We start from the raw sequence: 57,671 nt of genomic DNA, 5'->3' as shown, positions 1-57,671 counted from the left end.
TATCAAGAACGGAGTATGTCGATTAAAATTTCATCTGGGCTACAACGATGTAAGAGACGACTTCTAAAGTTGTCGTCATTCAAATACTGCGGTTAGCGTTTTGCTAATAGGCGATCGAGGTGGTTTGCGAACTCACGACGGTCGGTTTGAGAAAGGGTGCTTGGTCCGCCAGTTTGAATACCACTTGAACGCATAGTATCCATAAAGTCACGAATGTTGAGGCGCGCTTTAATTGTCTCTTTGGTGTAAAGCTCGCCGCGAGAGCTTAAAGCAAGCGCACCTTTGGTGATCACTTCATCAGCCAGAGGGATGTCAGAGGTAATCACGAGATCGCCGGGTTCAGTGCGTTTTACGATTTCATCATCTGCAATATCAAACCCGCTTGGCACTTGAATTGAGTGAATGTTATTGCGTTTAGGAACGGGAACCAAATGGTTCGCGACAAAGGTACATTCCACCCCTGTGCGTTCAGCTGCGCGTACGATTGTTTCACGGATAACCTTGGGACAAGCGTCCGCATCAACCCATATCTTCATAGTGTTCTATTTCTCTGTTAGCTTATTTATCGGTCAACTTATTGCTCAGTTGCCTTATTGGCCAGTTAGCTTATTACTCAGTTAATTTGGCTTCAAGCGTGGCAACACGAGCGGTAAGTTCAAGGATTTGCTTTTCCAGTTGGCTAACACGATCAAGTGTCGGCTCTTCTTGTGTCGCGACTTCAACTTTAGGGACGCGATTGGCGCTTTTCCAGCTTTTGATAGTCATGATTAAAGCTGGCATCGGAACGGATGTGCTCATACGAGCTTTAACTAAAGCAACGGTCGGCTCTTTCCCTTGTGCTTGCAGTCCTTCAAGCACTGATTTCAACTCTTCAGACACATCTTTTGTCAGCATGTTGACCTCCATTTTTAGTCTTTGGTCATTTTACTCGCTCCAGTGAATGATAGCGAATCATAAAACCGCCCATAGCTTGTGAGAGATCTCTTACAAAGGCTGTGAGATAACACGAATACATCACTAGAGAGATTTAAGTGCATATGGTTAAGCTTTTGAATTTTAATTGTTTTATATAATTAACAACTTTATTGAATTGAAAGTGTGATGCAAATCTATTGTCCAAAATCCTAAATCGCGTAAATTAAACCTTGTCGGAAGGATTCTGACACGGAACAGGAAAGCACCAAGGATTTGGTTATCTTCAGGATGAAGATTTGGTTACTTAGGATTGAGTAGTCAAGCATGGAGCGTAAGGACATTGTAGGGATACAGCCAGTTAACAGGAAGTTAGCTGCAACGGAATGACAATGGATACCTTTAGGATTTAAAGGGTTGGATTAGCATCAGGACGATGTAAAGGACACCGCTCACGGAACAAGTGATGTGCGCTAACTAGGATTGTTAGCTTTCAGGATGAATGGACACCGCTAGGACGGCGAAGTAAAGGAAAGAGCTGAAGGATTACAGCCACTATTATGGATGATGCATGGAGCATTTATTAGTAGCCGGACTGCTGCGAGTAAGACCCTAGCCCTGACACTTCGGTGTCGGGGCTTTTCTTTATCTGAGGCTTTTATCTATCTAGGAGGCTCTTTTTAATCGAGAGCTTTTTCATCTAAGAGCGCAACATCTGCTTTTCTGCTAATGGTCAACACAAGGAGTGTTTTATGACGATAGCAACCTCAAGAACGCTGTTGGTACCTTATACCGAACAGCTACAACACGACTTTATCAAGTTGAATTGCTGCCCCATTAATCGTGCTGAAATGAATGGGCCGCACTCTATCGCCTCTGCAAAACACCTATTTCAAGAAATACTGAACGATAACGTCGGTTTTTGCCGTGCCATTATCCACAACCAAACCCGTGAATACCTTGGGCATTTGTTTGTTTCGTCTGAGGAAGGGAAGCATGAACTGGGATTTATTCTAGACAAGGAGTTTTGGAATCAAGGTCTTGCTAGCGAAGTGCTAAAACCTTTCTTCAGTTTGGTGTGTTTTGAAGAGCACCTAACGAATGTTGTTGCGACCGTTAATGTCGGTCATAACCCATCGATTAAGTTACTCGAAAAGTTAGGCTTTGCATTTAAAGAGACCAAACAAGATCAGTTTGGCCCTTATCATGAATATCGTTATACCGAGTTTTGCGACGTTACATTCTATGAGGCTGTAGCTCAAACCGCATAGAGCGGAAGCCGACCATAGTCAGTTTTCCTTGGTACAGATCATCACCCAATGCTGAAAACTCAAATTGGTACACAGTGTGCCAGCGCCAAATGGTGGTTAGCTCATGGCGCATCTTAAATTTATGACCACTGAAGGCAACGCTTAATAGCTGCAAGTCGAGCTCTTTACATTTTCTCGCAATGGCAGTTTTCGCAAGCTCTGATTGCCTGCGCTGCTGCCAAAAGAAAAAGCAAAAGAAGCACAGCATCAAAATAGCCAATAAGTTATCTATCATTTAATCCATACTTCCTTTTATCTCTCTATTCCAATCGTGTTTTGAGCATGCTCTTACGAGCTATTGAACTGGTCCGTTACTTGAGCCAGCATGTGCTTCAGTTAATCCGGTATTGATTTACCCTGCTATTGAGACTTCGCCGCTTGTTGTAATTCAATCAATGCGTTGGCGAGCTCAGGTGATGGGTTCGAATTCAACAAGGGTAAAAATACCATTCTTAGTGTCGGAATCATCACCAAATCTGCAAATAACTGATTGAACAGGTTTTGAGTGCCCGTTTGTGCGAGACGTAGCAAGAATTGCTCAGCTATCGCGGGGTCTTGTAGCGCATGCCAGCTGCGACCCGCTAAACCAATCAACACTTCTTGGTGGCTCAAGCGTGGACTAGCGAGAACTTGGTTAATGATGTTATTCGCGATCCCTTGTTCTGCACCTGAAAGGGCACGAACCAAGGCTGATAGTAAGAACAAATCAGGCTCTTTACTAGCGATCTCATTCTCTGCAAGCTCTTGTAAGCGTTGCGCGAGTTTGTCATTGATTTGTGTGTGCTCAAGAGCACCTAACGTCGCGTATAGCGGTTCTGATGGCAGTTTATTGATGGCTTTGCGAATTGACACACCGTTTTGTTGGCTGCCTAAACGCGCGCACATATCTGTAATGCCTTGTAAGCCAACCGTTTTCCAGTTATCCCAACCAAGCTCACCAGTGAAGTAATGCTGAGCGTGCTCGTAATATTGGCTCGTCGCGAGGTCTAAACCTGCTCTTACTTGGCTATGGAATACGGCCATTTTGTCTTCAGAAGGTTTGAAGGTATAAGGGTTGTTTGACAGCTTTTGTTGTTGCTCTTCGCTGATATCGCCGTTCAAACGCGTGCCCATTGCTTCGATAACAAACTTAAGAAAATTACCCACATCGCCTTGATGCAGTAGGCCTCTTTCGTCTAGCTTGAATTTTAGAAACCAAATCCATGGCTGTTTGTGTTCGTTCCAGTAGCTAATGGCTAAGTGAGCTTGTTTCTGAAGTGGAAACGGGTATGGCTGTTTCCCCTGCTCAACATCAGAGAATAGGGTGTTGTCGATTTTCTGGATACGACGACCTAGGTCGTAGATGTCGTATTGGCAACCGCTATTCTTTAGCAACTGAGTGAGCGTGTGAATGGTTTCCATAGTAATAAAGCTCCTAACTTTCTTTCCTAAATAGATGGTACTCTATGCCCCAATTTCAAGGTCACTAGATAAATAACTTGGTGAAAAATGACAGCAGCCACAAAGTTACCTCTTTTACTTCAACAATTAGAACAACAAATGCGCCAATGTTCTCTATGGGGGGCTCTTCCGCCTTCGGATCAAGCTCTGGCGAGCGTTGAACCTTTTGCGATTGACTCGCTACAGCCAGAAGAGTGGTTGCAGTGGATCTTCATCGTTAAGATCAATGCAATGATGGATGCACAAATGAGCCTACCTAAAGGCTTTGCTATTCATCCTTATTTTTGTGAAGTGTGGAAAAATGAGGCAGATAAAGCTGAACTGCTAGTGACGATTCTAAGCATTGATGAGGTATGCGCGTAATGTTAGAGATCATTTATCAAGATGAGTACTTTGTCGCGGTGAATAAGCCAGCCGGCATGCTAGTACACCGCTCATGGCTCGATAAACACGAGACTCAATTTGTTATGCAGACACTACGAGATCAAATTGGTCAGCATGTATTTCCATTGCATCGCTTAGACAGACCGACATCTGGTGTGTTGGTGTTTGCGTTGTCGAGCGAGGTTGCTTCACAGGTGATGCCGATGTTCGCTAACCATGAGATGCAAAAAACCTATCATGCGATTGTTCGTGGTTGGATAGAAGAGGGCGACACGCTCGATTATGCACTCAAGGTCGAGTTGGATAAGATCGCAGACAAGTTTGCAAAAGAAGACAAAGAACCACAAGAAGCCGTCACCGTTTACGAGCCGTTAGCGAAAGTCGAAGTGCCGTATTCAACAGGCCGTTTTCCTACCAGTCGTTATTGCTTAGTTGAGATGATGCCTAAGACAGGACGTAAACATCAGCTGCGTCGTCACATGGCTCATCTAAGACATCCAATCGTTGGCGATACTTCACATGGTGATGGTAAGCACAACCGACTGTTCCGCGATGATTTAGACTCACACCGTCTGTTGTTGCACGCTTCTGAGTTGCGTTTCATTCATCCTTTTACAAAGAAAGAATTAGTAATGAAAGCCAGCCTAGATGAAACGTGGCTAAGGTTGTTTGAAACCTTTGAGTGGGATACCAGCTTGGTGAATGCTGAAGCACGGTCGTCTAAGTAAAGACCAGGCGTCTAGTAAACATAGAGAATAGAATAAAAAATAAAGGGCTGATAGTGATATCAGCCCTTTTTAATGTCTGTGCAATCTGAGTGGAATAACTAATCGAGGTCGTTAGTTGTCCATTCTCAGGATCATTTCAGCTTTTCTAGATCGGCTTCGATCTCTGCGATCTTACTTGATACAACCTTCTCTAAGTGGCGTAAGTCGGTAAGGATCTTCTGCTTCACATCGACCTCAGCCGTTGGCGTAGGTTTGGTGATCTTGTTGAGTTCATCAATCACAAGAGTGAGGTTGCGGTTAATCTCTGTCACTTCTTTGTATTGATTATTGCCGCCGCTAACAAGCACACTTTTTACTTGTCGTGGATACTTAAACTTAACGCTTTTCGCGAACAGTTCACCTTTCTGCTTACGAAAGTAAATCTTCAGGATATCTTTATGAGCTTCTTGGCGAAGGGAGTAACGTTCAATCTGTTTAGGTTCGTGAATACCTAAGCCAGTGAGGTTTGGATACATAAGCGACCTCTAGGTTATGAATGTAATACTTTTATGTAATTGACTTGATCAATGTAGCAGCCTAACGACGAGCTAGATAGTTGATATCTGTGAATTGATTGTAAGTTGTGGGCAAGATCGCTCTCTATCTTTGCCCACACTTATTTGGTTATTAAAGCTGTTCCTAGAGCTAAACTTGTTTCCTAGTCATAACTTACTTCTAGCACTAAATTAGCTTTCTAAGGTGCGAGTTCTGAAACATGCTCAGTTAACCTTTCTCTTAGTGCTTGTTCCTGTTCTTCAGACAGTCTTCCTCCCGCGTCACTGGTCAGAATAAACAAATCTTCAGCTCTCTCACCTATGGTGGTGATTTTCGCACCGTGCAAGTTAATGTTTAATTCTGCAAAGGTTGCACCGACTTGAGCCAACAACCCCGGCGTATCAAGAGCTCTTAATTCCATCAAGGTGCGTTTTTTACTCTTGGTTGGTAGGAACTCAACTAAGGTTTTTACCTTGAAATGCTGCAAGTTACGTGGCGTACGACGAGTCTTAATCTTAGTTGGGCGGCCATCAGCCAGAACATGAGTTAGATGCTTAGCGACGGCTTTGTGTCTTGCTTCATCAATCGCTTCGCCGTGCTGATCCAGTACGATAAAGGTATCCAAAACGTGGCCATCTTTACTGACCATGACTTGTGCGTCGTGAACGTTAAAGTTGCGTCTGTCGAGCTCGGCAACCACGGTCGCAAAAAGTGCCGCTTGGTCTTTACAGTAAACGAATACCTCTGTGCCGCCACGTGTCGCTTTTTGGCTGATAAGCACTAAAGGTTGACTCGGATCTTCTAAGCGAAGTAGGTGTTCACAGTGCCATGCGATTTGAGTGTGTGTATGACGCAAGAAATAGTCAGCTTTGAAACGCTGCCACAACACCTCAATCTCACGAGCCGTGAAGCCTTCTTTACGCAGCAGTGCAGATGCCATTTGCTGGTTATGACGAATACGGTCTCTGACATCAACTGGGTTTTCTAAGCCGCGGCGCAGTGCGCGCTGCGTAGAATGAAACAGTTCTGCGAGTAGGGTACGTTTCCAGCTGTTCCATAGTTCTGGGTTGGTTGCACAGATATCGGCTACCGTTAGGCACACCAGCAGTTCTAACGACTCTTCGTCGCGTACTTTCTTGGCGAACTCTGTGATTACGTCCGGATCGTAGATATCACGGCGTTGAGCGGTCACTGACATTAACAGGTGGTTTTGTACTAGCCACGCGACTTGTTTGGCTTCTGGCTTTGATAGCCCGTGCTCAATACAGAAAGAGTAAGCTTCAACAGCGCCAATTTCTGAGTGGTCTCCGCCGCGGCCTTTACCGATGTCGTGGAAGATAGCCGCCAGAATCAACAGCTCTTTCTTTTGAACTCGTGGATACACTTCACAGCAGATAGGGTGCTTATCGTGGTTCTCGATTTGGCCAAAGCGGTTGATGTGTTTGAGTAGGCGAATACTGTGTTCATCCACGGTGTAAACGTGAAACAGATCAAACTGCATTTGACCAACAATTTGGCTCCATTGTGGCAAATAGGCCGATAGCACGCCCAATTTGTGCATCAAACTAAAGGCTTTGTGCAGTGCATTTGGGTGGCGAACCAAATCCATGAACTTGTCACGAGCTTCAGGAATGGTATGCAAGAAGCGATTCAATCGGCGACGTGCGGTTCGCAGTTGTCGCAATGTTGGTGGGCTTACCCCTTCGATAGAAGAGTCATTCGCGATATGGATAAACATATCGAGAATCGTTTCTGGTCTCGCTTGGAATAGAGCCGGCTTACGCGCTTCGATCAATGAACCTCGACGTTGGAAGTCGTTGTCGAGAATCTCGGCTTCTTGTGTTTGACCGCCATTGATGATCGCTTGATCGAACAGCTTAAGCAGCATCTTATTGAGCTCAGCTACGCGACGAAGTGTTCGATAGAACTCTTTCATCATCATCTCGACGCCACGGTTGCCTTCACCACTGTAACCCAGGTGTTCCGCTACCTGAGCTTGATGGGCAAACGTGAGGCGGTTGTCGTAACGGCGCAGTTCAATGTGCAGTGCAAAGCGAACACGCCACAAGAAATCTTGGCACTCGACCAACTCACGATATTCAGCATCGGTTAGAAAGCCGTATTTGCTCATCTCCAATAAAGAAGTTGCACCAAAATGTCGACGCGCAACCCAGCTCAGGGTGTGGATGTCTCTGAGCCCTCCCGGGGTCGATTTGATGTCCGGTTCTAAATTATAGGTGGTGTCGTGGTAACGAGCATGACGCTCTCTTTGTTCTTGAATTTTGGCTTTGTAAAAGGTCTCACTTGGCCAAAATGAATCGGAATGAATCTTTAGTTTCAGCTCTTGGAAGGTGTCTTCACTGCCACACAGTAAGCGCGATTCTTGCAGGTTAGTCGCAACCGTTAAATCGTCACTACCAATCTCAATACATTCAGCAATGGTACGCACTGCGTGGCCAACTTCGAGTCTCAAATCCCAAAGTAGCGTGATGAACTGACTGACTTTTTCACCAAGCGCTGGAGGTAGTGTCTTTTGCGATACGATTAAGATATCAATGTCGGATAACGGGTGCAGTTCGCCGCGACCATAGCCACCCACAGCGACCAACGCAATATGAGGCAGTTTGCTAAATCCAAAATGATCCCATAATCGGTTGAGAAGCAAATCCATATATTCAGAGCGTAGCAACACTAAGTCTGTCACTGGATGATGATTCAGAAATTCATCTTTCTGATACTGCGTGAAGATTTCGAGTTGGTTTTTTAATTCGCAGATTTCAATTTGTTCGTCATTGAACGTAATAGGGCATTGATAAGGCATAGTCTGCTATCCGTGCAAGCAAATGAGAATAGTAAACAATTTAACAGAAGCTGATGGAAAATCGAAATTGAGCGGATAAAAAAATATCCTCGACATGCGAGGATATTTTTAAAAGTCTGAGGTATTCAGCTTGTTGAACTAAGCGTTCTTCATGATACGTGGAATCGTATCGTCGCTGCGTAGTGTTAGTACCTCACAACCAGTATCCGTTACAACTAGAGTGTGTTCCCACTGAGCTGAGTTCTTGCTGTCTGCTGTGTACACTGTCCAGCTATCTTCGTCATCTAGACGACAACCAAACTTACCCGCATTAATCATTGGCTCGATAGTGAAACACATGCCTGCTTTCAGTACGGTACGGTCACTGTTTTTGTAGTGAACGACTTGTGGATCTTCGTGGAACTCAGAACCAATACCGTGGCCACAGTAATCTTTTACAATAGAGAATTTAGCGCGTGGGTTGTTCTTGTTGTTTGTTTTGATGTACTTCTCAATAGCAGTACCGACTTGGCCAAGTTGAACACCTGGTTTAACCTGACGCATGCCTTCGTAAAGTGCTTCTTGAGCAACCATACACAGACGTTTGTTTGCTGGAGAAACTTCACCCACAAGGAACATCTTAGATGTGTCACCGTGGTAGCCTTGTGGACGAACACTTAGATCAGCATTTTCGTCATCAGGAACAATCACAGTGATATCAACGTTTAGAATGTCGCCATCTTTTAGTACTGCAGGTTTGAATTGACCTGTGCTACCCGTCTCATCTTGTGATGCTGGAATACCGTGACACACGATGTGGTTGATAGAAGTACAGATTGACTTAGGGAAACCGTGGTAATCAAGTGGTGCTGAGTATGCGCCTCTTTCTAGAGCGTACTCATGACAGATTTGGTTTAGCTCTTCTGTCGTTGTACCCACTTGGATGTGAGGTTCAATCATCTCTAGAATTTCTGAAGCCAGCTTGCCGGCAACGCGCATTTTTTCAATTTCTTCAGCAGTTTTAATTTTTACAGCCATTGCATATCTCTTAAATTTGGTAGCACCTAAGTGTGCATATTGGGGCTATTCTAGCAGTGCAGTATTTTAGCGCAACATTCTGATACCCATATAATGCGGGTGGACATTACTAAGTCTGATTGAATAGTGTTCAAATTTATACAGTTTGTCTCTTGTGTTATTGATACTCTTTATAAGAGAAATACAGTGTCAAAGATCAGTATAGCAGTCGCCATTTTTAGATTTTTTTCTAGCCATAGATAGACCAAATATGGTATAAAGCGCGCCGGACATCAGGACTGTTTTCTCCATTTGGCGAAACAAGCTTTGTGTCCACTAACTTATTTCTTTAAATCACACACATTCCGACACATGTTCCGGGGTGCCTCAACAACACAGATAACGGCTGAAAAGTGGTTAGTTGTTAGGGGTCGGATTCATGGGGAGTGTGGAGGCCTAACCCCATAGAGGATTTTAAAATGGCAACTGTATCAATGCGCGATATGCTTAAAGCTGGTGTTCACTTCGGTCACCAAACTCGTTACTGGAACCCAAAAATGAAGCCATTCATCTTTGGTGCTCGTAGCAAAGTTCATATCATCAACTTAGAAAAAACTGTACCAATGTTCAACGAAGCTCTAGCTGAAATTGCTAAAGTTGGCGAGAAGAAAGGTAAAGTTCTTTTTGTTGGTACTAAGCGTGCTGCATCTGAAGCTGTTAAAGAAGCTGCTATCAACAGCAACCAGTTCTACGTTAACAACCGCTGGTTAGGCGGTATGCTAACGAACTACAAAACTGTTCGTCAGTCTATCAAGCGTCTGAAAGAACTTGAAGCGCAAGCTCAAGACGGTACTTTCGACAAGCTTACTAAGAAAGAAGCTCTAATGCGTACTCGTGAAATGGAGAAGCTAGAGAAATCTCTTGGTGGTATCAAGAACATGGGCGGCCTTCCTGACGCTCTATTCGTTATCGATGCTGATCACGAACACATCGCAGTTAAAGAAGCAAACAACCTAGGTATCCCAGTTTACGCTGTAGTTGATACTAACTCTAACCCAGACGGTGTTGACTTCGTTATCCCTGGTAACGATGATGCAATCCGTGCAGTACAGCTTTATCTAAACGCTGCTGCAGACGCGGTTAAAGAAGGTCGTAACAAAGATGTTGCTGCTGTAGCTGCTGAAAAAGACGGTTTTGTAGAAGCTGAATAATAGCGGCTCTGAGCCATATTTAGTTCACATTAAGCGGTCATAATCGATGGCTTAAGAACTGAATACAGTCAATATCAGGGGCCAATTAATGAGGCCCCTGTTTTTTATCTTTTTTAGAATTTACTGAGGAATAGAGAATGGCAACTGTAACTGCAGCTCTAGTTAAAGAACTTCGTGAACGCACAGCTGCGGGCATGATGGAATGTAAAAAAGCGCTTGTTGCTGCTGAAGGCGACATCGAGCTAGCAATTGAAAACATGCGTAAATCTGGCGCAGCGAAAGCAGCTAAAAAAGCTGGTAACGTTGCTGCTGAAGGCACAATCATCATTAAAGAAGACGCTGGCGTTGCTGCTCTTCTTGAAGTGAACTGCCAAACTGATTTCGTAGCTAAAGATGCAGGTTTCCTTGCATTCGCTAACGAAGTTGCTGAAGCTGCTCTAGCTGAACGTCTAGACATCGTTGCACTTCAAGCTAAATTTGAAGACGCACGTATCGCTCTAGTAACTAAGATCGGTGAGAACATCAGCATCCGTCGCGTTGAGCTTGTTGAAGGTGTTGCACTAGCTTCTTACCGTCACGGCGAGAAAATCGGTGTTGTTGTTGCTGGTGAAGGCGAAGCTGAAACGCTTAAGCACATAGCTATGCACGTTGCTGCTTCTAAGCCTGAGTACGTTAACCCATCTGACGTACCTGCAGACGTAGTAGAAAAAGAAAAAGCTGTTCAAGTTGAAATCGCTATGAACGAAGGCAAACCACAAGAGATCGCTGAGAAAATGGTTATCGGCCGTATGAAGAAATTCACGGGCGAAGTATCTCTTACTGGTCAAGCTTTCATCATGGAACCTAAGAAAACTGTTGCTGACATTCTTAAAGAGAAAGGCGCATCAGTTACTACCTTCGTTCGTTTAGAAGTTGGTGAAGGTATCGAGAAAGCGGCTGAAATGAGCTTCGCAGACGAAGTTGCAGCGGTACAACAAGGTTAATCCTTAGTGTATTGATTGAAAAAGACCGTGGCAAATGCTGCGGTCTTTTTATGAATAATGAATTATTTTTCGGCTGTTAGCTGTTATGAATGCAAACTGAGCTCTTCAGTTTTTATCCATGACTGTTAATCATCAACTCTTTGGAAGGTAAACTCCATGACTACGAACCCTAAACCGGCGTATCAACGTATTCTGTTAAAACTTAGCGGCGAAGCACTACAAGGCGAAGAAGGTTTTGGTATTGACGCGACGGTCCTTGATCGTATGGCTCAAGAAGTAAAAGAATTGGTTGAACTAGGTGTTCAAGTAGGCGTTGTTATCGGTGGCGGTAACCTTTTCCGTGGTGCAGGCCTTGCTGAAGCAGGTATGAACCGCGTTGTTGGTGACCACATGGGTATGCTAGCAACGGTAATGAACGGCCTTGCAATGCGTGACGCCCTGCACCGTGCTTACGTAAATGCACGTGTAATGTCAGCTATCCCTCTTAAAGGTGTGTGTGACGACTACAACTGGGCTGATGCAATCAGCCAACTACGTCAAGGTCGTGTTGTGATCTTCTCAGCTGGTACTGGTAACCCATTCTTCACTACAGATTCTGCTGCGTGTCTACGCGGTATCGAAATTGAAGCTGACGTAGTTCTAAAAGCGACAAAGGTAGATGGCGTATTTACTGCTGACCCAGTAGCAAACCCAGACGCAGAGCTGTATGATACGTTGTCTTACAACACTATTCTTGAAAAAGAACTTAAAGTGATGGATTTGGCTGCATTTACGCTAGCACGTGATCACAAAATGCCAATCCGTGTATTTAACATGAATAAACCAGGCGCATTACGTCGCGTGGTTATGGGTGAAACTGAAGGTACATTAATCAGCGACGCTGACTAATTTTTCGGGCTTACTGAAGTGTTATGCTTTGGTAAGCTTATCCTTATCACTCCAAATAAAAAGCTTTCTTGAAGAAAGAACATAATCAAGGTGAAATTGTGATTAACGAAATCAAAAAAGACGCTCAAGAGCGTATGGATAAAAGTGTAGACGCACTTAAAAATAGCCTGCAAAAGATTCGTACAGGCCGTGCTCACCCAAGCCTACTGTCTGGTCTTACTGTAGAGTACTACGGTGCACCAACGCCTTTGGCTCAAGTTGCTAACGTTATTGCAGAAGATGCACGTACACTAGCAATTACAGTGTTTGATAAAACACTGACTCCTTTAGTTGAAAAAGCAATCCTGACATCTGACTTAGGCCTAAATCCTATGTCTGCTGGCACGGTTATTCGTGTACCACTTCCAGCGTTAACGGAAGAGCGTCGTAAAGACCTTGTTAAAATCGTTCGTGGTGAAGCTGAAGGTGGCCGTGTTGCTATCCGTAACATCCGTCGTGACGCGAATGGCGATCTAAAAGCACTTCTGAAAGACAAAGAAATCTCTGAAGATGAAGATCGTAGAGCACAAGACGAAATTCAAAAGCTAACTGACATTGCGGTTAAGAACGTAGATGAAGTTCTAGCAACTAAAGAAAAAGAGTTGATGGAAGTTTAATTTTCCATATTCTTTTCTTTCCGGAAAAACGCTGTACTCACGGTTCAGCGTTTTTTTATGCTACTCTGTTCGACTATTAGAATTTGATTCACTCTTTTATGCATAATTCTCAAGCGTTCACAGACTCTCTTCCTAAACACATTGCTATCATTATGGATGGTAATGGCCGCTGGGCAAAAGCTCAGGGCAAGCCTCGCGTCTTTGGTCATAAAAACGGTGTTCAAGCCGTTCGTAAAACCATCTCTTCATCTGCCAGACTTGGCATTAAGGCCGTTACACTTTTTGCGTTTAGTAGCGAAAACTGGCGTCGTCCTGAAGAAGAAGTCGGTATCTTGATGGAACTGTTTATTTCAGTGCTGTCGAGTGAAGTAAAAAAACTTCATAAAAATAATCTACAATTGCGTGTTATTGGTGATAAAAGTCGTTTCAATGATCGACTCCAAAAGAAGATAGAAGAAGCAGAAGCTTTGACTAGTACCAATACGGGTATGGTTATTAATATTGCTGCTAATTATGGCGGTAAGTGGGATATCCAGCAGGCAATGACCTCAATTGCTCAACAGGTAAAGTCTGGCGATATTAATGTAGATGACATTGATGAAGCTATGATTACACAGCACCTGACTATGGCAGATATTCCTGAAGTTGACCTACTTATCCGCACCAGTGGCGAGTGCCGCATTAGTAACTTTATGCTTTGGCAATTGGCTTACGCCGAAATGTATTTCACTGAACAATTCTGGCCAGACTTTAATGAAGACAGCTTAGTAGAAGCTGTGACTTGGTTTGTAAACCGCGAGCGTCGTTTTGGATGCACTGGTGAGCAAATTAAAGCTCTGATGGACAGTTAATAAGGATTTTTTGGTTTGAAACAACGAATTATTACGGCGTTGATTTTAGCTCCCCTAGTTATTCTAGGTATTTTCGAGTTATCACTTCCCACGTTTATTCTTTCACTAGCAGTAATCTCGCTATTGGGCTTTTGGGAGTGGACTCAGTTTGTTGAAAGCAAATCGCGTTATTTAGCGCTGATTCCAACGGTTGTAGTCAGTGCTGCAAGTTTTGCTTTTATCCCTTTTGATGCATTTAGCCTTAATCATTTATCTAGCGCTCACTACACCATTCTAACGATTGGCTCTATTTGGTGGGTAATAGCGAGTGGTATGGCAGTGACTTATCCTAAGTCTATGCCCGCATGGAAAGATTCTTCTCTCCTTCGTCACGCATTTGGCGTGCTGACTCTGCTGCCATTTTTTTGGAGTGTGGTTATTCTGCGCGCTAACGGTATCGATGTTGATCCTTACCACGGTGCAAAATTGGTGATGTTTGTTTGTTTGCTCGTTTGGGCAGCTGACAGCGGTGCTTATTTTTCAGGAAAGAGTTTTGGTAAGCGTAAAATGGCACCAGCGGTAAGCCCTAATAAGACGATTGAAGGTCTTATTGGTGGCATTATTACAGCAGTGATCATAGCTTGGATTTTTGCTGACTTATTTGATATCCAATTCACAAGTCCTCTTCACATGATTGTAATTACCCTTGTGACTGTCGTTATTTCTGTTCTTGGTGACCTTGTTGAAAGCATGTTTAAGCGTGTTTCAGGGGTGAAAGACAGCAGTAATCTGATTCCTGGTCATGGTGGTATACTTGATAGAATAGATAGCTTAACGGCTGCATTCCCTGTCTTTGCTCTGCTTTATTTAGCATTCTAATAATAAAGGGCAGTGATTCTGCCCTTTATTTCATTTCTACGGTCATATGTGATGCGAAATCTAACTATCCTTGGCGCTACCGGCTCAATTGGTGCAAGTACACTAAAAGTCGTTGAACAAAACCCAGATCTCTATTCGGTCGTGGCACTGGCTGCCGGGTCGAATGTCGAAAAGATGTTGGCGTTAGTTGAAAAGTGGCAACCAAGCTATGTTGCTATGGCTTGCCCTGATGCAGCATCTCAGCTGACTGAAATGCTGTCCGCTAATTACCCTAACGTTACAGTACTTTCAGGCCCAGAAGGCATGTGTCAGGTCGCTTCTTTAGAGGAAGTGGACACGGTAATGGCTGCGATTGTGGGAGCAGCAGGCTTGCTTCCTACGATGGCTGCGGTTAAGGCTGGTAAGCGTATTTTACTTGCTAATAAAGAAGCCTTGGTGATGTCTGGACAGTTGTTTATAGATGCCGTGGAAAAGTACGGTGCTGAACTACTTCCTGTAGACAGTGAGCATAATGCTATCTTCCAATGCCTACCGCAAAACGTACAAACCCATCTAGGCCGTTGTAATCTGGAAGAGAACGGTATCAACCATATTCTCTTGACAGGTTCTGGCGGCCCTTTCCGCTATACGGATGTTGCTGAGTTAGAATCGGTAACACCGGCTCGCGCTATTGCACACCCTAACTGGTCTATGGGCCCTAAGATCTCTGTTGACTCTGCGACCATGATGAATAAAGGTCTTGAGTACATTGAAGCTAAGTGGCTATTTAATGCTTCTCAAGAACAGTTAAAAGTCATTATTCATCCTCAGTCTGTGATTCATTCAATGGTCCAGTACAAGGATGGCTCGGTACTTGCTCAAATGGGTGAACCCGATATGGCGACGCCAATCGCTTTGACGATGTCTTATCCTGAGCGTACAGAAGCCGGTGTTAAGCCTCTGGATTTCACCAAAGTGGGTGAGCTTACTTTTCTAGAACCCGATTTTAGCCGTTACCCATGTTTAAGGTTAGCAATTGAAGCGTGCTACCTAGGGCAGCATGCAACAACAGCAATTAATGCTGCCAATGAAATTGCAGTCGATGCCTTTTTGAATAATCGGGTTAAGTTTACCGATATTGCTGTCATTAACGAGTATGTTATGAGCAAAGTATGTGAACAATATAGCTCTGAGGGCTTAGATAGCTTGGAAAGCCTTCTTGAGCTAGATAATATGTCTCGTCAAATAGCCATTCAATTTATTAAAGAGCAGCTAACATGAGTGGAATTCTGTGGAACTTCGCATCTTTTATTGTAGCGCTTGGTATTCTGGTTGCTGTTCATGAGTTTGGACACTTCTGGGTTGCTCGTCGTTGTGGTGTGAAAGTAGAAAAATTCTCGATTGGTTTTGGTAAATCAATCTGGAGCAAGATCGGCCGTGATGGTACTGAATACAGCTTGTCAGTGATTCCGCTGGGCGGCTACGTTAAGATGCTCGATGGGCGTGTTGACGACCTTTCTGAAGAAGAACAGCAATACGCTTTTGACAAGAAGCCATTGTGGAAACGCACGGCGATAGTCGGTGCAGGCCCAGCATTTAACTTTATCTTTGCTGTGTTTGCGTATTGGCTGGTATTTTTGATTGGCGTGCCTGCGGTTAAACCGGTGATCGGTGAGGTCACCCCGCAATCTATTGTTGCACAAGCCGGAATTGAAACTGGAATGGAACTTAAATCTATTTCAGGAATCAAAACCGCAGATTGGGAATCAGTCAATATGGGTTTGATATCACATATTGGTGACCAATCCATGACAGTAACGGTCTCTTCTCAAGACGATATTGGCTTTGAGCAACAGATGACATTGGATATTTCAGACTGGTCGTTCAACCCAGAAACTGAGTCTGCAATGACAACGCTTGGTTTTAGACCGTACTCTCCAGAGATATCAACAGTGCTTGCTCAAGTTATTGATGATGGCGCTGCATACTCTGCGGGGCTAGAAGCTGGTGACAAAATTGTTGAAATTAATGGGCAGCTAATTGAACAGTGGCAGTCGGTTGTTGAGTTGATTCGCTCGAACCCGATGAAATCCATGAACCTTATTGTACTGCGTAATGGTTTTGAACAGTCGTTGTCTATGACGCCAAAAAGTCGAGAGCTTTCTGATGGTTCAATAATCGGCTATGCGGGTATTGCTCCAGAAGTCGCAGAATGGCCAGAAGATTATCGCTTTGAGTTACAATTTGGTGTAATTGAGTCTGTAGGAAAAGCATTTGATAAAACAGGTCAAATCATTAGTTTGACGCTGACAATGCTCAAGAAGCTCATCGTTGGCGATGTCGGCTTAAACAACTTGAGTGGCCCGATTTCAATTGCTAAAGGCGCAGGTACAACCGCCGATTACGGTTTGGTTTACTTCTTAGGCTTTTTGGCTCTGATTAGTGTCAATTTGGGTATTATTAATTTGGTTCCGCTGCCTATGCTTGATGGCGGACATTTGCTCTTTTTCGCTATTGAGGCCATTACTCGTAAACCTGTCCCTGAAAAAATTCAGGAAATGGGATACAGAGTGGGAGGTGCAATCCTCTTCTCTTTGATGGCTCTGGCAATATTTAATGATTTTACTCGTCTGTGAATGGTTTCTCACAGGCATTGGTAGTAGCAAGGAATAATTAGAATAAGTATGGCGATTAAGCAAATTCTGTTCGCAAGTCTATTGGCCACTAGTGTGGCTGCGAACGGAGCACAAAACTTTGTAGTTCAAGATATCAAGATCGAAGGTTTACAGCGTGTTGCACTTGGTGCAGCTCTACTGAAGATGCCAGTGCGTATTGGCGATGAAGTGGATGAAGGCGATGTATCTGAGATCATTCGTGCACTGTATGCTTCAGGTAACTTTGAGGATGTTAAGGTCCTTCGCGATGAAGGTGTTTTAGTTGTTCAAGTAAAAGAACGACCGACCATCGCAAGCATTTCATTTTCAGGGAACAAAGCGATCAAAGAAGAGCAACTTCAGCAGAACCTAGATGCATCTGGTGTTCGTGAAGGTGAAGCCCTTGACCGCACAACGCTGAGTAACATCGAGAAAGGCCTTGAAGATTTTTACTACAGTGTTGGTAAGTACAACGCGACAGTAAAAGCGGTTGTGACACCTTTGCCACGTAACCGTTCTGACCTTAAGTTTGTATTTACTGAAGGCGTATCCGCTAAGATTCAGCAAATCAACTTTATTGGTAATGAAGTCTTCTCTGATGCTGAGCTACTGAGCCGTTTCAACCTGAATGTTGATGTTGCATGGTGGAATTTCCTTGCGGATGAAAAATACCAGAAGCAAGTATTAGCGGGTGATATCGAAGCGTTGAAATCGTACTACCTTGACCGTGGTTACCTTAAATTTAAGGTGGATTCTACACAAGTAGCGATCTCTCCAGATAAGAAAGGCGTTTATATCACGCTTGGTATTGATGAAGGCGAAGCCTACACCGTTAAAGATGTCGCGTTTCGCGGTGAGTTGATTGGCCGTGAGGCTGATTTTGAAGCATTAGTACCATTTGAAGACGGCGATACGTACAACGGCTCTTCTGTTACATCACTAGAAGAGGGCGTAAAGCGTATTCTTGGTGAGTCTGGTTATGCGTACCCACAAGTACGTACTATTCCTGAATTTGACGATGAGACCAAAGAAGTATCATTGGTGATTAATGTAGAAGCGGGCAGCCGTATCTACGTTCGTGATATTCGATTTACGGGTAATAACTCGACCAAAGATGAAGTACTACGCCGTGAAATGCGTCAAATGGAAGGCAGCTGGCTTAACTCTAAGTCAATTGACACCGGTAAGAGCCGCCTTAACCGTTTAGGTTTCTTTGAAACGGTTGATGTACAAACAGTGCGTGTTCCTGGCAGTGAAGACCAAGTCGACTTGGTTTACAACGTCAAGGAAGCGAACTCAGGCAGCATCAACTTTGGTGTTGGTTACGGTACCGAATCAGGTGTCAGCTTCCAAGTTGGTTTGCAACAAGATAACTTTGCGGGTTCAGGTAACCGTGTTGGCGTAAGTGCCATGATGAACGATTACCAAAAGAACGTGAGCTTAGACTACCGTGACCCATACTGGAACCTTGATGGTGTGAGCTTAGGCGGTAAGATCTTCTACAACGAATTCGAAGCCTCTGAAGCGGGTATTGTCGACTATACCAACCAAAGTTACGGTACCAGCCTGACATGGGGCTTCCCTATGGATGAGCTGAACCGTATCGAATTTGGTGTTGGCTATACGCACAACAAGATCGGTAACGTTCCGACTTATATCCAAGTGGAACAGTTCGCGAGAAGTATTAACCAATATGGTGACGAAAACATCTTAACCGATGACTTCGATATCAATATCTCTTGGACTCGTAACAACCTTAACCGTGGTTTCTTCCCAACCGAGGGTAACCACCAACGTGCTTTCGCTAAAATGACTGTACCAGGCTCTGATGCCCAGTACTTCAAATTGCAGTACGATGTAAAACATTACATCCCGCTGACTAAAAAGCATGAGTTCACACTTTTGATGCGTGGCCGATTAGGCTATGGTAATGGTTACGGTCAAACGGATGGTAATGATAACTTGTTCCCATTCTACGAGAACTACTACGCAGGTGGCTTTACAACGTTGCGTGGCTTTGGCTCTAACTCAGCGGGTCCAAAAGCCGTTTACGGGAGCAGTACGGGTAACAACCCAACGTACAGCTCTGCAACCGATGATTCGGTTGGTGGTAATGCGGTTGCCTTGGCAAGTTTAGAGTTAATTGTACCTACGCCGTTTGCTTCTGATGAAGCACGTAGCCAGATTCGAACCAGTGTCTTCTTTGACATGGCAAGTGTATGGGATACCGAGTTCGTAGACCGTGGTGCACCTAACAGTGGCAGCCAGTATTACTACGATTACTCTGATCCAACAAATTACCGTTCATCTTATGGTGCAGCCCTTCAATGGATGTCGCCGATGGGCCCATTGGTTTTCTCTCTAGCGAAACCCGTTAAAATTTACGAAGGTGATGATGAAGAATTCTTCACATTTACCATTGGTAGAACTTTCTAATATTTAAAGGACAATATTTTGAAAAATATGATTAAAGCAGCAGGTTTAGGCCTTGTAGTTCTTAGCTCTTCTTTCTTTGCAACAGCTGCTGAAGCTGCGCAAAAAGTGGGTTATGTAAACACTGCACAAGTATTCCAGGCTCTACCTCAGCGCGAGGTTGTTCTTCAAAAAATGCAGGAAGAGTTCAAAGATAAAGCTGCTGAGCTGCAGAGCATTCAAGCAGAAGCAAAAACTAAGATTGAAAAGCTTAAGCGTGATGGTGAACTACTAGGTCCTGACGAAGTTGAGAAGCTTCGTATCGAAGTCGGTCAACTAGACAGTAAGTACAAAATCAAAGCTCAAGCACTAGAAAAAGCAAGCCAACGTCGTGAAGCACAAGAGAAGCAGAAGCTATTCAAAGTGATTCAAGATGCTGTAACTAAAGTTGCAGAGAAAGAAGGCTACGACATGATTGTTGATATTCAAGCTCTGCAATATGGCAAGCCAGAATACAACATCTCTGAGAAAGTAATTAAAGCACTGAAATAAGTTTTATGAAGAATCTGACTTTAGCCGAATTGGCAACGATTACCGGGGGAGAGCTACACGGAGACGGTACTATTACTGTTTCAGCGGTTGCTCCTATGGATAAAGCGCTAGAAGGAAACATTACGTTCCTTTCTAACGTGAAGTACAGCAAACACCTAGGTGACTGTAAAGCATCCGCTATTATGGTTAAAGAGAGTGAACGCGAACTGTGTAAAACCAATGTAATTGTGGTTAATGACCCTTATGTTGCTTTTGCTAAAGTTGCTCAAGCGCTGGACATTACTCCTGCACCGGCTGCGGCTATCGCTGATTCAGCTTCAATCTCCGGTGATGCAACCATTGGACAAAATGTGTCTATTGGTGCAAATGCTGTGATTGAATCTGGTGTTGTCCTTGGTGATGACGTGATCATTGGTGCCGGTTGTTTTATTGGTAAGAATGCTCAAATTGGTGCTGGCACTAAGCTGTGGGCTAATGTAAGCATTTATCATGAAGTGATCATTGGCACTGCGTGTTTGATTCAATCAAGCACAGTGATTGGTTCTGATGGCTTTGGTTATGCGAACGAAAAAGGCGAGTGGGTTAAGATCCCTCAAGTCGGCTCGGTTCGCGTTGGTAATCGCGTAGAAATTGGCGCGTGTACGACCATCGACCGTGGTGCGTTGGACGATACAGTGATTGAAGACAACGTTATCTTAGATAACCAACTTCAAATTGCTCACAATGTTCACATCGGATATGGTTCGGCAATTGCTGGTGGTACTATTGTGGCTGGCAGCACTACGATAGGTAAGTACTGTATTATTGGTGGCGGTTGTGTGATTAATGGTCACATTGAAATCGTTGACGGCGTTACAATCACCGGTATGGGGATGGTAATGCGCAGCATCACTGAGAAAGGTATGTATTCATCTGGTATTCCTTTACAGCCAAATAAAGACTGGCGTAAAACAGCGACGCGAGTTCATCGTATTGATGAAATGAACAAGCGTTTGAAAACCGTTGAAAAACTTATCGAGAAGAGCGCGGAATCATAATTCCAGCATTTCTAATAAAAGGCTCGCGTACAGCGAGTCTTTTTCGTTTATAATCCTTCTAATTAAATAAAGAATATACATAGGAATACGACTTTGACTACTGAACAGACAACGATGAACATTACTGAAATTCAGGAACTATTACCTCATCGCTACCCATTCTTAATGGTTGATCGTGTGACTAGCTTTGAAAAAGAAAAAACACTGACCGCGATTAAGAATGTTTCTGTTAACGAACCTCAGTTCACAGGCCACTTCCCACAGCTTCCTGTATTCCCAGGCGTGTTGATCTTAGAAGCAATGGCTCAAGCTACAGGTCTTCTTGCATTTAAATCTTTTGGTGCGCCTTCTGGTAACGAACTTTACTACTTCGCAAGTGTTGATAAAGCAAAATTCCGTAAGCCAGTGGTACCTGGTGACCAACTGGTTATCGAAGTTGAGTTCCTAAAAGAACGTCGTGGCATTGCATCATTTAACGGTGTGGCTAAAGTTGACGGCGCTGTAGTGTGTTCAGCTGAACTTAAATGTGCTCGTAGAGAGTTTTAATATGATTCATGAAACAGCGAAAATTCACCCGGCAGCAGTAATCGAAGGTGATGTAACTATCGGTGCTAACGTGACGGTTGGGCCTTTCACTTACATTGCTGGTACTGTGACTATTGGTGACGACACAGAGATTATGTCGCACGTTGTGATTAAAGGTCACACAACCATTGGTAAAGAAAACCGTATCTTCCCACACGCTGTGATTGGTGAAGAAAACCAAGACAAGAAGTATGGCGGCGAAGCAACAACAGTAGTGATCGGTGATCGCAACGTGATTCGTGAAGCCGTTCAAATCCACCGTGGTACGACTCAAGACAAAGCAACCACAGTGATTGGTGACGACAACTTACTTTGTGTAAACGCTCACGTAGCGCACGATGTTATTGTTGGTAACCACACTCACATTGGTAACAACGCTATCCTTGGCGGTCACGTGACGGTTGGCGATTACGCTGGCGTAATGGCGCTGTCTGCGATTCACCCGTTCTGTTCAATTGGCGCTTATGCGTACATTGGCGGTTGTTCTGCAGTTGTTCAAGATGTACTGCCGTACGTGCTTGCACAGGGTAACCACGCTGCGCCATTTGGTTTGAACCTTGTTGGCTTGAAGCGTAACGGATTTGAGAAACCTGAAATTCGTGCACTACAAAAAGCGTACAAAGAGTTATACCGTTCAGGTAAAACACTTGAAGAAGCGAAAGCGGCTTTAGTTGAAATGGCGAAAGAGTTTACTTCGGTTACTCCTATGCTAGAAATGCTAGAGAACTCTGAGCGCGGTATTATTCGTTAATACTTGATATGATTGTTTACCAATCATATCAAGTACGACAATAATGACTTAATCAGATTGGTATAACAAAAAGATCGCTACTCATTGGGCGGTCTTTTTTGTTTTAGGCAACAAGGGAATTGGAAAACTATGGTACAGCAAGAAGCAGCAACCAATAGCTCGGACTTTGTTTCGAATGAACCTCTACGCGTAGGTATCGTCGTCGGAGAACTCTCGGGTGACACGCTTGGCGAGGGTTTTATTAAAGCGATTAAATCACAATACCCAAATGCTGAATTCGTCGGTATTGGCGGCCCCAAAATGAAAGCGCTTGGTTGTGAGTCTCTTTTCGAAATGGAAGAGCTTGCTGTGATGGGCTTGGTTGAAGTACTTGGACGTTTGCCTCGCTTACTTAAAGTGAAAGCGGAACTGGTGAAGTATTTCACCCAGAACCCACCCGATGTGTTTGTTGGTATTGATGCGCCTGACTTCAACCTGAGACTTGAACTTGATCTTAAGAACGCTGGCATCAAAACGGTGCATTACGTGAGTCCTTCAGTATGGGCTTGGCGTCCAAAGCGTATCTTTAAAATCGATAAAGCAACCGACTTGGTATTGGCTTTCCTACCATTCGAAAAAGCGTTCTACGATAAATATAACGTTGCCTGTGAATTCGTTGGCCACACGTTGGCAGACTCAATTCCTTTGGAACCGAGTAAACGAGACGCTCGAGAGCTTTTAGGTCTTGATCAAGATAAGCAATGGTTAGCCGTATTGCCGGGTAGTCGTGGTGGTGAAATGAGTTTGATTGCTCAGCCATTTATCGAGACTTGTCAGCGTATTAAGCAGAAATATCCTGATATTAACTTTGTTGTTGCGTTGGTTAATGAACAGCGTAAAAAACAGTTTATCGAGATATGGCAATCGACGGCGCCTGAGTTGGAATTCACACTAGTGGAAGATACTGCCACCAACGTGATTACCGCTTCTGACTCAGTTCTATTAGCTTCTGGTACCGTTGCGCTTGAATGTATGTTGCTTAAGCGCCCGATGGTCGTAGGCTACAAGGTCAACAAGCTCACTGGCTATATAGTGAAGAAATTGTCGATAACAGAATTTGTCTCGTTACCGAATATCCTAGCGGGTGAAGAAATCGTAAAAGAACACATTCTTGAAGAGTGTCACCCAGATTACCTTTTCCCATCGGTCGACAAGATGCTTTCAACGGACAACGCGCCATTGATTGAGCGCTTTACTGAAATGCATCACTGGATCCGTAAAGACGCGGATAAACAAGCGGCTAACGCGGTATTGAAACTGATTAACCGACCATTTGTTGAGTCATAAAACGCTTGTTTACAGGACACTAAGAGAATAATGATGGCAGTAAAAGAGAAAAAAGAGCTTCCTCCGTTTGAATACCCTCAAGGTTACCAGTTGTTTGCTGGTGTGGATGAAGTGGGTCGTGGTCCATTAGTCGGTGATGTCGTGACTGCGGCCGTTATCCTCGATCCTAATAACCCTATTGAAGGCTTAAACGACTCAAAAAAATTGTCAGAGAAGAAACGTCTTGCGCTGCTTCCTGAGATAAAAGAGAAAGCATTGGCGTGGTCGGTTGGCCGTTGCTCTCCACAAGAAATTGATGAGTTAAATATTCTACAAGCGACCATGGTTGCTATGCAGCGTGCCATTGCAGGGCTTAGCATTCAGCCAGACATGGCTCTGATCGACGGTAACCGTGTTCCTGAACTACCGATGGATGGTCTTGCTATTGTAAAAGGGGACTTGCGAGTTGCTGAAATCAGTGCGGCATCTATCATAGCTAAAGTGGTTCGTGACCAAGAGATGGAAGAACTTGATAAACTTCATCCAGAGTTTGGTTTTGCTCGACATAAAGGTTACCCGACCAAAGCGCATTTCGAAGCGATTGAAAAACATGGTGTAACTGAGCATTACCGCAAAAGCTTTAAGCCAGTAAAACGTGTTCTTGGCATTGATTAGAGCGCATTGATTAAACTTTATATTGCTCTGGCTTCCTATTGATAGTCGCTTCCTGTTGATTGGAGCTGGCTATCGAATAAAGTTGCCTACTTGCAGTAGAAAAAAATAGAATACACACAGTTGTAATCCTAGGCTCAAGCCTAGAACTCAGGAAAAATAATGTCAGATCCAAAATTTGTTCACCTTCGCGTACACAGTGACTTTTCTATGGTGGATGGCCTATCAAAGGTACCACCACTGGTTAAGAAAGTTGCTGAGATGGGTATGCCTGCTCTAGCACTGACCGACTTTACTAACCTATGTGGTTTGGTGAAATTCTACGGTACAGCCCATGGGTGTGGGGTTAAGCCAATTATTGGTGCTGACTTCCTGATGCAGTCTCCTGAGTTTGGCGACGAATTGACCAAACTCACCGTTATTGCAACGAGTAACAAGGGTTATAACAACCTAACGTTATTGATTTCAAAAGCTTACCTTCGTGGTCACGTACAGCATCAGCCAGTGATTGATAAAGAGTGGCTGATTGAGCATGCCGAAGGCCTGATTCTTTTATCGGGTGCGAAAGAAGGTGAAATTGGTAAGGCGTTGCTGAAAGGCAACCGAGAGTTGGTTGCAAGTAGTGTCGAGTTTTACAAAACACACTTTGCCGACCGATTTTATCTGGAGCTGATCCGTACTGGACGTCCGGATGAAGAGTCTTATCTGCACTTTGCGCTGGAACTAGCCGAGCAAGAAGACCTGCCAGTTGTCGCGACCAACGAAGTGGTATTCATTTCTGAAGACTTGTTTGACGCTCATGAAATCCGTGTGGCGATTCACGACGGCTTTACCATGGTTGATCCACGTCGACCAAAAAACTACAGCCCACAGCAGTATCTACGTAGCGAAGAAGAGATGTGTGAGCTTTTCTCAGACATTCCCGAAGCTCTGGAAAACAGTGTTGAGATCGCTAAGCGTTGTAATGTCACCGTGCGATTGGGCGAATACTTCTTGCCTAACTTCCCTACGGAAGGTTTAGCGATTGAAGACTTCCTGATTAAGAAATCAGAAGAAGGTCTTGAACGACGTTTAGCATTCCTATTTCCTGATGAGAAAGCCAGAGCTGAACGCAGGCCTGAATACGATGAGCGACTCAAGATCGAGCTTGAAGTTGTCAACAACATGGGTTTCCCAGGTTACTTCTTGATCGTAATGGAGTTTATCCAGTGGTCAAAAGATAATGATGTACCAGTAGGTCCTGGTCGTGGTTCTGGTGCCGGTTCTTTGGTGGCTTACGCATTGGATATCACCGATCTTGATCCACTTGAATATGACTTACTGTTCGAACGTTTCTTGAACCCAGAACGTGTATCTATGCCCGATTTCGATATCGATTTCTGCATGGATAAACGTGACCAAGTTATTGACCACGTAGCTGAGATGTACGGTCGTGATGCTGTTTCTCAGATCATTACCTTCGGTACCATGGCTGCGAAAGCGGTAATTCGAGATGTAGGTCGTGTGTTAGGCCACCCATTTGGCTTTGTTGACCGAATATCTAAGCTGGTTCCGCCTGATCCGGGTATGACGCTAGAGAAAGCCTTCCTCGCTGAACCCGCATTACCTGAACTTTATGATGGTGATGAAGAAGTTCGTGAGCTGATTGATAAATGTCGAATTCTAGAAGGCTGTACGCGAAACGCCGGTAAGCACGCGGGTGGTGTTGTAATCTCGCCCACCACGATTACTGACTTTGCACCTATTTATGCCGATGCGGAAGGCAACTTCCCGGTAACGCAATTCGATAAGAATGACGTAGAAACCGCAGGCTTGGTTAAGTTTGACTTCTTGGGGCTGCGTACACTGACGATCATCGACTGGGCACTAGGCCTAGTGAACCCGCGTTTGGCGAAAGAGGGGAAAGATCCGGTTCGTATCGAGTCGATTCCTTTGGATGATCAAGCGTCATTTAACCTATTACAGAATTCAGAAACGACGGCGGTATTCCAACTGGAATCTCGCGGTATGAAAGATCTGATCAAGCGTCTGCAACCCGACTGTTTTGAAGATATTATCGCATTGGTGGCCTTGTTCCGTCCGGGCCCTCTGCAATCAGGCATGGTAGATAACTTTATCGACCGTAAACACGGACGAGAGGCGGTATCTTACCCTGATGAAACGTGGCAACACGAATCGCTTAAAGAGACACTAGAACCAACGTACGGCATCATCCTGTATCAAGAACAGGTAATGCAAATCGCACAAATCCTTGCTGGCTATACGCTTGGCGGAGCCGATATGCTGCGCCGTGCGATGGGTAAGAAAAAGCCAGAAGAGATGGCAAAGCAGCGCGGTACCTTTAAAGAAGGTGCTGAAGCCAATGGTGTTGATGGCGAACTGTCCATGAAGATCTTTGACTTGGTAGAGAAGTTTGCGGGCTACGGTTTTAACAAATCTCACTCGGCTGCATACGCACTGGTTTCTTATCAAACACTGTGGTTGAAAACACACTACCCTGCGGAATTCATGGCGGCAGTAATGACCGCGGATATGGATAACACCGAGAAGGTTATTGGCCTTGTCGATGAATGTTTCCGTATGAAGCTCAAGCTCCTTCCACCCGATATTAATTCGGGTTTATACCGCTTCAATGTCGATGAAGATGGCGCGATTGTTTATGGCATCGGTGCGATTAAAGGGGTTGGTGAAGGCCCAATTGAAGCCATTATCGAAGCGCGTAATAAAGGCGGTTACTTTAAAGACTTGTTCGACTTCTGTGCGCGACTTGATCTGAAAAAAGTGAACAAGCGTGTTATCGAAAAGTTGATTCTGTCAGGCGCCTTAGATAGATTAGGTCCTCACCGAGCGGCGATGATGGCATCTTTGAAAGATGCGGTTAAGGCAGCAAGCCAACATCACCATGCTGAGTCGTTCGGTCAATCTGATATGTTTGGTGTGTTGACCGACGCTCCGGAAGAGGTTGAACACAAGTATACTCAAGTGCCTAAGTGGCCTGAAAAGGTTTGGCTAGAAGGTGAACGCGAAACGCTTGGTTTGTATTTAACGGGTCACCCGGTGAATGCTTACATTAAAGAACTTGCGAAATACACCAGCTGTCGCTTGAAAGATGCGACGCCGACGCGTCGTGATCAGTCTTTAACGATTGCAGGTTTGGTCATTGCTGCTAGGGTTATGACCACGAAGCGCGGAACTCGAATTGGTTTGATGACCCTCGACGACCGATCGGGGCGAATGGAAGTGATGTTGTTCTCGGATGCGCTCGATCGCTACGCTGAATTGCTCGAAAAAGATAAAATAGTGGTCGTTTCTGGACAGGTCAGCTTTGATGATTTCAATGGTGGGCTTAAAATGTCCGCGCGCGAGGTCATGGACTTAGGAAGCGCCCGTGAGAAATATGCTCGTGGGGTGTCGATATCTATCGACCAATCCCAAATTAATGGTCAATTTTTTGAACGCTTTAGTCAAATCTTAGAACCTTATAGAGCCGGAACGGTCCCAGTCAATGTATACTACCAGCGTGCCGACGCTAGAGCGCGGTTAACATTGGGCACAGAATGGCGTGTGACGCCAAGTGATACATTACTAGACGAATTAAAACAGCTGCTTGGAAATAGCCAAGTAGAACTCGAATTTAACTAAAATTTAGCTCCATGATTGTGGAGCTGAATCAACAAGGATTCATAGATGAGCCTGAACTTTCTAGAATTTGAAAAGCCTATCGCTGAACTTGAAGCAAAAATCGAAGCGCTACGTGACGTTTCACGTCACGGTGGTGACACAGCGGTAGATCTAGACAAAGAAATTGAACAACTAGAGAAAAAAAGCTTAGAGCTTAAACAGAAAATCTTTAGTGACTTAGGTGCATGGCAGGTAGCTCAACTTGCTCGTCACCCTCAACGTCCGTACACCAAAGATTACCTGGAGCATGCCTTCACAGAATTTGAAGAGATGGCGGGCGATCGCGCTTACGCTGACGACAAAGCAATTGTAGGTGGTATGGCTCGTCTAAATGGTCGTCCTGTTATGGTTATTGGTCACCAGAAAGGTCGTGAGACTAAAGAGAAAGTGATCCGTAACTTTGGTATGCCAAAGCCAGAAGGTTACCGTAAGGCACTTCGCCTAATGGAAACGGCTGAGCGTTTCAACATGCCAATTATTACTTTCATCGACACAGCGGGTGCTTACCCAGGTGTTGGTGCTGAAGAACGTGGTCAATCTGAAGCTATCGCAAAGAACCTTAAAGTAATGGCTGGCCTTTCAGTTCCAGTTATCTGTAACGTTGTTGGTGAAGGCGGTTCTGGTGGTGCACTAGCGATCGGTGTTGGCGACTACGTGAACATGCTTCAGTACTCTACGTACTCAGTAATCTCTCCAGAAGGTTGTGCTTCTATCCTGTGGCGTGATTCAGATAAAGCGCCACAAGCTGCAGAAGCGATGGGCCTAGTTGCTCCTCGCCTGAAAGAGCTAGAGCTTATCGACGAAATCATTCCTGAGCCTCTAGGTGGCGCGCACCGCGATCCAGTACAAACGGCTCAGAACATGAAAGACATGCTAGTTAAACAGCTAGAAGAGTTAGAGCAGTTTGACAACGAATCGCTTCTTGAGCGTCGTTACCAACGCCTAATGAGCTACGGTTACTGCTGATAAGCGTGCCTTGAAATGAGGCAGCTTCAAGTAACAAGATGATGAAAGGGTTGGACTCAGTGCCAACCCTTTTTTATTATTAGAACATTCTCCCTTCAAACCTATTCTCATGGTTCACTCATGACTCACATAATCGAAACCTTCACATCTGTACTTAATCAAAGCGCACTCAAGCCTCATCGGTTGATCGTGGCTTTCAGTGGCGGTGTTGATTCTCGAGTTTTGTTAGAGTTAGCAGCGCAGTACGCGCAAACGCATGGCATTGAGTGCTGCGCGGTGCACGTTCACCACGGTTTAAGCAACAATGCTGATCACTGGGCTGAGCAGTGCCAAACATGGTGTGATGCTTTGTCAGTTTCGTTAGCTGTAGAGCGAGTCTCGCTGGATATCGACAGTGGTGAGAGCGTAGAAAAGCTGGCTCGAGATGCTCGTTATAATGCGTTTCAGAAGCACCTGATTTTTGGTGATATTCTCATTACAGGTCAACACATCGACGACCAACTTGAGACATTCTTGTTAGCATTGAAGCGTGGCAGTGGTCCGAAAGGACTTTCTTCAATGGCGAAAGTGATGTCGTTTGGCGAAGCGTTTATCGTTCGACCGCTACTTTCAGTGACTCGATCAGACATTGAAGCGTCGGCGCACGACATGGGTTTAACTTGGGTGGAAGATGAGAGTAATCAGGATCTGCGTTTTGACCGTAACTTTATTCGCCATCAAGTAACGCCAACGCTGACTGAGCGATGGCCCAATTTTCGAGATGCGGTCAGTCGCAGTGCTCAATTATGTGCAGAGCAAGAGTTACTGTTGGATGAGTTGCTTGAATCACACTTTCAGCAAGCTTTAGGGGATAGCCAAAACTTAAGCGTTGAGGCGTTATCTCAACACTCAGACTTGTTACGAGCACGCCTGCTAAGAATGTGGTTGAGTCATTGCAATCAACCGATGCCGAGTAAAAAGCAGCTCAAGCTTATTTGGGATGAAGTCGCATGCGCTCAGGCGGACGCCAACCCTAAGCTGGTGTTGAATGATGCCGAAGTTCGACGCTTTAATCATCAGCTCTATTTGGTGAGAGAGACTAAAGACTTATCCGACTGGCAAAGCCATCTTTCAATGGGTGAGAGTTTGACGCTACCCGATGGCTTAGGGGAGTTACGCTTAAATTCAGCACTGAGTGATGGCGAATCTAACAACCGTGATGTGCAAAGCTTTAGTTTGTCGGATACAAGCGCAACACTAAGAGTGATCTTTAACCCTGAAGGACTCTCGGCTCACCCTGTTGGGCGCGGGCATAGTAGAAAGCTCAAGAAGCTGTTTCAGGAATACCAAGTACCCAGTTGGTTAAGACGCAGAACGCCGATATTAATGGATGGCGATCGAGTGATCGCTGTTTTAGGCTTATTCGTAGATAAAAACTACGAAGGTCAAGATTGTGAAGCGCTTTGGAGCAAGTAGAAAAAGTTTGTGTCACAATTCACCGTCACTTTAATAAAAATAATTAATGGAATATGCAATGAAGAAAATTACACTAGGATTAGTTCTCGGACTTGGACTATTGAGTGGTAACGCTCTGGCAGGTGATGTTGCTGCGGGCCAAGCTAAAGCAGCAATCTGTGCGGCTTGTCATGGCGCCGATGGTATCGCTATGATCCCAGGTTACCCAAACCTGAAAGGACAAAACGAGCAGTACATCGTTTCATCGATCAACGCTTACAAAACAAAACAGCGTAATGGTGGCTTGGCCGCTGTGATGCAGGCTCAAGCTTCTATGCTGAGTGATGAAGATATCGCGAATCTAGCCGCTTACTACGCAAGCCTTAAGTAAAACCTTCTCAAAGCGCTGATTAAACAAGATGATAAATTTCGAGCCAGAGCTTTAAAGCTCTGGCTTTTTTCATTGAATGTTTACTATAGCTAACCGATAATGAGCTATTCGCACAGTTTAAGGGATGAACATGAAAAAGATTGAAGCCATTATCAAGCCATTCAAACTTGATGATGTACGTGAAGCACTTGCAGAAGTGGGTATTACGGGTATGACAGTATCTGAAGTTAAAGGCTTTGGACGCCAGAAAGGTCATACTGAGCTATATCGCGGCGCAGAGTACATGGTCGACTTTTTACCTAAAGTGAAATTGGAAATCGTTGTGACCGACGAAGTGGCTGACCAGTGTGTTGATACCATTATCGAAACGGCTCAAACCGGTAAAATCGGCGACGGTAAGATCTTCATTACAGACGTTGAACGTGTGGTACGTATTCGTACTGGCGAAGAAGACGAAGACGCCGTATAAAAAAACTATTACCCTAAAAGGAGCGTTTATCGCTCCTTTTTCATTTCTGGTAGGGTGCTGTATGTTTAAGAAAACCATCATTGTTATCACGCTATTGATAACGCTTGCTGTCGTTAGTTTTCACTTTATCTTCGTGATCCCGAATAAACCCAACCTGATCACTTCCTCTCAAAGTACCAGTAACGACATCTACAGTTGCTACCAAAACTCCGCACCGAAAGCGATTGATGTGTCTGATGGTCTAGACATTACGGTGTGGAATATCTACAAGCAAAACCGAAATAATTGGCAGAGTGAGTTAAATAAGCTGTCGGCAGGTAGCGATTTAGTCTTGCTGCAAGAAGCGAGTATGACAGTAGAGCTTCGCCAATGGGTGACAAGCGGCCAGTGGGGAAGCACTCGTGTGAATGCGTTTGAGGCCTTTGAACAAAGTGCTGGCGTACTTAACTTAGCGACGCATTTACCGATCGAAGCTTGTGCTTATACTCATGAAGAACCTTGGCTTCAATTGCCTAAATCGGCGCTTTGGTCGCGTTACCAACTAAGCAATGGCGAAGAGTTGGCTGTGATTAATATCCATGCCGTGAACTTTACCTTTGGTACGGAAGATTACGAGGCTCAGCTCAAGAGCTTAACTGACAATCTGCAAAAGTATCGTGGGCCTGTTATTTTTGCTGGGGATTTTAATAGCTGGAGTGAGGCTCGCTTTGCGGTATTGAAAGGCGCGTTGGAACAGGTCGGTTTGACGGAGGTTGCCTTTGAACCGGATAACCGAACTCAGTTTATGACAGGATTGGTGCTCGACCATGTGTTCTATCGAGGGCTAGAGGTAGAAAAAGCAAAAGCGCCCATTACGGACGCTTCTGATCATAACCCTATGCGAGTGACCTTTAAGGCTAAATAGCTATTAGTCATTGGGGCTTAACCATTCGCACGGTAGTTACGTTGGGTAATCTAACGGAGCTAATAGGCTAGAGAGTTTTCGCTAGCCTTATCTCTTCAACTTAAAATATTAAAATGTAGAGCGCCCAGATTAGGTAGTAGCCAACCCATGGTAAGCCTGAAATCACAAGCGCTTGCCCACGTTCAAACTCAGTCCACGTTAATACGGCTGCATAACCCAACACGATATACCATGGTAATAACAGTGGTAAAGAGCTGGCAAACTGCGACCAATCATTGGTCAGTGGTAACTTGATTAAGCCGTTTAAGCTGTTCAAGTCAGCAGCGTAGCTCATCACTTGTCCATGCTTGAGTATCAGGCTTGCGTAGCTTGCTACATCACCTAAAACAGCCGGGAATATCACAACCGATGCCGCTGCAAACCATCGCCAAAAGCTATGTTGATGCTGGCTTGGTTTGGTTGCTAGATTAAACCAGAATGCCAACAGAATGATGGTTAATGTTCGGCCAAACACATCGCTGATGATTTCACTCGCGAGTAGGGTATTACTGTCAAGTAACGCCAATTGGTCAGGGTTTGTTTGAGCCAGTTGTTGTGACAATTCTGCACTTAACCATGCAAAATCTACATTCGAAAAATAAGCACCCCAGAATAAAAACGGGCTGAGCATTAATACGACGTAGGGTTGCCACCCCCAAGCACTTCGCTGATAAAGCGCTAAGAAACAAGCTGTTGGTGAACGGAATATATCCAACAGCATGACGAGTGGGTTACTTGACGGGTTCATACACTTACCTTAGTTACATCAACATACAGCTTCAGTTTTTGTCCTGGCTGTAGGTATTTCTTGTTCTGCAAAGCGTTCCATTTTACAACATCTGCGCTTTTTACTTTGAACTTTGATGCAATACCGCTGACTGTGTCACCTGATCTTACGTTATAAAAGACAGTTCGGATGATGGCACCGTCGGAACTATTCTTCCAAATGACCAGTTCTTGACCAATTCGAAGCGTGTCACGTGGCCCCATACCATTCCACTTAGCCAGTGATTGGTGAGATACCTTATTTTCGCGTGCAATCGTCCATAGGCTGTCACCACTTTTTACGGTATGACTAAGCTTATATTGACCACGACTCTTCGACTGTGTGCTTGCTAGGCGATTTGAAGCGCTTAGTGCGTATGTCTTGTCGTCTTTGGTGGATGTTGGGATAAGTAAGTGTTGGCCAATACGAATATTGTTGTTGCTCAAACCGTTTGCAGAGCGGATCACTTTGCTGGTGGTGTTATATTTACTTGCTAGTACGCTAATGCTGTCACCAGACTGAACCTTGTAACGCACCAACTTCATGCCTTTGCCTTTATTGGCCGCCACTTCTTTGTTGAACTTTTCAACAGAGCCTAGGGGAAGCAATAATTGCTGATGTTTTTCAGGTGCCGTCGCCCATTGGTTATAAGCGGGGTTGTAGCCTTGCAGTTCTTTGACTGGAATACCTGCGTAGCTTGCAGCAATCGCTAAATCAAGCTGTTCGTTTGGGTTAACCAGGGCCAGTACTGGCTTGTTTGGAATCGCAGGGATATCGATGCCATACTTTTCTTGGTTGGCGATCACATCAGCTAGAGCAAGCAGTTTAGGTACGTAGCTGCTGGTCTCTTTTGGTAAGTCCAAAGAGAAGAAGTCGATTGGCTTACCCAGCTTCTTGTTCTTGCGGATAGCACTGTTTACGCGACCGCCGCCACTATTATAGGCAGCAATGGCATGGTTCCAATCGCCATCGAAACGTCGGTTAAGGTCTGAGAGGAAATCCAATGCGGCGTCAGTAGAGGCAGCCACATCACGACGACCGTCATACCAGAAGTTCTGTTCAAGTCCGTAGTCTTTGCCTGTGCCAGAAATGAATTGCCATAGACCTGCTGCGCTGCCATGAGAGTAGGCAAACGCATCGAAAGAACTTTCTACAACGGGTAATAGTGCCAATTCTAGTGGTAAGCCTTTTTCTTCAATCTTAGTTGTGATCAGATAAAGGAAAGGTTCAGCACGTTGTGAGACGGTTTTTAGATGACTAGGGTGCTTTAAATACCAAGTTCGGTAGTAATCAACCTTCTTTTGGTCGGGTACTTCCATTTCAAGTTGCATCGCAATACGTTTCCAAACATCTTCTTGTGTTTGTGGAGTAACGACAGGTGCTTCAACTTTTTGATCTTCTTTGGCTGTTGCTTCTGATGAAGCGTTCGCTTGAGAAACTTCTTTAGTAGGAGATGTGTTGGTTTGCTCGGAAGCTTGGTCTGGATTCTCTGACTGAGTTAATTGGCAACCAGAAAGTAGTAATACCAAAGCCCAGCTGTACTTAACTCGCATGTTACAGCCTTTTTAATTAACGGCCGGTGATAATACTTGCCACCCCCTATGAGTGACAAGTCTGTATTTGTTAAAATTCGTTCTTCCACGCACGTAAAGCGGTAAATACCGATAAAGGATCGGTCTGCTCAGTACGATTAGATACTGATTTAACTACACTTGGCTCGGTATAGCGCAAGAAAGGGTTCACAAACTTCTCTTGTCTCAAATTTGTGGGGATGGTCGACTTATTCTGAGCTCGCAGTCGGTTCACTTGGTCGCGATATTGCTGCAAATGTTGGTTGTCAGGCTCAACGGCCAGTGCGAAAGCGATGTTCGCGGCGGTGTATTCATGAGCACAGTAAACCTCGGTTTCTTGAGGAAGTGCTGTGATCTTGTTCAGTGCATCAAACATTTGCTGTGGCGTACCTTCCATGATTCGACCGCAGCCTGCTGAAAACAGCACATCGCCACAAAATAGTTTGGCATCGCCCACATAACCAATGTGACCAGCGGTGTGGCCACTGAGCCCGAGTACTAAAAAGACTTCACCAAACAATTCTAATTGGTCACCATCATCAACGGGGTGAGTTAAGGTCGGGATTGGTTCATTCCTTGGACCCACAACATCTATGCTTGGAAACTGTCTGACTAGTTCTGGAACGCCACCAATGTGATCATGGTGGTGGTGTGTAATCAAGATTGCATCTAAAGTTAGCTCATGATGTGCTAAGTACTCTAATACTGGAGCCGCATCACCAGGGTCGACGACAGCACAACGACGATCGCTATTTTGAATCAGCCAGATGTAATTGTCGTTAAATGCAGGTATGCTTTTGATATGTAACATTATTGATTCTCCAGTCACTTCTAGTGAGACAGAATAAGTGAGACAGGTTATTGATGAAGCCAGCACGTAGCAGAAAGAAGTTTGAGCGTCCTTACACTTGGGCACAATTGCACAATGGGGACTGGTTGAGAGAATCTATTCAAACTCGACTCGATGAGTGGTGCCCAAAGCTATTTGGTTACCATATGCTCAAGCTTGGCGGTCTCAGTAGTGAGATTTCTAGCTGCACATGCAACATTCAACATCAAGTAAACCTAGATATCCAGAACCCATTACATAATGTGATAGCGGATGTCTATAATTTACCCTTTTTGGAGAAAAGCTTTGATGTTGTGGTGCTGAGTCATCAGTTAGATTATAGCAATGACCCGCATCGATTATTGAGAGAAGTCGACCGAGTGATGATGGACGATGGTTATATCATCATTACCGGCTTCAATCCGTTTAGTATTACCGGACTCGCAAGTTTACTGCCTTGGCGAAAGAACAGCTTGCCTTGGAGTGGACGTATGTACACGCCAAACCGAATTAAAGACTGGTTAGGTGTATTGAACTACGAAGTGATTCACTGCGATACCTATGCACTATTTCCGATGAGTAAGTATCAGGCGATGTGGACGTGGTTGGAGAATAGTTTAGGTGGCTGTGCTTCCTTTGCTGGCAGCCAATACTTTATTGTTGCTCGTAAACGAACTTACCCACTTAAGCCTATCAAGCCACATTGGCACCTTAAGCGACGTTTCTCTCCGGTTGGAGCAAGCTTTAGGACCAATACGCGTCGTACCATGGATTCAGCTAAAGCTTCATATCCGTTGAAAACAGAAAAAGCCGACTAGTGAACTGACCCCCAATAGTCGGCTTTTCATCTATTAATTAGGTTAATCAATTATCAACTAGTTTAAGAAGCTATCAATTAGGTTAGGAAACTATCAATCAGGTTTGGAAAGTATGAATCTGTTTCTGAAATCTGCATCTCATTTAAAAGATGGTTAGCTTGGTTGATAGCCCGTATCTTCTTGAGTCGGATTCTCCGCTGCATTTCGCGCTAAATCATCACACATTTCATTTTCTCGGTGCCCAGCGTGTCCTTTAACCCAGCGCCAATCAACACTATGACGAGCAGTTTCTTTATCGAGCCTTTGCCAAAGGTCGGCGTTCTTAACTGGCTTCTTATCTGCTGTTTTCCAATCACGCTTTTTCCAGTTATGGATCCACTGGGTGATGCCTTGACGTACGTATTGGCTGTCTGTTGTCAGAATCACAGAGCAGGGTTCTTTGAGTGCTTGAAGCGCAATGACTGCGGCGAGCATTTCCATTCGATTGTTGGTCGTCAGTGTGAAGCCTTCTGCTAGTGTCTTTTCGACTTTTTTATAGCGAAGTACGATGCCATAGCCACCGGGACCTGGATTGCCTAAACAAGAACCATCAGTGAAAATTTCAACTTGTTTCGTCATGATTTGATACTATTACCTCAAGCACATTATCGGCATAGTCTGACACAGATATCCTTATGAATACCAGTAGCACTCCAGAACAAAGCGTTGACGCAGCAGCGAACTCCAAATCAGAAAATGGGGCGAACGCAGAAAACAAACGCATCATAGTACTCGATACCGAAACAACCGGTATGAATACGGAAGGTGGTCCTCACTATATGGGTCATCGCATCGTAGAAATCGGTGCCGTCGAGATCATCAACCGTCGATTGACCGGGCGTTATTTTCACGTCTACATCAAACCCGATCGTGCCATTCAAGAAGAGGCGATTGGCGTTCACGGTATTACTGATGAATTCTTGGTAGATAAGCCTGAGTATCAAGATATTCACAAAGAGTTTCTCGACTTTATCAAAGGCGCTGAGCTGGTGGCTCACAATGCGCCCTTCGATACGGGCTTTATGGACTATGAGTTTGAGAAGCTTAATCCTGCGATTGGTAAAACGGATGACTATTGTAAAGTTACCGATACCTTGGCAATGGCGAAAAAGATATTCCCAGGTAAAAGAAACAACCTAGATATCTTATGTGACCGCTATGGTATTGATAACTCACACCGTACTCTCCACGGCGCTTTACTCGATGCGGAGATTCTAGCTGACGTCTATTTATTGATGACAGGTGGACAAACTTCGCTGCAATTTAACGCTGGTCAACAAGATGGCGGTGCAGAAAGTATCCGAAGAGCAGAAAGTGGTCGAAAATCCCTAAAGGTTTTACGAGCTACGGCCGATGAAGTAGAAGCGCATCAAAGTCGTTTAGATCTCGTCGAGAAAAGCGGAAGCTGCCTCTGGCGTCAGTAGGGAGAAAGTATGTTAAGGGTATTGGCTACCGGTTACTTATTGCTGTTAAGTTTTAGCTTGCATGCGGCAACGGAATCCGTAATGAGTTTATTGGACAACCGCTTTCGCGTTGATCCCAGTATTGAACAAGTCACCTTTGTGATTTATCGAGCCGATAACTCTAAACCTGTCGTTTTGGTTCGCCCTGACGGCAAGAAGTACTACGCTTGGCACAATGCCGATAATGTCCGTTGGTACGAAGAATCATCAATGGACATCATATCTATCGACAATCCGATGCCTGGCCCTTGGCAAGCGGTTGGTAAGGTCTCACCTAAGAACAATATCAAGCTATTGTCTCACCTTGTTTTAGATGCCAATGACTTCCCTGACAAACTGTACCAAACCGAAAATATTAAATTTACGGCTCGTTTGACATCAGACGGCAAACCTTTAGTGTTGCGCGATTTTTTAGATCGCGTAAAGCTTAAAGTTACGTTTACTAAGTTCGTTGAAAATGAAGAGTCTTTAGTGAGAGAGGCGCGGCCAATTCCAGTTGTGATGGGCGAATTTGCCGACGATGGCAGTGGTCTTGATGAACAAGCCGGAGATGGTGTTTTTACTGTGTCGTTGCCGATTGATATTGAGCCGGGCAAATATCGTGCGCGTATTACTTCTGGAAACGGTGTGTTCCTTCGAGCGCAAGAGCAAGAGGTCTTGGTTTATCCAACACCGCTCACCACAACATTTATTCAGTCTCGCAAAGAAGGGTTACCTCATACGATAGTCGTATCAGGTGAGCCGGGCATGATAGCCCCAAGCTCATTAGCCGTTCATGTTGAACACAAAGCCCCTGATGAGTATGTAACGTATAAGCAAGGGCAAGCTGAAGTCGATGCGATGAAAGTGCCTTTAGAGGTGCCTTACAATGGTGATTTAGGGATTTATAGTTGGTCAGGGATGGTTTACGCCACCGATGCTTCAAGTCAACGTCCACTGATCTTTCCAATTACAGAACAATCATACAGCGTTGTTGAAGATATCGATTTAGCGGAGTCAAGACGCCTTCAAGAAGAAGCGCTTGCCGAACAAAAACGTATTGCGACAGAGTTGATGATTCTTCAGAAACGCGAAGATGACCGACAACGCAGTATGATCATCATCGCCATCGGTAATGTTGTCGCAATTCTCTTGGGTTTATTGATCTGGTTTGTGATTCGTAAAATAACCGCGAAAAAGCAAGCTCAACCTGAGATGCAGCTAAGAGCTCCTAAATAAAGCAGGAGTCGACGCTGGCAAGGTCATTCAGCGTTCGCTTTAGCTCATAGATGTAATGAGTTCATCGATGTAAGTAGCTCATGGATGTAACATTGCGACTACTTTATTGTGATATAAAAAAACGGGACTCTATGAGTCCCGTTTTTGCTTCTGGTCTATCTCGTGTATCTGGTTTCGCAACTGAGTTGCTTAATTACATACGGATACAATTGATACTTTGGCTAGGCCACGTTATCAATCGATTGACCTGGGTATTGTGACTTTGCTGCGAGTTCCTCTGGTGCGAAGTCGTCAACGTTAATTGTGTATAGTCGGTGTTCTTCAGCGCTAACAAGCAACGCAGCTTCTTGCTCATTTAAAATACCTTTCTCAAGTCCTAGTTGAGCAACAAGGTCGAGTCTTAAGAAAGCGCGTTTTTGATGCGTCTCTTTGCAGACTTTGTCGAATAAAGGCTCCGCTTGAAGAATCACTTCTAGTGCTTTTTCTATTTTACCAACAGGGTTGTATTCCGTTGCTTCTAAGTATTGACCGCGGCCAATACGTGAACGAGTTTCACTTGGTGTTTGTAGTATGCTTGCTACTTGGCTATCCAGTTTGTCATTGGGTGCACGACGAATACGACCAAATGGCATCAGTACAACACGAAGTAGGCGTCCAATTACCGGGTTAGGGAAGTTCGCTAGGAACTCATCAATCGCGACTTCAGTTTGACGTAAGCTATCTTGCATACCCCAATGTACTAGCGGTAGATCCTCAGCGTGGCTGCCTTCACTTTCAAAACGCTTAAGTGTTGCAGACCCTAAGTAGAGTTGACTCAGGATATCGCCCAGTCTTGCAGAAAGACGCTCTCTACGTTTCAAAGAACCACCTAGTACTGCCATTGAAATATCAGACAGTAGCGCTAGGTTAGCGCTGTAGCGGTTCAATTTTTGGTAGTAGCGCTGTGTTTGTTTGTCAGTTTTATTAACTGGAGTTGGCGTATCAGAACCACGACCGTCGGTTAAACCAAACCACAAACTGCGAACGAGGTTACTGAGTGTAAAGCTAACGTGGCCAGCTAACGCAGAATCAAACTTATCAAGAGCATCGCTGCTTTCAGAATAAGCCGCTTCCATTTCGTTTAGAACATAAGGGTGACAACGAATCGCGCCTTGACCATAGATGATCATCGAACGAGTTAGGATGTTGGCACCTTCCACGGTAATCGCGATTGGCGCGCCTTGGTAGCTACGAGCTAAGAAGTTTGATGGGCCTAAGCAAATACCTTTACCACCGACGATGTCCATCGCATCGATGATGCTGCGTTGGCCACGGTGAGTACAGTGGTACTTCACAATTGCTGAGATAACCGAAGGCTTTTCGCCAAGATCGATACCTGCAACCGTTAGGTTACTCGCCGCATCCATTACGTAGGCATTACCTGCTAGGCGTGCAAGCGGCTCTTCAACCCCTTCCATACGACCAATAGGTTGTTTGAACTGGCGACGAATACGAGCGTAAGCACCGGTTGCAAGCGCGGCCGATTTAATGCCGCCCGTTGAGTTTGAAGGCAGTGTGATACCACGACCAACAGATAGACACTCAACCAGCATACGCCAGCCTTGGCCGGCCATTTTCTGGCCACCAATGATGAAATCGATAGGAACGAAGAGATCATCACCTTGGGTTGGGCCATTTTGGAACGGTACGTTAAGTGGGGAGTGACGATTACCAATCTTCACGCCTTTTAAATCTGTAGGGATAAGCGCGCAAGTGATACCGAGCTCTTGCTTGTCACCAAGTAGGCCGTCTGGATCTCGTAATTTAAACGCAAGTCCCAATACTGTTGCGACAGGTGCAAGGGTAATGTAGCGCTTGTTCCAAGTGAGGCGCATACCTAGAACTTCTTCGCCTTGCCATTGACCTTTGCATACGATGCCGTAATCGGGGATTGAGCCGGCATCTGAGCCTGCTTCTGGGCTGGTTAGGGCAAAACAAGGGATCTCTTTACCTTCCGCTAAGCGGGGTAGGTAGTGGTTTCTTTGTTCTTCTGTACCGTAGTGCTGTAATAGCTCACCGGGGCCTAACGAGTTAGGTACGCCAACGGTTGATGACAATACGCTAGAAACGCCCGTTAGCTTCTGTAGCACTAAAGACTGAGCGTAAGCCGAGAACTCTAAACCGCCATACTTTTTCTTGATGATCATTGCGAAGAATTTATGGTCTTTCAGGTATTGCCATACTTCTGGTGGCAAATCAGCCAGCTCATGCGTTACTTGGTAATCATTGACCATTTCACACACTGTATTTACTGGACCATCTAAAAATGCTTGCTCAGCTTCAGACAGCTTAGGGTCAGCGATGTTTTGAAGTTTCTTCCATTCAGGCTTGCCTTTGAACAGCTCTGCTTCCCACCACACAGTACCAGCTTCTAATGCTTCCTTTTCTGTCTGAGACATTGCAGGCAGTACTTTTTTAAACAAAGAAAGTGCTTTTTGACTGATGATGGTCTGACGAATTGCCGGTACAGCAAAAATCGCAATGGCTAAGAGATAGCAAAGCCAGCCAGTGACAGCTACGCCGCCAAACAGTGTTAATGCTACCATTGTGCCGGTTAATACGATTAATGCGCGTACTAGGCTAACTCTATGGTAAAGACAGACGCTTAAGACTGCTGTCATGCCGAGTAGGGAGAGCAATATGTTCATGATCGATTTCCTTTTCAGAGATCACTTATTGTTATTAAGTTTAGGTAAGAGGTCTAACCAGTCAAGTGTAAACAAAATATTAAATATTTGTAAAACTCTAAAGTGGATAAAAAGTGATCTCAATAGAGTTAAAGTTCTAATTGTGAGAGGTTGGTGGCGAATATTTGGGCGGATCGGCAGCGATAGGCTAATAAAGGTGGCAATCTTTGGGCTTAAGTGTCGACACTATTTCATGTTTGTGGGTAAACTCAGTGATAAAGAGGGGGAAACCCCCAGTTCTCATTTCGCGCACTTTAAGTTGCATCAAAAAAATAAGAGATAAGCCTTATGTACCATGACCTAATCAAAAGTGAATTGAACGAAGCTGCTGACGTTCTTAACAAGTTCTTGAGTGATGACCATAACATTGCTCAAATTGAAGCTGCTGCAAAACTGATTGCAGATTCATTTAAGCAAGAGGGTAAAGTACTTTCTTGTGGTAACGGTGGCTCACACTGTGATGCGATGCACTTCGCGGAAGAGCTTACTGGCCGATACCGTGAAAATCGTCCAGGTTACGCTGGTATTGCGATTTCAGATCCTAGCCATTTATCTTGTGTAAGTAACGACTTTGGCTACGACCACGTATTTTCTCGTTATGTAGAAGCGGTAGGTCGTAAGGGGGACGTGTTGTTTGGTTTATCGACTTCAGGTAACTCTGCCAACATTTTGAAAGCGATTGAAGCTGCTCAAGCTAAAGGCATGAAAACCATCGCGCTAACCGGTAAAGATGGCGGTAAAATGGCAGGTTGTGCCGATATCGAAATTCGAGTTCCACATTTTGGTTACGCTGACCGCATCCAAGAGATTCACATTAAGATCATCCACATTGTGATTCAGCTTGTTGAAAAAGAAATGGAATAATAGTTTTAAAGACATTTGGGGCCCAACTTAGGCTCCATTGGTTTTGATAGGGAGTAGATTAAACCATGTGTGAATTGCTCGGTATGAGCGCGAATGTGCCAACTGATATTTGTTTTAGCTTTACTGGTCTTATGCAGCGTGGAGGCAATACTGGCCCGCACCGCGATGGCTGGGGTATTACTTTCTATGAAGGAAAGGGTTTTCGTACGTTTAAAGATCCTAACCCTAGTTGTGAATCCAAGATCGCTGAGTTGGTTCAAAACTACCCAATTAAAAGTCAAGCTGTTGTCAGTCATATCCGTCAAGCCAATCGTGGTGGCGTTAATCTAGAAAATACTCACCCATTTACCCGTGAGCTTTGGGGACGATACTGGACCTTCGCCCATAATGGCCAATTAACGGATTACGATGATCTGGTTAGTGGTCGTTTCAGACCGGTCGGTGAGACGGACAGTGAACTGTCTTTCTGTTGGTTAGTGAAACAACTAGAAGATCGTTTTCCTGAGCCACCTCAAGACATGGAAGGTATGTTTCGCTTTGTCGCTGAGTGTTGTGACCAGCTAAGAGAGAAAGGCGTCTTCAACATGTTACTCAGTGATGGCGAGTACGTGATGACCTACTGTACGAATCATTTGTACTGGATAACAAGACGCGCGCCTTTTGGTAATGCGAGCCTGATTGATGAAGATGTTGAGATAAACTTCCAAGAAGAGACCACGCCGAATGATGTGGTCACGGTGGTAGCAACTCAGCCTCTAACATGCAATGAAGAGTGGTTTAGAATGAAGCCGGGCGAATACGCGTTGTTTCATTTTGGTGAGCTGATCGGCAATAACCATAAAGCATTGGAAGATGTTGCTTATGCACCTAAAAAGGTTGCAAGCCAAGCACCAACTGAGCCATTGAGCTAAACGCTCCGAATAGCATCATTTTTGATCCGAACAAAAGAAAGGCCGCTTGCTGAACTAATAAGTCAGTAAGCGGCCTTTTTGTTTTCTGATTTTTAAGGGCTGCTCTTCAGTGATTTACTTTGCGAGAACCGTTATACGAATTACTCTTCTGCGTAACCGTGATTGCCTAATACTTTACCGTCTAAGACAGCTTGCCCGTTTACCATCGATAAACGATCTTCGGCAAACCATTTACAGACCATAGGGTAAATGCAGTGTTCTTGAGTCAGAACTCGACTTGCTAACATGTCAGCATCATCATCTTCAAATACTGGCACCTTAGCCTGTAAGATCACAGGGCCACCATCGAGTTCTTCGGTAACAAAGTGAACGCTGGTGCCGTGTTCTTTGTCTTGCGCATCAATGGCACGCTGGTGGGTGTGTAGGCCTGGGTACTTAGGTAACAGAGAAGGGTGGATATTGATCATTTTCCCCGCGTAATGGCGAACAAACTCTGAACTCAGAATACGCATATAGCCAGCGAGTACGATTAGATCGGGTTGGTACGCATCGATCTGAACCATCAATTCATGATCAAACTCTTCACGGGAGTTAAATTCTTTTGGATTCACCGAGTGAGCGTCAACACCTGCTGATTTTGCACGCTCTAGACCAAAAGCATCCGCTTTATTTGAGAAAACGGCCTTAACAGAGGCGTCAATCGTGTGGCTGTCACAGGCATCCAAAATGGCTTGCAAGTTACTTCCGCTTCCTGAGACTAAAACGACGATGTTTTTCTTAGAGTGACTGTTATTCATAGAATGGCTGTTCTTCATAGAGTGGGTCATGCGATTGGTTAACTGAAGTATTTACAATGTACCTACATAAACTAAGGTTTTCTGCGGGCTAAATAGCAAAATGAGGACCATAAGGTCCTCATTGATTAACTAAGTAAGTGAGCGTATCACTTATTTGATTTCTACTTGCTCTTCGCCAGCTTCAGAGTTTGCGATCTCACCGATAACCCAAGCGTTTTCGCCTTCAGCTTTCAGTAGTTCAACAGCAGCGTCTGCTTGATCTTTAGGTAGAGCAACAACTAGGCCTACACCACAGTTGAAAGTGCGGTACATTTCAAATGTTTCCACGTTCCCTTTCTCTTGTAGCCAGTTGAAGATAGCAGGCCATTCCCAGCTTTTTCCGTCAATCACTGCTTTAGTGCCTTCAGGAAGTACGCGTGGGATGTTTTCCCAGAAACCACCACCTGTGATGTGCGAGATAGCATGAATGTCATGCTCAGCAATCATCTTAAGTGCCGATTTGATGTAAATCTTAGTCGGTTCTAGTAGGTGCTCACCAATAGTACGACCTTCTAGCTCTTCACTTTTATCAGCACCAGAAACTTCTAGAACTTTACGAATTAAAGAGTAACCGTTTGAGTGTGGACCACTTGAACCAACAGCGATAAGTGCGTCACCTGCAGCTACTTTAGTGCCATCGATGATGTCAGCTTTTTCTACAACACCAACACAGAAGCCAGCAACGTCGTAGTCGTCGCCTTCGTACATGCCTGGCATTTCAGCTGTTTCGCCACCGATTAGTGCACAACCTGCTTGAACACAACCTTCAGCAATACCTGAAACAACGTCTGCAGCTGTATCTACATCTAGCTTACCTGTTGCGTAGTAGTCTAGGAAGAATAACGGCTCACCACCTTGAACGATTAAGTCGTTCACACACATTGCCACTAGATCGATACCAATGGTGTCGTGTTTTTTCAGATCCAAAGCAAGGCGAAGTTTAGTACCAACACCATCAGTACCTGAAACAAGTACTGGCTCTTTGTATTTCGTTGGAAGTTCACATAGGGCGCCAAAGCCACCAATACCGCCCATTACTTCAGGGCGACGAGTGCGTTTAACAGCACCTTTGATACGGTCTACTAGTGCATTACCTGCGTCGATATCAACACCAGCGTCTTTGTAGCTTAGAGAAGAAGTATTACCACTCACGGGATAGTCCTCGAACTTAAGTTGGATGTGAAAACGGCGCTATTCTAACAGGGCTTGATTACCAAGAGCAAACGTTTGCGCGGTTTTTTTTATTAGAATAAAGATTCTGAAATAACCCCACAGTTCGTGTATAATCTACAGGTTTGTTTAAATATTGCCGGAGTTGGAAATGAAAGTTGTTGAAGTGAAACACCCGCTAGTAAAACATAAAATTGGCCTGATGCGTGAGGGTGACATTAGCACTAAGCGTTTTCGTGAGCTAGCGACAGAAGTGGGTAGCCTTCTAACATACGAAGCGACATCAGATTTTGAAACTGAGCGTGTGACGATTAACGGTTGGAACGGTCCAGTAGAAGTTGACCAAATTAAAGGTAAAAAAGTAACTGTAGTGCCAATCCTACGTGCTGGTCTAGGCATGATGGACGGCGTTCTTGAGCACATCCCAAGTGCACGTATCAGCGTTGTGGGTATCTACCGTGACGAAGAAACGCTTGAGCCAGTACCATACTTCAACAAGCTTGCATCTAACATCGACGAGCGTATTGCTCTAGTGGTAGATCCAATGCTTGCGACGGGTGGTTCTATGATCGCGACTATCGACCTTATGAAAGAGAAAGGTTGTAAGCACTTTAAGATTCTTGTGCTTGTTGCTGCTCCTGAAGGTATCGCTGCTCTAGAAAAAGCGCACCCAGATGTTGAGCTGTACACGGCTGCAATCGATGAGAAGCTAAACGACAAGGGCTACATTGTTCCTGGTCTTGGCGATGCTGGTGATAAGATCTTCGGTACTAAGTAATTCAGTTTCGGTTTAAGTTAATTTAAAGAGTTTTTAAACTTAACTGAACCTGCTTAATTAGCCGTATAAATAAAAGGGAAAGCATTCGATGCTCTCCCTTTTTTGATCTTGTTAGGTTGTGATTCTTTTGAATCTAGCCTTACCGATAAATTAATCGATTTGAGCTTTGTCTACTACGGTGTTGTCGCCTAATTCTTCTGGAAGGACTAGGTTAAGTAGGATTGCCACGATACCGCATAAGCTTACGCCCTGTAGGCTAAAGTCACCGATGCCAAATGCCATGCCGCCAATACCGAAGACTAACGTAATACCCACAATCACAAGGTTGCGTGATTTATGTAGGTCTACTTTATTCTGAATTAGAGTATTCAAGCCTACGGTTGCGATAGAACCAAACAGTAGAATCATGATGCCGCCCATCACAGGAACTGGGATCGTTTGCAGAAGAGCGCCTAGCTTACCTACTAGAGCCAGAACAATCGCTGTCACTGCTGCCCAAGTCATGATCACTGGGTTGAATGCTTTAGTCAGCATTACAGCACCCGTTACTTCACTGTAGGTTGTATTGGGTGGCGCGCCCAGCATAGAAGCGGCAATCGTTGCCACACCATCACCAGTAATAGTGCGGTGTAAGCCTGGTTTCTTAAGGTAGTCTTTACCGGTTACGTTCGAGATAGCAAGCATGTCGCCCACGTGCTCAACAGCAGGTGCAATTGCCACAAACACCATAAAGAAGATAGCGTTGATGTTGAATTCTGGTGCCGTGAAGTTTGGTAGTGCTAACCAAGCTGCTTGAGCTACGGGGGTAAAATCAACTACGCCGTATACCAAGCTCGTTACGTAACCCGCTACAATGCCACCAAAGATAGGCAGCAATTTAAGGAAGCCTTTCGAGAAAACACTGATGACAATCGTCACTAGCAATGAAATAGACGAGATCCATAACGCGGCGTCTGCATCGATAAGTTGAACCGCACCATCGCCGGTTTTGCCTAGCGCCATGTTTACTGCAACAGGCGCAAGACCTAAGCCGATAACCATGATCACAGGGCCAACCACCACGGGTGGAAGCAGTTTATGGATGAAGGCTACGCCACGTACTTTAATCAATGCGCCCATTAATACATACACAACACCTGCTGCCATTAGGCCGCCCATGGTTGCACCCACACCCCAAGTTTGAATACCAAACATGATAGGCGCGATGAATGCAAAAGAAGACGCTAAGAAGATTGGCACTGAACGGCGTGTAATAAGTTGGAATAAAAGGGTACCGATACCCGCGCCAAAGAGTGCAACGTTGGGATCGAGTCCAGTCAGTAGCGGCACCAATACAAGCGCACCAAAAGCTACAAACAGCATTTGTGCACCTTGCAGAGCATTCTTCATGTTATGTCCTTAAAAATGGTCGTTATATGAAAAGTGAAAAATAAAATTCGCGGGATTCTATCACTTAGCAATCGATTGCCACACCAAATAGATCAAATTTATTTATCTTAGTGATATTTTATATTCGTCAAAGCTAGAAAAACTCAGTTTATAAGTGAGCGATTTATCATGGCCAGGTGATATTTTGTGGTTATTAAACACAGTGGGCGCTATCGACCTTGCCCCTCAATCCATAGTTGCTTATCATCTAGGCACAAGATTTGAATATTAGGATCAGTATGCGCTACATAGCATTGTTGTTGATGGGACTATTAGCCTCTCCGAGTTATGCATTAACTCAAGTAGATATCTTTAGTGCTGAAGTTGCGATTAACGCTGAAAACAAACAGCCAGAACAAGTGGCAAGAAATACCGGCATGGAACAGGTTTTGATACGTGCGACTGGCCAAACTGATGTCGCTTCGAATGAGATGATTCAAAAGGCGATGCGTAAGAGTTCGCAGTACATGTCTCAAATGAGTTTTGGTGAAAGCAATGACCAATCAACATTGCGCATGCGTTTTAACGGCGCTCAAATCCGTTCGCTACTGACTCAAGCACAATTGCCGTATTGGCCTGATACTCGCTCAAATATCCTTGTTTGGCTGGTGGAAGAACAGAACTACGACAAGAATATTGTGTGGGAACACTCCAACTCACAATTAGCGGCAGGTTTACAAACCAACGCAAAAGAGCGCGGTTTGCCTCTAACGCTACCAGTGGGTGATTTTGATGACATTACGGGTATCGCGACCTCTGATCTTTGGGGTAGCTTTGTTACACCGATCAGTAAAGCGAGTCAGCGTTACCCGGTTGATGCTGTTCTGGTGATAAAAGCTCAATCTTCAGGTCTACGTTGGACGCTATACGATCAAAAGCCAAACCAACTGACGAGCACACCAAAATCGCCAGTCAGTGGTTCGCTATCGGGCAACAGCGCGACGACTTCTAAGAAACTTGTCGACCAAATCAGTAATTACTACGCAGGTAAAAGTGCGGTGACAGTAGCAAGTGAATCATCAGAGTCGATTTTAACGCAATTTATTAGCCTGAATAATGCACAAGACTTTTTCCAATTGGAGAATGCACTTAAGCGTTTAAACTCGGTGGCAAGCTTAGATATTCTGAAAATTCAGAATAACGAAGTAACTTTTCGAATTCACTTATTGTCGACTCAACAAGAGTTTGAGCAAGAAGTGGAAAGCATTCGCCAAGTCGCAAAGGTTGAAGAATCTTATATTGAACCTGAAGTGAGCCCTGAATTTGAAACGCAAGACAACACCATGTCTGTAGGCGATGATTCAGCAGCTGTTACTGATACGACCCTGGACGATGGCGCAGAAGCGACGGCTAACGAAGCTGACCCAAGTGTTCAAGTCATCAAAGGTAGTGAGTTATCAACTGAAGCGGATGCTGAGCTAACGAATACGTCTGGCTCGGAAGTGCTAACAGTTGTTGCGCCAGTACATGCTAAGCCAAGCCTAGTATACGAATGGGTTCGCTAGTGATTGTCTTCTGACATGACCGATTGAAATGAATTCATGAAAAAAGCCCTGCAAGAGAAATCTCGCAGGGCTTTTTGTTTGTTGTCACTTTTTTCTATTGATACTAGATCAGGACAACCTAATCCAGGCTACTGCTCGAACTTAGCTTTCTCGGTCTTTTCTACTTCAGAAAGGCGCTTAAGTTTGATGCCTAATTCTTTGGCTCGAAAGCGAGTAAATAAGATATTGCCCGCGAAGCCTAGAGTCGTCAGAAGCAGTTCTACAGCCGCTAATAAGCGCTCGCCACCGTCTACATACAAAATAGTTAATGCGTGTAGGAAGTAGAGCATTAAGACAAAGTTCGCCCAAGCATGCGTATAAGGTTTACCTGCTAGAATGCCCGGTAATGGCAGTAACAGCGGTATAGCCCAAGCGATCGCAAGCGTTACATTACTTAGATGAGGGTGCGGCGAAAGTGTCATCTGCCAAGCAATCACCCAGAATAAAAGCGACAAGTTGCCCGCTAAAGCAAGGTAGCGGAATAGCTTGGTTGTGGGAGACATCGCCTTCTCTGGCATATACATCATTGAGAAATTCCCTTCTGGTTTATTGCGATGCGCGCTAGACGTTTGCCTAGGTTTTGCGCCAACTCAATTTCATCTTTGCTTAATGAAGCGCTCTCTCCGGTACTACTCGCACCATAGGGTGTGCCTCCGGTTTGAGTGGTGTGCAGCGCAGGTTCTGAGTAGGGGATACCCACCACTAACATGCCATGGTGAAGCAGTGGCAACATCATGCTTTGTTGTGTGGTCTCTTGCCCGCCATGCAGTGATGAAGAAGAGGTAAACACGCAAGCTGGCTTATCGATCAGATCGCCATTAATCCACAGTGATGTTGTGCTGTCCCAAAAGTGCTTCATAGGTCCAGCCATGTTGCCAAACCAAACCGGACTGCCTAGTGCTAAACCATCGCAAGAACGGAGCTCTTGTAACGAGGCAATAGGATCGGTTGGTTGATAGCGTGAATCAGGCTGCTCTTCTACCGTGTACACGTCGTTCACCGTTCTTAACATGGCTTCACAGTCCGGGATGGACTCCACCCCTCGTGCAATCTGCCTTGCTAGAGCTTGTGTGTTGCCGTGGCGGCTGTAGTAGAGAACAAGAATGTTGATGCTCATATCGGCTTACAGAATCTCTAGCACTTGCTCTGGTGGACGACCAATCTTTGCTTTGTTGTTCGCAACAACAACAGGGCGTTCAAATAGTTTTGGATTTGTCGCCATTGCTGAGAATAGATCTTCATCGGTAACTGATGCATCGCCAAGATTAGCCTCTTTGTAATCCGCTTCTTTGGTGCGCATCATTTCGCGAACATTGTCAAAACCAAGCTGCGTGAACAGCACTTTAAGTTGCTCGATAGTTAAAGGCGTATCTAGGTATTTGATAACTTCTGGCTGTACGCCGTTTGCTTCAAGCAGTTCGAGAGTTTGACGGCTCTTTGAGCAGCGTGGGTTATGATAAATCACGACGGACATGGTTCTTCCTCATTATTATTTTTGATTTAATTGTTCAGTTGAAGCAATTGTTCAGTTGAAGCCACTTGAGTGGCTTCTTTACTATGTAACGTTGAGCTTTCTTTTTCTTCTGACAACGAACCGCTGCCAATAAATACACTTACTGTAACGACAAGAAGCGTTCACGCTGAATCATTAGTTGATCAATTCGGGCGTCGTAACGTGCTTGTTTTAGGCTGCCGAGCTCTGCGATTTGACTAGCCTGCGTATAGTACTGAATCGCTTTGTTCCAGTTGGCTTGCAGTGCCAAGATCTCTGCACGAGCAGCCAGTTCTTCGTCGCTATTACCAAGGCTTGTATTTACTTTTGAAAGTAGGTGCCAGCCGTTGGTGTCGTTCGGGTTATCGTGCGTGTAACGTTGCAATACGCGAACGGCTTCCTGTAGGTATTCATTTTCAATCAGTGCATTGGCGTAGTTAATGGTCAGAACTGGGTTGTTTGGTTGACGAACCAGTGCCGATTTAAGTTCCTTAATCGCAATCTCAGGCTGCTTCTTCTCGATGTGAAGATCCGAAATGGCATCTAGATAAAACAGGTTGGTTGGATCGCTGTTGATGAGCTTGGTCAGAATCGGCTCAGCTTTATCTAATTTTTTAGAATCTAAGTAAACCAGTGCTTGGCCATACTCTAATGATGGAACCAAGGCTTTAGGTGCTTTTTTCAGCTTACGTTCAAACCAATCTAGGGCAGCATCGTTATTAATGCCCGCATAGCGCGCGACAATGCGAGCTCTTGCTAGATGGTAGTCCAGTGATGGGGCCAGTTTTAGTGGCGGATAGCTGCGAGCGCGAGCGCGTGAATCGGTGATTCGATCTTCTGGTAATGGGTGAGTCAGCAGCATTGGGGGTGGTGTGCTGGCATAACGGTATTCATCAGCCAACCGACCGAAGAAACGTGGCATCGCATTCACATCGAACCCTGCTTTCGCCAGTGTATTGATACCAAAGCGGTCAGCTTCTTTTTCATTACTACGGGTGTAGTTGATCTGGCTTTGCATGTTACCAGCGGTTGTGGCAGTTAGAGCTGCGATACCTGCTTCAGGTGCTGCAATGGCCAATAATACAGAGGCTGCTAGCGCTGCGATGGTTGCTGGAGAACGACGCGCTTGATCTTCCATACTACGCGCTAAGTGACGTTGGGTAACGTGCGCGATTTCGTGCGCTAACACTGAAGCCAACTCACTTTCAGATTGTGCATGCAGGAACAGACCTGAGTGCAAAGCAACATAACCACCAAAGAATGCAAAGGCGTTGATGTTGCGGTCTCGGATCATAAAGAACTGGAAAGGTGTCTTTACATCATTCGCGCTTGCGACAAGACGATGGCCAAGCGTATCAATGTACTGGTTGAGAACCGGGTCGTTTACGATAGGCTGGCTGCTTCTGATGATGCGCATGTAGGCATCACCATAGATAAGTTCTTGGTCGATAGTGAGGGTGCCGCCAGCAGCGGTGCCGATATCGGGTAGCTCCAAACTGTTGGTATTCGCCAACGTTGGGGTGCTTAATGTAGCTGCGATGCATAAGCAAGCAATTGAGCGAGCGCGTTTAAACATATTAGTCAGTAATACTCCGTTTCTTCTGACAGTAAGACAAGTGCAATGCAAATTGGTTCTTTATCTGATGTAACCTTTGCCGAGTGCGTGCGCTATCATGAAGGAAGATGAATGAATGATGGCGCGTTTTCAAAAACAGATTACAATACGACCCTTATAATAAGCATCGAGCTCAAGAATGACACCTAATATTCTAGATTTACGCCAAGAGCGCTGTCCAATGGCACTATTATTAGCCAAGCGTCACAGTGTAAAGTTAGAAGTAGGGCAATCATTGTCAATTTATGTCTCTGATAACAGCTCAATGAAAGATATTGTTACTTTTTTGTCTAAGCAAGCCTATGACGTCATCACTGAGGTTTGCTCTAATTACTATCATCTCCTCGTCACTAAAAAGGAATTGCAGTCAGATGCTTGAAATGGTCAATCGTTGGTATAAACGACGTTTCTCTGATCCCCATGCTGTCAGTTTGGTTGCCATCATTCTCTTCGGCTTTATTACGATCTACTTCTTTGGTCATCTCATCGCGCCATTGTTGGTGGCTATTGTATTGGCTTATTTACTTGAGTGGCCGGTTACCCAACTCCAAAGACTTGGTGTTCCAAGAACGCCATCGGTGATGCTAGTCATCATGATGTTCTTTAGCCTGATGTTGCTGGCGCTGTTTGGCTTAGTGCCTACCATTTGGGAGCAAGTGGGTAATCTCATCAATGATATTCCAAGCATGTATGGCGGCTTACAGAAGTTCATCGCGACGATTCCCGAGCGCTATCCTGAGTTAGCAAATTTGCAGATCGTTGAATCGATTGTGTCTAACGCGAAAAACAAAGCATTAGGCTTTGGTGAAAGTGTTGTTAAAGGTTCTTTGGCTTCTCTTGTGAGCTTGGCTACGCTTGCGGTTTACTTGATTCTTGTGCCGCTGCTTATCTTCTTCTTACTAAAAGATAAAGAAGAGATGATCAGCATGGCGAGTGGCGTGTTGCCTAAAAACCGTCGTCTAGCGACCAAGGTTTGGGTTGAGATGAACCAACAAATCTCGAACTATATTCGCGGCAAGGTACTTGAGATCTTGATCGTCGGTGGCGTCAGCTACGTGACCTTTGCGATTCTAGACTTACGTTATTCAGCTCTGCTGGCTGTCGCGGTTGGCTTCTCGGTACTGATCCCTTATATCGGTGCGGCGGCTGTGACCGTTCCTGTCGCGATTGTCGGTTTGTTCCAGTGGGGATTAGAACCTCAGTTTTACTGGCTGTTATTGGCTTACGGTATTATCCAAGCGCTAGATGGCAACGTGCTCGTTCCTGTTCTGTTCTCTGAAGCCGTGAACCTACACCCAGTAGCGATTATTGTAGCGGTGTTGGTGTTTGGCGGACTGTGGGGATTCTGGGGCGTATTCTTTGCTATCCCGCTTGCTACGCTGGTGAAAGCGGTTTGGAATGCTTTACCGAGTCATGCTCTCGACGATGACCCTGAGCATCAATCGTAATTGAAGATCAATACAGTTGAGTAAGTATTAAAAAGGCCGAATATCCATGATATTCGGCCTTTTTGTATTTGGATTAGTCAATTGTGAACTTAGATCATCTAGGTATGAAATTTGATCATCAATTCACTAGAAACAACATTAAGCTTCTGGATTGAAGTAGTCTAGAACCACTTCGTGGTGAGTCTTAGTCTTGAACTTGTTGAAGACGTGTTCAATCTGACCTTCTTCATCAATTAGGAAGCTAATACGGTGCAGACCGTCGTACACTTTGCCCATGAATTTCTTCTCTCCCCAAACACCAAACTGCTCAGCAACGCTGTGGTCTTCATCTGATAGCAGTGTGAAGTTTAGAGATTTCTTCTCGACGAAATTTGGTAGGCGTTTTACTGGATCAACACTTACACCTAGAACAACCACATTTAGGTCATCAAGCTGTGCTTTGATATCACGCAGGCCTTCAGCTTGCACAATACAACCTGGAGTCATTGCTTTTGGGTAAAAATAGAACAGGACTTTTTTACCTTTGAAGTCACCAAGAGATACGATATTGCCATCTTGATCAGGAAGAGAAAAAGCAGGTGCTGGAACACCAGCCGTTAGCGTATTCATGATATTTCCTTTTTAAAAACTGTTTTTGATAAAGTTGAGCGAGCCTTGTACGGATAGGCTCTGACACAGCGCGTCGAATTCTTCTTGTAGCTGCATCAAATTACATTCTGATTGCACAGAAGCGGTAATAGAGATATGGAATTGGTCGTTATCGAGCTGAACTTTAGATTTATTGATGGTTCGCGCACTTAACGAATCGAGGCCGATGTTTCGGTCTGCGAAGAACTGGGTAAACTGCTCGGTAAGGCCGATTTTATCGTCTGACTCAACGAACACCTCTACTGTGTAAGAGTTCTCAATAACATCATGAGTTGAGGTTCGCTTCATAATCGTAATCAAGTCGTGCTCTTGTCCAAGCAAGGGCAGGGTAGTTTCAACGCGGGTGATGTTGTTTGCCTTTCCAGACAGCAGCATGATAAGCGTAAATTCTTCGCCAAATAGAGCGATACGGCTATCAATAATGTTACAGCCTGATTGGGTGACTAAATGAACCACTTGGTTGCATACACCTGGGCGATCTGTGCCCACAGCTGTGATTACTAGATGTTGAGTCATAAAATCACGTCTCTTTATATTCCATTGATTCATGCATGTTAGCACAGTTAGCTCGTGGAATAAGCGTGCGTACGGGGCTTTTTATGAGGCACCTTGCTTCTAACATGCAACCAATGATAAGAATATCGAGAGCGTTAAAAAATGAGATTGAGCGGTGAGAGCACAGCTTACTTGTTACTGACATCCAGTGCTGTGCTATCCGCTAGATTGAGCGCAGGTTACCCAAATTCTCGGTAGAACGCCGTTAGAAGTCGTTTTACCTCAAACATACGACAATATTTAATGCAGATGTTGCCGGTAAGCCACTTTAATGTCTTGTGTTTATTGATTGGCTTACAGTAACATGCAAAAAGAATAAATTAAGGGAGATAGACATGTTTTCAGGAAGTATCGTTGCGCTAGTTACGCCATTTAATACAGATGGTGAAGTGGATTTCGACAGCCTTAAAAAGTTAGTTGAGCACCATGTTGCTGCAGGTAGTGATGGTCTGGTTGCGGTTGGCACAACAGGTGAGTCTTCAACACTCACTATTGAAGAGCATGTCAAAGTCGTCAATAAGATCGTTGAATTTGCTGATGGTCGTATTCCCGTTATCGCTGGTACAGGTGCAAATGCAACTCACGAATCTGTTCTATTCAGCCGTTTGCTGAATGGTTCTGGTATTGCTGGTTGCCTGAGCGTAACGCCTTACTACAACAAACCGACTCAAGAAGGTTTATACCAACACTACAAAGCGATTGCTGAAGTCAGTGACGTTCCACAAATCCTATACAATGTACCGGGTCGTACTGCTGTAGACTTGTTACCTGAAACGGTTGCTCGTCTTGCTGAGATCGAAAACATCGTTGCACTTAAAGATGCGACGGGTGATCTCGACAGAATTGCAATTCACCGTGAACTTTGTGGCGAAGATTTTATCTTACTAAGTGGTGATGACTTAACAGGTCTAGAATTTGTTAAGCGTGGTGGTGATGGCGTGATCTCTGTAACAAACAATGTTGCAGCCGCTGATATGGCAACCATGTTCAAGTTAGCGAAAGAAGGCAAGTTTGAAGAAGCAGAAGCGATCAATGAGCGTTTGATGCCTCTACATAAGAATTTGTTCGTTGAGTCCAACCCTATTCCCGTAAAATGGGCGGTTCATAAAATGGGTCTGATTGCTGAAGGCGGCTTACGTCTACCGTTGACTGAATTGTCAAAGCCAGCTCAACCCGTTGTTGCTCAAGCAATGACTGAAGCGTGCATTTACTAAAAACGTATGAAGTGATGCCGAAGTGAACCTTCGGCATTTAGGAGTATAAATGAAGTATTCTCACCAGCTAGTGATTGGATCACTGGCTGTTTTCGTTCTTACAGCATGTTCTGGCAGCCCGACTCAACGTCGCCAAGCCAAAGATGATTTCGAATACTTAGAAACACCTGAGTTTTCACAATGGCAGCTGCCTGAAGATGCTCAACCTCAGTTCTATCCAAATTTTGACATCCCAAGTGGTGAGTTCAGTGGTGGTACAGGCCGTGAAGTGGATATTCGTCCGCCGCAACAGGTTCTTGAGCTGATCCCTGGTGCTCGAGCTGAACGTCAGAATGGTGAAGTGACACTATGGCTTCTTCGTGCTGAAGAGGCAGACCGCGTGTGGCAAACGGCTGTAGATATGCTGGCACAACGTGGCATTGGTATTCGTGAACAGTCAGAAAACGATATTGAGACCGATTGGGTTACTTGGGTTTCTGAAGATGAAGAAGTAGAGATCGGCAGTCGCTACTCTATCTCTCGTTTCCAAGCGAACAACCGCCATGGCTTCAAGATCAACCTTATCGATTGGCGTGAAGGCTCTGAAGAGAAGCCGGTATCGGCAACCAATAAGGAGCGTTACAACGCGTTCTTAACGAACCTAGTGATGGCTAAGTACGATGAAAACCTTCGTGCTGAAGCAGCGTTGAAAGCACAAGAGCTGGTTAAACGCATTCCAATCTCAATGAGTGCCGACCGTAGTGGCTTCCCAGTGATCATTGCTCGTACTCCATACAATGTATTGTGGCAGCGTTTGCCTACCTTGCTACCGACGATGGGCTTTGAGCTTGAAGAGCGTAACCAGTCTCAAGGTACTGTAAAAGCTAAGTATGCTGCGCCTGATGATGAGTTCTGGGAAACAATTGGCCTACAACCCATTGATTTGGCTCCAGGCACTTACACCTTCTTGTTTGGTGATCTTGGTAACCGTACGTCAATTAACGTAACGGATGCATCAGGTAAGCCAGTAGAAGAAGAGCTACTGAAGTCAATGGTACCGGTATTAGCACATGTTGCTGACTAAACTAAAGATGACAAAGAAGCTGATGCAGAGTAAGTAAAACTGAGTGAGCATAGCTGAAAAACCACAGAGTAAGTCATATCAGCCCTGTGGTTAGCTACAGCCAATAAAAAAGAGGACACATTGTGTCCTCTTTTTTTGTATTCGTTGATTAGGGCGTGTTGATCTTTGCTGTACATTTCGCGTTCAACAATACATCGGTAGCCACATTAACATGAATGCCAGCGATAACATGCTGGCATAATTCCTTTCTAGTTTGTCATATCTACTTGAAA

56 protein-coding genes and 1 pseudogene are annotated in these 57,671 nt (G+C 44.8%); 35 read left to right on the top strand and 22 right to left on the bottom strand.

Annotation, left to right across the window (positions count from 1 at the left end; genetic code table 11):
• Nucleotides 1–92 precede the first annotated feature (92 nt).
• Nucleotides 93–536, bottom strand: a complete 444-nt coding sequence (locus tag H5300_RS08090) for a YaiI/YqxD family protein (protein WP_004734361.1) — start codon at nt 534–536, stop codon at nt 93–95.
• Nucleotides 537–609: 73 nt separating this feature from the next.
• Entirely contained in the window at nt 610–894 is a 285-nt protein-coding gene (locus H5300_RS08085; RefSeq protein ID WP_016800689.1) for a hypothetical protein, read from the bottom strand.
• Nucleotides 895–1,664: 770 nt separating this feature from the next.
• Between H5300_RS08085 and H5300_RS08080 the strand changes: the two genes are divergently transcribed.
• Nucleotides 1,665–2,183, top strand: a complete 519-nt coding sequence (locus tag H5300_RS08080; RefSeq protein ID WP_004734359.1) for a GNAT family N-acetyltransferase — start codon at nt 1,665–1,667, stop codon at nt 2,181–2,183.
• Here H5300_RS08080 and H5300_RS08075 read toward each other — a convergent pair.
• Together H5300_RS08075 and H5300_RS08070 are read right to left on the bottom strand one after the other, a co-directional pair.
• On the bottom strand, nt 2,149–2,457 hold the full coding sequence (locus H5300_RS08075; RefSeq protein WP_004734358.1) for a DUF3301 domain-containing protein: 309 nt from the start codon (nt 2,455–2,457) through the stop codon (nt 2,149–2,151). The two genes, H5300_RS08080 and H5300_RS08075, sit on opposite strands and share 35 nt — an antisense overlap.
• Nucleotides 2,458–2,582: 125 nt before the next feature.
• The gene (locus H5300_RS08070) at nt 2,583–3,623 is read right to left on the bottom strand and encodes a DUF3549 family protein (RefSeq protein WP_182795756.1); all 1,041 of its coding nucleotides are present in this window, start codon (nt 3,621–3,623) and stop codon (nt 2,583–2,585) included.
• Nucleotides 3,624–3,710: 87 nt separating this feature from the next.
• Here H5300_RS08070 and H5300_RS08065 point away from each other — a divergent pair, with 87 nt between their 5' ends.
• Nucleotides 3,711–4,025, top strand: a complete 315-nt coding sequence (locus H5300_RS08065) for a YqcC family protein (protein ID WP_182795755.1) — start codon at nt 3,711–3,713, stop codon at nt 4,023–4,025.
• Nucleotides 4,025–4,774: a tRNA pseudouridine(65) synthase TruC gene (truC, locus tag H5300_RS08060; protein WP_029406022.1), complete on the top strand. Its 750-nt coding sequence runs from the start codon at nt 4,025–4,027 to the stop codon at nt 4,772–4,774. The genes H5300_RS08065 and truC overlap by 1 nt, the downstream gene beginning before the upstream one ends.
• A 131-nt stretch (nt 4,775–4,905) precedes the next feature.
• Here the strand turns inward: truC and H5300_RS08055 are convergent, their stop codons facing one another.
• The 3 genes from H5300_RS08055 to map all read right to left on the bottom strand — a co-directional run bounded on the left by H5300_RS08055 (nt 4,906) and on the right by map (nt 9,146).
• On the bottom strand, nt 4,906–5,289 hold the full coding sequence (locus H5300_RS08055; protein WP_004734354.1) for a DUF3461 family protein: 384 nt from the start codon (nt 5,287–5,289) through the stop codon (nt 4,906–4,908).
• A gap of 218 nt (nt 5,290–5,507) precedes the next feature.
• Nucleotides 5,508–8,129: a bifunctional uridylyltransferase/uridylyl-removing protein GlnD gene (gene glnD, locus H5300_RS08050; RefSeq protein ID WP_182795754.1), complete on the bottom strand. Its 2,622-nt coding sequence runs from the start codon at nt 8,127–8,129 to the stop codon at nt 5,508–5,510.
• A 138-nt stretch (nt 8,130–8,267) separates the two neighbouring features.
• The gene (gene map, locus H5300_RS08045) at nt 8,268–9,146 is read right to left on the bottom strand and encodes a type I methionyl aminopeptidase (RefSeq protein ID WP_061022353.1); all 879 of its coding nucleotides are present in this window, start codon (nt 9,144–9,146) and stop codon (nt 8,268–8,270) included.
• Nucleotides 9,147–9,604: 458 nt separating this feature from the next.
• Between map and rpsB the strand changes: the two genes are divergently transcribed.
• The 21 genes from rpsB (at nt 9,605) to H5300_RS07940 (ending at nt 32,364) form a co-directional block, all read left to right on the top strand.
• Nucleotides 9,605–10,336: a 30S ribosomal protein S2 gene (rpsB, locus tag H5300_RS08040; RefSeq protein WP_032500394.1), complete on the top strand. Its 732-nt coding sequence runs from the start codon at nt 9,605–9,607 to the stop codon at nt 10,334–10,336.
• A 137-nt stretch (nt 10,337–10,473) separates the two neighbouring features.
• A complete protein-coding gene (gene tsf / locus H5300_RS08035) occupies nt 10,474–11,319 on the top strand; it encodes a translation elongation factor Ts (RefSeq protein ID WP_017084154.1) in 846 nt (281 codons plus the stop codon).
• A gap of 156 nt (nt 11,320–11,475) precedes the next feature.
• A complete protein-coding gene (gene pyrH, locus H5300_RS08030) occupies nt 11,476–12,207 on the top strand; it encodes a UMP kinase (protein WP_017072669.1) in 732 nt (243 codons plus the stop codon).
• 98 nt (nt 12,208–12,305) lie between these two features.
• A complete protein-coding gene (frr, locus tag H5300_RS08025) occupies nt 12,306–12,863 on the top strand; it encodes a ribosome recycling factor (RefSeq protein WP_004734349.1) in 558 nt (185 codons plus the stop codon).
• A gap of 98 nt (nt 12,864–12,961) precedes the next feature.
• Nucleotides 12,962–13,714: an isoprenyl transferase gene (locus H5300_RS08020; RefSeq protein WP_029222668.1), complete on the top strand. Its 753-nt coding sequence runs from the start codon at nt 12,962–12,964 to the stop codon at nt 13,712–13,714.
• Between the two features lie 15 nt (nt 13,715–13,729).
• Nucleotides 13,730–14,572 (top strand): phosphatidate cytidylyltransferase, encoded by an 843-nt coding sequence (locus tag H5300_RS08015; RefSeq protein ID WP_017084153.1) that lies wholly within the window; start codon nt 13,730–13,732, stop codon nt 14,570–14,572.
• 51 nt (nt 14,573–14,623) lie between these two features.
• Entirely contained in the window at nt 14,624–15,832 is a 1,209-nt protein-coding gene (gene ispC, locus H5300_RS08010) for a 1-deoxy-D-xylulose-5-phosphate reductoisomerase (protein WP_182795753.1), read from the top strand.
• On the top strand, nt 15,829–17,187 hold the full coding sequence (gene rseP / locus H5300_RS08005) for a sigma E protease regulator RseP (protein WP_182795752.1): 1,359 nt from the start codon (nt 15,829–15,831) through the stop codon (nt 17,185–17,187). The genes ispC and rseP overlap by 4 nt, the downstream gene beginning before the upstream one ends.
• A 48-nt stretch (nt 17,188–17,235) precedes the next feature.
• The gene (gene bamA / locus H5300_RS08000; protein WP_182795751.1) at nt 17,236–19,641 is read left to right on the top strand and encodes an outer membrane protein assembly factor BamA; all 2,406 of its coding nucleotides are present in this window, start codon (nt 17,236–17,238) and stop codon (nt 19,639–19,641) included.
• Nucleotides 19,642–19,668: 27 nt separating this feature from the next.
• Nucleotides 19,669–20,169 (top strand): OmpH family outer membrane protein, encoded by a 501-nt coding sequence (locus tag H5300_RS07995; RefSeq protein WP_017056311.1) that lies wholly within the window; start codon nt 19,669–19,671, stop codon nt 20,167–20,169.
• Nucleotides 20,170–20,174: 5 nt separating this feature from the next.
• Entirely contained in the window at nt 20,175–21,206 is a 1,032-nt protein-coding gene (gene lpxD / locus H5300_RS07990) for a UDP-3-O-(3-hydroxymyristoyl)glucosamine N-acyltransferase (protein ID WP_065103097.1), read from the top strand.
• A 93-nt stretch (nt 21,207–21,299) separates the two neighbouring features.
• On the top strand, nt 21,300–21,752 hold the full coding sequence (gene fabZ, locus H5300_RS07985; protein WP_017107190.1) for a 3-hydroxyacyl-ACP dehydratase FabZ: 453 nt from the start codon (nt 21,300–21,302) through the stop codon (nt 21,750–21,752).
• 1 nt (nt 21,753) lies between these two features.
• Entirely contained in the window at nt 21,754–22,542 is a 789-nt protein-coding gene (gene lpxA, locus H5300_RS07980) for an acyl-ACP--UDP-N-acetylglucosamine O-acyltransferase (RefSeq protein WP_017107191.1), read from the top strand.
• A 129-nt stretch (nt 22,543–22,671) separates the two neighbouring features.
• Complete coding sequence (lpxB, locus tag H5300_RS07975) at nt 22,672–23,868, top strand: lipid-A-disaccharide synthase (protein WP_182795750.1); 1,197 nt, start codon at nt 22,672–22,674, stop codon at nt 23,866–23,868.
• Between the two features lie 33 nt (nt 23,869–23,901).
• Nucleotides 23,902–24,522 (top strand): ribonuclease HII, encoded by a 621-nt coding sequence (rnhB, locus tag H5300_RS07970; RefSeq protein ID WP_182795760.1) that lies wholly within the window; start codon nt 23,902–23,904, stop codon nt 24,520–24,522.
• Nucleotides 24,523–24,681: 159 nt separating this feature from the next.
• Nucleotides 24,682–28,161: a DNA polymerase III subunit alpha gene (gene dnaE, locus H5300_RS07965; RefSeq protein WP_182795749.1), complete on the top strand. Its 3,480-nt coding sequence runs from the start codon at nt 24,682–24,684 to the stop codon at nt 28,159–28,161.
• A gap of 45 nt (nt 28,162–28,206) precedes the next feature.
• Nucleotides 28,207–29,166 carry an acetyl-CoA carboxylase carboxyl transferase subunit alpha gene (gene accA / locus H5300_RS07960; RefSeq protein WP_017107195.1) on the top strand — a complete coding sequence of 320 codons (960 nt, stop codon included), beginning with the start codon at nt 28,207–28,209 and terminating at the stop codon, nt 29,164–29,166.
• Between the two features lie 120 nt (nt 29,167–29,286).
• On the top strand, nt 29,287–30,621 hold the full coding sequence (tilS, locus tag H5300_RS07955) for a tRNA lysidine(34) synthetase TilS (protein ID WP_182795748.1): 1,335 nt from the start codon (nt 29,287–29,289) through the stop codon (nt 30,619–30,621).
• A gap of 58 nt (nt 30,622–30,679) precedes the next feature.
• Entirely contained in the window at nt 30,680–30,991 is a 312-nt protein-coding gene (locus tag H5300_RS07950; protein ID WP_029222103.1) for a cytochrome c, read from the top strand.
• A gap of 130 nt (nt 30,992–31,121) precedes the next feature.
• The gene (gene glnB, locus H5300_RS07945) at nt 31,122–31,460 is read left to right on the top strand and encodes a nitrogen regulatory protein P-II (RefSeq protein WP_004738609.1); all 339 of its coding nucleotides are present in this window, start codon (nt 31,122–31,124) and stop codon (nt 31,458–31,460) included.
• A gap of 61 nt (nt 31,461–31,521) precedes the next feature.
• Nucleotides 31,522–32,364 (top strand): endonuclease/exonuclease/phosphatase family protein, encoded by an 843-nt coding sequence (locus tag H5300_RS07940; RefSeq protein ID WP_029222104.1) that lies wholly within the window; start codon nt 31,522–31,524, stop codon nt 32,362–32,364.
• A gap of 100 nt (nt 32,365–32,464) precedes the next feature.
• Here the strand turns inward: H5300_RS07940 and H5300_RS07935 are convergent, their stop codons facing one another.
• The 3 genes from H5300_RS07935 to gloB form a co-directional block, all read right to left on the bottom strand.
• Nucleotides 32,465–33,151: a YIP1 family protein gene (locus tag H5300_RS07935; protein ID WP_004734331.1), complete on the bottom strand. Its 687-nt coding sequence runs from the start codon at nt 33,149–33,151 to the stop codon at nt 32,465–32,467.
• Nucleotides 33,148–34,722 (bottom strand): LysM peptidoglycan-binding domain-containing protein, encoded by a 1,575-nt coding sequence (locus H5300_RS07930; protein WP_065605789.1) that lies wholly within the window; start codon nt 34,720–34,722, stop codon nt 33,148–33,150. Before H5300_RS07930 ends, H5300_RS07935 begins: the two co-directional genes overlap by 4 nt.
• Nucleotides 34,723–34,792: 70 nt before the next feature.
• Complete coding sequence (gloB, locus tag H5300_RS07925; RefSeq protein ID WP_004734329.1) at nt 34,793–35,551, bottom strand: hydroxyacylglutathione hydrolase; 759 nt, start codon at nt 35,549–35,551, stop codon at nt 34,793–34,795.
• A gap of 53 nt (nt 35,552–35,604) precedes the next feature.
• On the opposite strand from gloB, the gene H5300_RS07920 reads away from it, so the two are divergent.
• The gene (locus tag H5300_RS07920; protein WP_004734328.1) at nt 35,605–36,387 is read left to right on the top strand and encodes a class I SAM-dependent methyltransferase; all 783 of its coding nucleotides are present in this window, start codon (nt 35,605–35,607) and stop codon (nt 36,385–36,387) included.
• A gap of 153 nt (nt 36,388–36,540) precedes the next feature.
• Here H5300_RS07920 and rnhA read toward each other — a convergent pair whose 3' ends face one another.
• Nucleotides 36,541–37,005 (bottom strand): ribonuclease HI, encoded by a 465-nt coding sequence (rnhA, locus tag H5300_RS07915; protein WP_004734327.1) that lies wholly within the window; start codon nt 37,003–37,005, stop codon nt 36,541–36,543.
• 56 nt (nt 37,006–37,061) lie between these two features.
• Here rnhA and dnaQ point away from each other — a divergent pair, with 56 nt between their 5' ends.
• A complete protein-coding gene (dnaQ, locus tag H5300_RS07910; protein ID WP_182795747.1) occupies nt 37,062–37,850 on the top strand; it encodes a DNA polymerase III subunit epsilon in 789 nt (262 codons plus the stop codon).
• A 9-nt stretch (nt 37,851–37,859) separates the two neighbouring features.
• Entirely contained in the window at nt 37,860–39,107 is a 1,248-nt protein-coding gene (locus H5300_RS07905; protein ID WP_182795746.1) for a TIGR03503 family protein, read from the top strand.
• A 221-nt stretch (nt 39,108–39,328) separates the two neighbouring features.
• On the opposite strand, the gene fadE is transcribed toward H5300_RS07905, so the two are convergent.
• Nucleotides 39,329–41,794, bottom strand: a complete 2,466-nt coding sequence (fadE, locus tag H5300_RS07900) for an acyl-CoA dehydrogenase FadE (protein WP_182795745.1) — start codon at nt 41,792–41,794, stop codon at nt 39,329–39,331.
• A gap of 327 nt (nt 41,795–42,121) precedes the next feature.
• Here fadE and lpcA point away from each other — a divergent pair, with 327 nt between their 5' ends.
• Together lpcA and H5300_RS07890 are read left to right on the top strand one after the other, a co-directional pair.
• On the top strand, nt 42,122–42,697 hold the full coding sequence (gene lpcA / locus H5300_RS07895) for a D-sedoheptulose 7-phosphate isomerase (RefSeq protein ID WP_004734322.1): 576 nt from the start codon (nt 42,122–42,124) through the stop codon (nt 42,695–42,697).
• 65 nt (nt 42,698–42,762) lie between these two features.
• Nucleotides 42,763–43,608, top strand: coding sequence for a class II glutamine amidotransferase (locus H5300_RS07890; RefSeq protein WP_017079424.1), 846 nt, complete (start codon nt 42,763–42,765; stop codon nt 43,606–43,608).
• Between the two features lie 140 nt (nt 43,609–43,748).
• On the opposite strand, the gene purN is transcribed toward H5300_RS07890, so the two are convergent.
• Nucleotides 43,749–44,435, bottom strand: coding sequence for a phosphoribosylglycinamide formyltransferase (purN, locus tag H5300_RS07885; protein WP_099426121.1), 687 nt, complete (start codon nt 44,433–44,435; stop codon nt 43,749–43,751).
• A gap of 120 nt (nt 44,436–44,555) precedes the next feature.
• Entirely contained in the window at nt 44,556–45,596 is a 1,041-nt protein-coding gene (gene purM, locus H5300_RS07880) for a phosphoribosylformylglycinamidine cyclo-ligase (RefSeq protein WP_004734319.1), read from the bottom strand.
• Between the two features lie 169 nt (nt 45,597–45,765).
• On the opposite strand from purM, the gene upp reads away from it, so the two are divergent.
• Nucleotides 45,766–46,392: a uracil phosphoribosyltransferase gene (upp, locus tag H5300_RS07875; protein ID WP_004734318.1), complete on the top strand. Its 627-nt coding sequence runs from the start codon at nt 45,766–45,768 to the stop codon at nt 46,390–46,392.
• 150 nt (nt 46,393–46,542) lie between these two features.
• Here the strand turns inward: upp and H5300_RS07870 are convergent, their stop codons facing one another.
• Nucleotides 46,543–47,781, bottom strand: coding sequence for a uracil-xanthine permease family protein (locus tag H5300_RS07870; RefSeq protein ID WP_004734317.1), 1,239 nt, complete (start codon nt 47,779–47,781; stop codon nt 46,543–46,545).
• 278 nt (nt 47,782–48,059) lie between these two features.
• On the opposite strand from H5300_RS07870, the gene H5300_RS07865 reads away from it, so the two are divergent.
• Nucleotides 48,060–49,325 (top strand): DUF2066 domain-containing protein, encoded by a 1,266-nt coding sequence (locus H5300_RS07865; RefSeq protein ID WP_182795744.1) that lies wholly within the window; start codon nt 48,060–48,062, stop codon nt 49,323–49,325.
• A 128-nt stretch (nt 49,326–49,453) separates the two neighbouring features.
• Here the strand turns inward: H5300_RS07865 and H5300_RS07860 are convergent, their stop codons facing one another.
• The 4 genes from H5300_RS07860 to H5300_RS07845 form a co-directional block, all read right to left on the bottom strand.
• A complete protein-coding gene (locus tag H5300_RS07860) occupies nt 49,454–49,891 on the bottom strand; it encodes a DUF2069 domain-containing protein (protein WP_004734315.1) in 438 nt (145 codons plus the stop codon).
• Complete coding sequence (gene wrbA / locus H5300_RS07855; RefSeq protein ID WP_017096173.1) at nt 49,888–50,481, bottom strand: NAD(P)H:quinone oxidoreductase; 594 nt, start codon at nt 50,479–50,481, stop codon at nt 49,888–49,890. Before wrbA ends, H5300_RS07860 begins: the two co-directional genes overlap by 4 nt.
• 6 nt (nt 50,482–50,487) lie before the next feature.
• Nucleotides 50,488–50,838: an arsenate reductase (glutaredoxin) gene (gene arsC, locus H5300_RS07850; protein WP_004734313.1), complete on the bottom strand. Its 351-nt coding sequence runs from the start codon at nt 50,836–50,838 to the stop codon at nt 50,488–50,490.
• 139 nt (nt 50,839–50,977) lie between these two features.
• The gene (locus tag H5300_RS07845) at nt 50,978–52,432 is read right to left on the bottom strand and encodes a M48 family metallopeptidase (RefSeq protein WP_182795743.1); all 1,455 of its coding nucleotides are present in this window, start codon (nt 52,430–52,432) and stop codon (nt 50,978–50,980) included.
• Nucleotides 52,433–52,610: 178 nt separating this feature from the next.
• Between H5300_RS07845 and H5300_RS07840 the strand changes: the two genes are divergently transcribed.
• Nucleotides 52,611–52,850: a sulfurtransferase TusA family protein gene (locus tag H5300_RS07840; protein ID WP_004734311.1), complete on the top strand. Its 240-nt coding sequence runs from the start codon at nt 52,611–52,613 to the stop codon at nt 52,848–52,850.
• The gene (locus tag H5300_RS07835; protein WP_017084129.1) at nt 52,843–53,919 is read left to right on the top strand and encodes an AI-2E family transporter; all 1,077 of its coding nucleotides are present in this window, start codon (nt 52,843–52,845) and stop codon (nt 53,917–53,919) included. Before H5300_RS07840 ends, H5300_RS07835 begins: the two co-directional genes overlap by 8 nt.
• A 138-nt stretch (nt 53,920–54,057) precedes the next feature.
• Here the strand turns inward: H5300_RS07835 and bcp are convergent, their stop codons facing one another.
• Nucleotides 54,058–54,528, bottom strand: coding sequence for a thioredoxin-dependent thiol peroxidase (gene bcp / locus H5300_RS07830; protein ID WP_017079430.1), 471 nt, complete (start codon nt 54,526–54,528; stop codon nt 54,058–54,060).
• Nucleotides 54,529–54,540: 12 nt separating this feature from the next.
• Complete coding sequence (locus tag H5300_RS07825) at nt 54,541–55,083, bottom strand: glycine cleavage system protein R (protein WP_017079431.1); 543 nt, start codon at nt 55,081–55,083, stop codon at nt 54,541–54,543.
• A 374-nt stretch (nt 55,084–55,457) separates the two neighbouring features.
• Here H5300_RS07825 and dapA point away from each other — a divergent pair, with 374 nt between their 5' ends.
• Nucleotides 55,458–56,336, top strand: coding sequence for a 4-hydroxy-tetrahydrodipicolinate synthase (dapA, locus tag H5300_RS07820; RefSeq protein WP_004734279.1), 879 nt, complete (start codon nt 55,458–55,460; stop codon nt 56,334–56,336).
• Nucleotides 56,337–56,385: 49 nt separating this feature from the next.
• Nucleotides 56,386–57,399, top strand: a complete 1,014-nt coding sequence (bamC, locus tag H5300_RS07815) for an outer membrane protein assembly factor BamC (RefSeq protein WP_182795742.1) — start codon at nt 56,386–56,388, stop codon at nt 57,397–57,399.
• 183 nt (nt 57,400–57,582) lie between these two features.
• Here bamC and H5300_RS07810 read toward each other — a convergent pair.
• Nucleotides 57,583–57,671 (bottom strand): annotated as a pseudogene (locus H5300_RS07810) (IS5/IS1182 family transposase); the annotation flags it as partial.

Origin of the sequence: Vibrio sp. SG41-7, from assembly GCF_014164465.1 — a bacterium.
In the GTDB taxonomy this organism is placed as follows: Bacteria; Pseudomonadota; Gammaproteobacteria; order Enterobacterales; family Vibrionaceae; genus Vibrio; species Vibrio splendidus.
The sequence above is the reverse complement of the archived record's forward strand: the minus strand, read 5'-3'. Positions and strand labels throughout refer to the sequence as shown.

Bases quoted from the DNA above. Each gene is read 5' to 3' on its own strand.
- H5300_RS08090 (WP_004734361.1), bottom strand. From the start codon at position 536: ATGAAGATATGGGTTGATGCGGACGCTTGTCCCAAGGTTATCCGTGAA.
- H5300_RS08085 (WP_016800689.1), bottom strand. From the start codon at position 894: ATGCTGACAAAAGATGTGTCTGAAGAGTTGAAATCAGTGCTTGAAGGA.
- H5300_RS08080 (WP_004734359.1), top strand. From the start codon at position 1,665: ATGACGATAGCAACCTCAAGAACGCTGTTGGTACCTTATACCGAACAG.
- H5300_RS08075 (WP_004734358.1), bottom strand. From the start codon at position 2,457: ATGATAGATAACTTATTGGCTATTTTGATGCTGTGCTTCTTTTGCTTT.
- H5300_RS08070 (WP_182795756.1), bottom strand. From the start codon at position 3,623: ATGGAAACCATTCACACGCTCACTCAGTTGCTAAAGAATAGCGGTTGC.
- H5300_RS08065 (WP_182795755.1), top strand. From the start codon at position 3,711: ATGACAGCAGCCACAAAGTTACCTCTTTTACTTCAACAATTAGAACAA.
- truC (WP_029406022.1), top strand. From the start codon at position 4,025: ATGTTAGAGATCATTTATCAAGATGAGTACTTTGTCGCGGTGAATAAG.
- H5300_RS08055 (WP_004734354.1), bottom strand. From the start codon at position 5,289: ATGTATCCAAACCTCACTGGCTTAGGTATTCACGAACCTAAACAGATT.
- glnD (WP_182795754.1), bottom strand. From the start codon at position 8,129: ATGCCTTATCAATGCCCTATTACGTTCAATGACGAACAAATTGAAATC.
- map (WP_061022353.1), bottom strand. From the start codon at position 9,146: ATGGCTGTAAAAATTAAAACTGCTGAAGAAATTGAAAAAATGCGCGTT.
- rpsB (WP_032500394.1), top strand. From the start codon at position 9,605: ATGGCAACTGTATCAATGCGCGATATGCTTAAAGCTGGTGTTCACTTC.
- tsf (WP_017084154.1), top strand. From the start codon at position 10,474: ATGGCAACTGTAACTGCAGCTCTAGTTAAAGAACTTCGTGAACGCACA.
- pyrH (WP_017072669.1), top strand. From the start codon at position 11,476: ATGACTACGAACCCTAAACCGGCGTATCAACGTATTCTGTTAAAACTT.
- H5300_RS08020 (WP_029222668.1), top strand. From the start codon at position 12,962: ATGCATAATTCTCAAGCGTTCACAGACTCTCTTCCTAAACACATTGCT.
- ispC (WP_182795753.1), top strand. From the start codon at position 14,624: ATGCGAAATCTAACTATCCTTGGCGCTACCGGCTCAATTGGTGCAAGT.
- rseP (WP_182795752.1), top strand. From the start codon at position 15,829: ATGAGTGGAATTCTGTGGAACTTCGCATCTTTTATTGTAGCGCTTGGT.
- bamA (WP_182795751.1), top strand. From the start codon at position 17,236: ATGGCGATTAAGCAAATTCTGTTCGCAAGTCTATTGGCCACTAGTGTG.
- H5300_RS07995 (WP_017056311.1), top strand. From the start codon at position 19,669: ATGATTAAAGCAGCAGGTTTAGGCCTTGTAGTTCTTAGCTCTTCTTTC.
- lpxD (WP_065103097.1), top strand. From the start codon at position 20,175: ATGAAGAATCTGACTTTAGCCGAATTGGCAACGATTACCGGGGGAGAG.
- lpxA (WP_017107191.1), top strand. From the start codon at position 21,754: ATGATTCATGAAACAGCGAAAATTCACCCGGCAGCAGTAATCGAAGGT.
- lpxB (WP_182795750.1), top strand. From the start codon at position 22,672: ATGGTACAGCAAGAAGCAGCAACCAATAGCTCGGACTTTGTTTCGAAT.
- rnhB (WP_182795760.1), top strand. From the start codon at position 23,902: ATGGCAGTAAAAGAGAAAAAAGAGCTTCCTCCGTTTGAATACCCTCAA.
- dnaE (WP_182795749.1), top strand. From the start codon at position 24,682: ATGTCAGATCCAAAATTTGTTCACCTTCGCGTACACAGTGACTTTTCT.
- accA (WP_017107195.1), top strand. From the start codon at position 28,207: ATGAGCCTGAACTTTCTAGAATTTGAAAAGCCTATCGCTGAACTTGAA.
- tilS (WP_182795748.1), top strand. From the start codon at position 29,287: ATGACTCACATAATCGAAACCTTCACATCTGTACTTAATCAAAGCGCA.
- H5300_RS07950 (WP_029222103.1), top strand. From the start codon at position 30,680: ATGAAGAAAATTACACTAGGATTAGTTCTCGGACTTGGACTATTGAGT.
- glnB (WP_004738609.1), top strand. From the start codon at position 31,122: ATGAAAAAGATTGAAGCCATTATCAAGCCATTCAAACTTGATGATGTA.
- H5300_RS07940 (WP_029222104.1), top strand. From the start codon at position 31,522: ATGTTTAAGAAAACCATCATTGTTATCACGCTATTGATAACGCTTGCT.
- H5300_RS07935 (WP_004734331.1), bottom strand. From the start codon at position 33,151: ATGAACCCGTCAAGTAACCCACTCGTCATGCTGTTGGATATATTCCGT.
- H5300_RS07930 (WP_065605789.1), bottom strand. From the start codon at position 34,722: ATGCGAGTTAAGTACAGCTGGGCTTTGGTATTACTACTTTCTGGTTGC.
- gloB (WP_004734329.1), bottom strand. From the start codon at position 35,551: ATGTTACATATCAAAAGCATACCTGCATTTAACGACAATTACATCTGG.
- H5300_RS07920 (WP_004734328.1), top strand. From the start codon at position 35,605: ATGAAGCCAGCACGTAGCAGAAAGAAGTTTGAGCGTCCTTACACTTGG.
- rnhA (WP_004734327.1), bottom strand. From the start codon at position 37,005: ATGACGAAACAAGTTGAAATTTTCACTGATGGTTCTTGTTTAGGCAAT.
- dnaQ (WP_182795747.1), top strand. From the start codon at position 37,062: ATGAATACCAGTAGCACTCCAGAACAAAGCGTTGACGCAGCAGCGAAC.
- H5300_RS07905 (WP_182795746.1), top strand. From the start codon at position 37,860: ATGTTAAGGGTATTGGCTACCGGTTACTTATTGCTGTTAAGTTTTAGC.
- fadE (WP_182795745.1), bottom strand. From the start codon at position 41,794: ATGAACATATTGCTCTCCCTACTCGGCATGACAGCAGTCTTAAGCGTC.
- lpcA (WP_004734322.1), top strand. From the start codon at position 42,122: ATGTACCATGACCTAATCAAAAGTGAATTGAACGAAGCTGCTGACGTT.
- H5300_RS07890 (WP_017079424.1), top strand. From the start codon at position 42,763: ATGTGTGAATTGCTCGGTATGAGCGCGAATGTGCCAACTGATATTTGT.
- purN (WP_099426121.1), bottom strand. From the start codon at position 44,435: ATGACCCACTCTATGAAGAACAGCCATTCTATGAATAACAGTCACTCT.
- upp (WP_004734318.1), top strand. From the start codon at position 45,766: ATGAAAGTTGTTGAAGTGAAACACCCGCTAGTAAAACATAAAATTGGC.
- H5300_RS07870 (WP_004734317.1), bottom strand. From the start codon at position 47,781: ATGAAGAATGCTCTGCAAGGTGCACAAATGCTGTTTGTAGCTTTTGGT.
- H5300_RS07865 (WP_182795744.1), top strand. From the start codon at position 48,060: ATGCGCTACATAGCATTGTTGTTGATGGGACTATTAGCCTCTCCGAGT.
- H5300_RS07860 (WP_004734315.1), bottom strand. From the start codon at position 49,891: ATGATGTATATGCCAGAGAAGGCGATGTCTCCCACAACCAAGCTATTC.
- wrbA (WP_017096173.1), bottom strand. From the start codon at position 50,481: ATGAGCATCAACATTCTTGTTCTCTACTACAGCCGCCACGGCAACACA.
- arsC (WP_004734313.1), bottom strand. From the start codon at position 50,838: ATGTCCGTCGTGATTTATCATAACCCACGCTGCTCAAAGAGCCGTCAA.
- H5300_RS07845 (WP_182795743.1), bottom strand. From the start codon at position 52,432: ATGTTTAAACGCGCTCGCTCAATTGCTTGCTTATGCATCGCAGCTACA.
- H5300_RS07840 (WP_004734311.1), top strand. From the start codon at position 52,611: ATGACACCTAATATTCTAGATTTACGCCAAGAGCGCTGTCCAATGGCA.
- H5300_RS07835 (WP_017084129.1), top strand. From the start codon at position 52,843: ATGCTTGAAATGGTCAATCGTTGGTATAAACGACGTTTCTCTGATCCC.
- bcp (WP_017079430.1), bottom strand. From the start codon at position 54,528: ATGAATACGCTAACGGCTGGTGTTCCAGCACCTGCTTTTTCTCTTCCT.
- H5300_RS07825 (WP_017079431.1), bottom strand. From the start codon at position 55,083: ATGACTCAACATCTAGTAATCACAGCTGTGGGCACAGATCGCCCAGGT.
- dapA (WP_004734279.1), top strand. From the start codon at position 55,458: ATGTTTTCAGGAAGTATCGTTGCGCTAGTTACGCCATTTAATACAGAT.
- bamC (WP_182795742.1), top strand. From the start codon at position 56,386: ATGAAGTATTCTCACCAGCTAGTGATTGGATCACTGGCTGTTTTCGTT.